The sequence below is a fragment of the Flavobacterium aquariorum genome (assembly GCF_003254745.1).
Taxonomy (GTDB): Bacteria; Bacteroidota; Bacteroidia; order Flavobacteriales; family Flavobacteriaceae; genus Flavobacterium; species Flavobacterium aquariorum.
In genome coordinates, this window is sequence record NZ_QKXH01000002.1 from 461373 (window position 1) to 519043 (window position 57671).

Here is a 57671-nt window from a genome sequence, read left to right on the forward strand (position 1 = left end):
TTTGAAAAAAGTGGGAGCCATTATTGAAAGACCCAATTTTTACCCTTACATGACCGCTCAGGAAAACCTTAAATTGGTTTGTAAAATAAAAAACATCGATTACTCCAAAATTCAGGAGAAATTAGAATTGGTAGGTCTCAACGATAGAAAAGACAGCAAATTTAGTACTTTTTCTTTAGGAATGAAACAACGTTTAGCGATTGCTTCTGCCCTACTGAATGATCCTGAGATCTTGATACTAGACGAACCAACAAACGGATTAGACCCTCAAGGAATTCATCAGATAAGGGACATCATAAAACAAATTGCATCAAAAGGCACTACCATTTTATTGGCTTCACATTTATTGGACGAAGTCGAGAAAGTATGTACTCATGTTATGGTTTTAAGAAAAGGAGAAATTCTTTATACAGGCCCTGTAGATGGTATTTCTGCCAATGAAGGATTCTTCGAGTTGCAGGCGGATGATACTGACAATTTAATTCAAGTATTAAAAACACATCCGGCAATTGATAAAATTACTGCAACAGAAGGAAAAGTTTTGGTTTACTTAAAAACAAAATTAGAATCAAAAGATTTGAATCAGTTTCTATTTTCCAATAACATCTGTTTAAGCCATCTGGTAAAACGAAAAAACAGCTTGGAAGAGCAATTTTTAGAATTAACCAAGAACAAATAGCAAAAAAACAATGGCAATGGCAAAATTCAATTTCAATGACAATGCAAAAATCTGAAATCTAAAATTAAAAACATGAAACGATTACTCTCTATAGAATTACAAAAAATATGGCTAAACAAAGCCAGCCGTGTACTGACTTTGACCTACTTTATATTACTTTCTTTTATTGCCTTGATTGCCTCCATTAAGTTCAACATTGGCAACATTCATTTTCAGGTTGCTGAAATGGGTATTTTTAATTTCCCATATATCTGGCATTTTAACACTTATATTGCAGCTATTTTAAAACTCTTTTTGGCCATTGTAATTGTTTCCATGATGGCTAATGAATACAGTTATGGCACTTTAAAACAAAATCTAATTGATGGATTGAGCAAGAAAGAATTTATACTCTCCAAATTCGTAACCATCGTTTTGTTTTCATTGTGCTCAACTGTTTTTGTTTTTGTAATGAGCTTAATACTTGGCTATAGCTTTTCATCTTATACTGAAATTGGCATTGTCTTTTCTGATTTAGAATATGTTTTAGCCTTTTTTATAAAGTTGGTTGGATTTTTCTCTTTCTGTTTATTCTTGGGAATATTGGTAAAACGATCCGCTTTTGCATTGGGTTTTTTATTGGTTTGGAATATTATAGAAGCCATAGCAAAAGGAATTTTGAACTTTCGTCTTTTTCCGGAAGGCAAAATGGCAAGTTACATCACCCAGTTTTTTCCATTGGAAGCGATGTCCAATTTAATATTAGAGCCATTTTCCAGATTATCACTTATTAAATCAATTGGAGACCAAATGGGCGTTGAAAACCTCAAAGATTACAGTGTTCCTTTTTCGGCAATTGCAATCGTTTTATGTTGGACCATTATCTTTCTATTCCTATCCTATAAAATATTAAAAAACAGAGATTTGTAGTATATTTGTTTCTATGAACCCTCCAAAGTTACTAGTACAAGTTATTCTTTTGTTCACCTTGGGTATTGTAAATGCTCAAGTCATAACTGTAGATGATAACCAAACTGCTCAACAACTAATTGAGAATGTTTTGGTAAAAAGCACTTGTGCCAATGTTTCCAATTTCAATGCAACGGGAGACACCTTTACAGCAGGTCAAAACAGTTATGCTTATTTCAATGCCGGCACTAGTAATTTCCCGCTTAAAGAAGGTGTTTTATTGAGTACTTCAAGCAGTAAAGAAGCTATTGGACCATACCAAAACCAAAAAGGAGGAGGAAGTCCATCGTGGAAAGGAGATACTGATTTAGATCAAACATTGGGAATTACCAGCATTAACGCCACTGTACTCGAATTTGATTTTGTTCCTTTAACCACTTCTATCAGTTTCAATTACATTTTTGCTTCCAATGAATACCAACTGTATTTTCCTTGTGAATTTTCGGATGCTTTTGCTTTTCTGATTAAGGAAAAAGGAAGCACAGATAACTATAAAAACATTGCCGTACTCCCCGGAACCACAACCCCTGTATCTTCCAAAAATATCCATCCCACCATAAATGATGTAGTAGATGCATTAGGAACCTCCCATCCTGGTTGCCCTGCTGTAAATGAATCTTATTTTGGCGGTTATAATAACGCGTCGAGTCCAGTTAATTATAGCGGACAAATTGTAAAAATGAATGCCCATACCGATGTAATTATCGGTAAAACATATCATATCAAATTAGTGATTGCCGATGATAAATACCAATATTATGATTCAGCCATATTTCTGGAAGCGGGAAGTTTTTCTGCAGATATTGACTTAGGGCCAGATCGTACTGCTACTACAAATAATCCTTTGTGTTATGGTGAAAGTTTTACAATTGACACCAAACTCCCTGCAACTTATACTTATGAATGGTATAAAGACGGTTCTACAACTCCAATTCTAGGCGAAACAAAACCAACTCTTACTATTTCTGATGCTGGTACTTATAAAGTGAAAGTCATTTTATCCCCAGCAACTTGTACCGCCGAAGATGAAATAAAAATTGAATATGTCCCTCAAATAGTTTTAAACAATACAACACTCTATCAATGTGATGATAACGGGGATGGAATCTCGGTATTTGATTTAACCAAAGTAGATAACATCATTAAAAACAATAATCCAAAATTGACAAAAATGGCTTATTATAAATCGTTGTCTGATGCCCAAAATGAAACAAATCCCATACAGAATCCATCGACCTATACTAATTCGGTTCCCAATGAAATTCTTACTGCTCGAGTAAGCAATGACTTTGGTTGTACTAATTATGCCCAATTGAATTTATCAATATCCAATAATCCCATCTCAACACAGAATCCAATAGAAAGTTGTGATGTAAATGCATTGCAGGACGGAATAACCCAATTTGATTTGAATGCTAAAGTCACACCACAAGTGATTAATGGGTTAGCTCAGGGGTTGACTGTTGAATATTATCTGACTCAAACCGATGCCATCGTGCAAAAAAACCAATTACCCAATCTTTTTACCAATACAGTCCCGAATCAACAAATCATTTATGCTCGAATTGTTAATGGCCCTGATTGTTATAAAATCACTCCTGAAACACTTGTTATAAACACTTTTGATCCACCCAATTTTCAGGACGAAACAACTGGACTATGTGATGGTTCCAGCAAAGATTTGACTGTTGATAGCGGATTTTCCAGTTATTTATGGAGTAACGGCGATACAAGCAACACCACAAATGTGACATCTTCTGGTGAATACACCGTAACAGTAACAAATTCAGATGGCTGTCAAAAAACAAAAAAATACATCGTAACCCCTTCTGGCGTTGGAACCATTACTGATGTAGCCGTTTCCGATTTTGCCGGATCCGAAAACTCTGTTTCAATATCCTATTCAGGTAATGGAGATTACGAATTTTCGCTAGACGGAAATTTTTACCAAGACAGTCCTATTTTTAATGGTCTCAGTGCGGGAATCTACTTGGCTACCGTGAGAGACAAAAACGGTTGTGGAACTTCCGTACCTTACAAAGTCTATGTCCTTGATTACCCTCGTTTTTTCACCCCAAATAATGACGGCTTTAACGATACTTGGAAAATTAAAAATTTGGATGCCCTGCCAAAGTCAACTATAACTATTTTTGACCGCTATGGAAAATTTTTAAAACAGCTTAACGCCACAAGCAATGGCTGGAACGGAACTTATACCGGAAAAGATCTTCCCTCAGATGATTATTGGTTCTCCATAACTTTTGAAGACGGAAAAATAATAAAAGGCCATTTTTCTTTAAAAAGATAGCTTTTTTCAATATTTTTAACAAATGAAAAATACCTTATTCATCCTCATAACCTTTTTCAGCATAAGTTGTTTTTCTCAATTCAGCAAAACCCATTACATACCACCATTAATTTCTGCAACTGGACTCGTTGAAGATCAATATTTATACATCTCGACACCCAGTCTTACCAATGTAAACTTTAAGATAATTCCAAATGGTGGAAGCGTCATATATGGAACCGTAAATAGTAGCACCCCTTATCGCTATAGTATTGGAACTGGCGACAACACACAATTGTTCACACCAATAACCGGAATTGTAGCCAATAAAGGATACGTAATAGAAGCCGAAGATTTAATCTATGTTAGTGCCAGAGTCAATGCCGGACTCAACAACAACACAGGTTATAATCACGCAGGAGGATTGGTTTCCAAAGGGAATAGTGCACTCGGAACCACTTTTAGATTAGGAGCGATGTTGAATCCCCTTTTTGATCCAACATTATTGAATTTTGCCTCTATACTTGCTACGGAAAACGGAACCAAAATCACCATTTCAAACCTTCAAATCGGAGCTAAACTTTTGGGCGGAATTAATGTTTCCGGGCCAATTAGCGTTACTTTGAATAAAAACGAAAGTTATTTACTCGCATTACAAAACTATAATGATGGTGGTACCGTTTCAAATAGCTCAAAAATAATTGGTGCATTGGTAACTTCAGACAAACCCGTCGTAGTCAACTCGGGCTCATTTGGAGGCAGCAACAGTACAGAAATGGGAATAAATCCAAATGGTGGTGGCATGGTTCCTGCTGGAAGGGATTTAGGTTTTGACCAAATTGTTTCATTGGAAAAAACAGGAAAAGAATATGTATTTGTAAAAGGAATTGGAACAGACGAATTGGAGCGTGTTTTATTAGTGGCACATTCCAATAATACCCAAATTTTCCTAAATGGCAATACTACACCATTTAAAATACTTAACAAAGGAGAATACATTGCTCTCGTTGGAAGCCAATTCATCAATGGGAATTTATATATTACCGCAACCGAAAATCTGTTTGCTTATCAGAGTATTGGAGGATCGGAATCTCCTGCCAATCAAAACTTATTTTTTGTTCCTCCAATAAATTGTTCTACTCCCAATACAGTCGACAATATTCCTCAAATTCAATCTATAGGAAATACTACATTTAATGGAATCTTAAATATCGTAACCGAATCCGGAGCCACTGTTTTATTAAACAACGCCCCCATTGCTTCTCCTCCAATTGCTATTACAGGAAATTCAAAATTCGTACGGTATACTATATCGGGCTTATCTGGAAATATAGCGGTAAAATCAACCAAACAGGTATATGTATCCTATTTTGGAACAAATGGTGCGGCAACTTATGGAGGCTATTATTCTGGTTTTGATTTGAAACCAGAAATTGTATCCAGTAAAATAGCCGTTGCCAATTCCTCCTGTATTCCAAATGTATCTTTAAAAATAAATTCATTATCATCCTATGACACTTTTCAGTGGTATAAAGATGACCTCCTGATACCATCAGTTACCAGCAACAGCTATACTCCTACAATTCCAGGTTATTACCAAGTAAAAGGAAGTATATCTGGCTGCTTAAGCGATGTATATTCAGATAAAATACCTGTTAGTGAATGTCCGCTGGACTCTGACAATGATGGAGCCAATAATAATATAGATATTGATTGGGACAATGATGGAATTCTTAATACTGCCGAAAGCAACTTTCTTTTTTTAACTCAAGCTAATCCTTTATTAAGTAACAACTTTAATGGATTAGTTACTGGAGACGGAACGGTAAATGGTTATCCAACTTATGGTTTTGTTTCCAATGTGCCTGCAGGAAAAAACAGCTCAAACTCATATACAATCAACTTTACAAAACCAGAAAAAATATCGTTTCAGTACATTATGGATGGAAACGCTCAAACCACACCAATTGCAGACCTTGCCAATTCAGATGGTGATTTTGTTTTATCTGTTCCCTCCAATAAAACGCTAACAATAATAGACCCAAATAATGAACTGCTAATCGACACTAACTTTGATGGGATATATGAAAATGGAGTTAAAGAATTCACTTCATTTGAAATTCGTTTTAGATTAAAAAACACTACTCCAGCACCAGCCGGTTCTTTGAATTTTAAAATCGAAGGCTATGATATCAATTCTTTAACTCTCAAACACAACAATCTTTCTGATACAACAACTAATAGTGTTTCATTTAGTATCATAACTAAAAACCCTTTTGATTCCGATTTAGACGGGATAGCTGATGCTTTAGATATTGATAAAGACAATGACGGAATTCCTGATTATATTGAAGCACAAGGAAAAAACTTTAAACTTCTTTCAGGTTTAGACACTAACAAAGACGGATTAGACAATAATTTTGAACCTGGATTAAACCCAGTTAATTCTGATACCGATCTTAATGGTAGCTATTACTATGTGAAAGATGTATTAGATTTAGACAGCGACAACGACGGTATTTATGATGCTGTAGAAACAGGACATAAGGCTTTGGATAGCAATAATGACGGAAGAGTAGATGGCAATGTTGGAAACAATGGTTTGTTAGATACTTTGGAAACTGCACCTGATAACGGGATTTTAAACTACTCCATTGCCGATTCAGATGGTGACGGCGAATTTAATTATATTGAAAAAGACAGTGACAACGACGGCTGTAATGATATAATTGAAGCTGGTTTTACTGATTCCAATTTTGATGGTCAATTAGGAAATAGTCCTATTGTCGTAAACTCAAATGGAATCGTAACAAGTGGAACAGACGGTTACACTCCTCCAAACAATAATTATATTGTAGCTGTTCCAATTCTTGTTCCAACACAACCTCAAAATCAAGTAGTTTGCGAATTACAAAATACCACTTTTACAATTGAATCTAATGCTGATGGTTTTATATGGCAATTATCGGCTGATGGTGGAAATACCTGGGGCACTCTAGTAAACGATCTTATTTATTCAGGAACAAATACTAAATCATTAAATATTACAAAAGTTATTCCGATAATGAATGGGTATCAATACCGAGTCCTTTTAACCAAAAACAATAATGCATGTGGACTAACTTCTTCTATAGCCACTTTAACTATTTACGCTTTACCTGTTTTAAATTCTCCAATTACTCTCGTGCAATGTGATGACGATACAGATGGAATTTCCAACTTTAATGTAACCGAGAAAAATAGCTTTGTTTCGGCTAATTCCACCATCGAAACTTTCACCTATTACACCACAATGGAGGGAGCAAATACAGAAGATGCTTCGGTATTTATAACAAATCCTATTAGCTTTGCAAGTGGTAATAAAAGTATTTGGGTAAGAGTCGAAAATTCAAATGGCTGTTTTAGTATAGCTCAATTGAATTTAATTGTTTCCACAACCCAAATCAATTCCAATTTTAAAAGAACACTCGAAATCTGCGATGACTTTGTAGACGCTACAAATGACGACAAAGATGGTATTTCATCCTTTGATTTTAGTAGTGTAATAACCGATATTCAAGCTTTGCTCCCGTCACTTAGTTCAAACTATGCAATAAAATTTTACAGCAATGAATCCGATGCCCTGTCCGAAACCAATCCTATTCTAAATCCTTCTAATTACAGAAACACAACACCAAACCAGCAAGATATTTGGGTTCGGGTAGACAGTAATCTTGACAATGCCTGCTTTGGATTGGGAGCTTATGTCTCGCTTCAAGTAAACCCAAAACCCAATATAGACACCAATGACAATCAAAATTCCAACAAATTAGTCTGTTCTAATTTGCCAAGTTTTTTTGTCAAACTCGATGCTGGAATAATTGATAATACACCAACCAGCGATTATAAATATATTTGGTCAAAAGACGGCAGTATCATTCCTGGCGAAAACAATTACACCTTAGATGTCAATGAAGAAGGCATTTACACCGTAACAGTATCCACTCCAAAAGACTGTAGCAGAACACGAATCATAAAAGTCACTGCTTCGGATATTGCACATCTAGACTCGGTATCCATCTCCGACTTATCCAGTTACAACACAGTAACCGCAAATGTCTCTGGGCAAGGAAATTATGGATATAGCATTGATTTGCCAAACGGTCCTTTTCAAGAATCTAATGTATTGGAAAATGTTCCTTCAGGCATACATGACCTTTATATCTACGACAAAAATGGTTGCGGAACCCTACCAAAAACCATTGCAGTACTTGGAATTCCAAAATTTTTCACACCAAACAATGATGGTTTCAATGATTACTGGAACATCAAAGGAGCCAATGAAACGTTCAACAGCGGTGCCAAAATTTTAATATTTGACCGCTATGGCAAACTAATAAAACAGGTTCTTGCCTCAGGTAATGGCTGGGATGGAACTTTCACAGGCAACCCAATGCCTGCAGACGATTATTGGTATACCATAAAACTGGAAGATGGCCGTGAAGCCAAAGGACATTTTTCGCTAAAAAGGTAAATCAGCCACAATCATTACAAAAAACAATATTGAATAAAATGCAGTACATCATTTTAAACTAAATTCAAAATCACTAATATATGAGAAAATTCAATTTTACAATCTTATCCTTCTTTTTAATCTTTAGCTTAAACGCTCAAGAAGTCAAAGTGACTTCAGGAAAACTGCAACGTTTTGAAAATTTTCAATCAAAACTGATTGACGCTAGAAACATAGATGTATGGCTGCCAGAAGGTTATTCCAATAAAAAAAAGTATGCCGTTTTATACATGCATGATGGACAAGCCTTGTATGATGCCGAAAGTACGTGGAACAAACAAGCTTGGGAAGTTGACCAAGTAGGCTCAAAATTAATCGCCGAGGGAAAAACCCAAAAATTCATTATTATCGGAATATGGAACAATGGCGCCAAACGTCATCCCGAATATTTTCCTCAAAAGCCATATGAAAGTTTGACCCAAATCCAAAGAGATACCATTACAGCCCAATTGCAAAAAGCAGCAAAAAGCAATGAAGTCTTCAAACCATATTCGGATTTGTATCTCAAATTCTTGGTAACCGAATTAAAACCTTTTATCGATAAAAACTTCTCCACTAAGCCGGATCAAAAAAGCACTTTTATAGCCGGTTCCAGTATGGGCGGATTAATTTCGATGTATGCCATTTGTGAATATCCAAAAGTTTTCGGTGGCGCGGCTTGTCTATCGACCCATTGGCCAGGAACATTTTCTGCCAATAACAATCCCATTCCGGATGTCTTTGTAAACTATCTGAAAACAAATCTTCCAAATCCAAAAGACCATAAAATCTATTTTGACTATGGAGACCAAACCCTCGATGCTATGTATAAACCATTTCAAGAAAAAGTAGATGTAGTGATGAAGACCAAAGGTTTTACAAGCAAAAACTGGGAAACCAAATTCTTTCCGGGAGAAAATCATTCGGAAGAAGCGTGGGCTAAGCGTTTGGATATCCCTTTAGTCTTTTTGTTAAAAAAATAGAGCCCTAAGAAATAACATATTAACCATTATGGCGTGCCACCATAAAGAGGAAGGGCCAACTTATCTATACTGATGAGTCGGCCCTTCCTCTTTATGATGTCGGGCTATCCGCCTACTTCGGTAGCTTGCTTCTATCCCTCACGCGCTCATATTAATCAAGAACATTTTCTTTCAACCATCAAATTTTGTATATTTATAGAAGCTTACTGGCTAAAAAAATCAATTTAAAACTACAAATATGCTTAAACATTTCATCCCAATTCTAGTATTCATTTCTACCCTTGGATTCGCCCAAAATGCAGACCTTGCCGTTTTTGTTTCGGGAATAAAAAACAATACTGGATCACTAACCGCTGAATTATACAATGCCAAAGATAAATTTCTTAAAACATCCTACAAAACGATTTCATCGGCAATTAAATCAAATTCAGCTACAGTTACTTTTACTGAAATTCCTAAAGGAGAATATACTGTTCTAGTCTATCACGATGAGAATAAGAACGGAAAACTAGACAAAAATTTCATAGGAATGCCCAAAGAATCCGTTGCCTGTTCCAATAATGCAAAAGGTTTTATGGGACCGCCTAAATACGAAGACGCTAAATTCACAATTACTGCCGATACAAAAATCAATATTAAAATGAATCCTATACATTAGCAATAAAAAATCCCAAATTCCAGTACTTAGGAATTTGGGATTTTAAATATTGTAATTTAAATCTTTTAGATTTTAAATCTTTTTCGATCTGTTTCTGTCAAATATATTTTTCTCAAACGAATCGATTTTGGAGTTACCTCTACGTATTCATCTTTTTGAATGTATTCTAAAGCTTCTTCAAGAGAGAAAATGATCGGAGGAATAATTCTCGCTTTTTCATCATTTCCAGAAGAACGAACGTTAGATTGTTTTTTCTCTTTAGTTACGTTTACACACATATCATCCCCACGAGAGTTTTCTCCAATTACTTGACCTTCGTAAATTTCAGCATTTGGTTCAACGAAAAACTTACCACGATCTTGCAATTTATCGATAGAATAAGGAATAGCTTTTCCTTTTTCCATAGAAATTAACGAACCTTTGTTACGTCCTGCAATTTCTCCTTTGTAAGGTTCGTATCCTATAAAACGGTGTGCCATAATAGCCTCACCAGCAGTAGCAGTAAGCAATTGATTACGCAATCCAATAATTCCACGTGATGGAATATTAAATTTTACAATCATACGTTCACCTTTAGTTTCCATACTCAGCATTTCACCTTTACGCATAGTAACGAACTCAACCGCTCTACCTGAAAGAGTTTCTGGCAAATCAATTGTCAATTCCTCAATTGGCTCACATTTTTTACCATCAATTTCTTTAATGATAACTTGTGGTTGACCAATTTGCAATTCATAACCTTCTCTTCTCATTGTTTCAATAAGAACAGACAAGTGAAGTACACCGCGACCAAAAACCATAAACTTATCAGCAGAATCAGTTTCACCTAATTTCATTGCTAAGTTTTTCTCTAATTCTTTTGTCAAACGCTCTCTAATATGACGAGAAGTAACAAATTTACCCTCTTTACCAAAGAAAGGAGAATCGTTAATCGTAAACAACATACTCATTGTAGGCTCATCAATATCAATTGTTTTCAACGCTTCTGGGTTTTCAAAATCAGCGATAGTATCTCCAATTTCAAATCCTTCAACTCCAACAATCGCACAGATATCTCCAGCAATTACTTCAAGTACTTTTTTACGTCCAAGACCTTCAAAAGTATGAAGCTCTTTAATTCTTGATTTCATTATTGTACCATCTCTTTTAACCAATGAGATTGGCATACCTTCTTTTAAAACTCCTCTTTCTAGACGACCAATAGCAATACGGCCTGTAAAAGCTGAGAAATCTAAGGATGTAATCAACATTTGTGGAGTTCCTTCGGAAACCTTAGGAGCAGGTACATTTTCAACAACCATATCCAGCAATGCTTCTACATTATCGGTTACGTTTTCCCAGTGGTCAGACATCCAGTTATTTTTAGCTGAACCATAAACTGTCGGGAAATCCAACTGCCATTCTTGAGCACCTAATTCAAACATTAAGTCAAAAACTTTTTCATGAACTTCTTCAGGAGTACAGTTTTCTTTATCTACTTTGTTGATTACAACGCATGGTTTTAATCCTAAATCAATTGCTTTTTGCAATACAAAACGAGTTTGTGGCATTGGACCTTCAAAAGCATCCACCAAAAGACAAACACCATCAGCCATGTTTAAAACACGTTCTACCTCACCACCAAAATCGGCGTGACCAGGAGTATCGATAATATTGATTTTGGTACCTTTATACTGAACCGAAACATTCTTAGAAGTAATCGTAATACCTCTTTCACGCTCTAAGTCGTTGTTATCAAGGATTAAGTCACCTGTGTTTTCGTTGTCACGAAATAATTGACAGTGATACATAATTTTATCAACCAAAGTTGTTTTACCGTGATCGACGTGGGCAATAATTGCAATGTTTCTAATAGCTTCCATCTGTGATTTTTAATGGGTGCAAAGGTACACTTTATTTTGATATAAAAAACCTTTACACAATAGTTTGCTATTTTGTTAACACATAAGCACTTATTGCAAACTTAAAATTATGGTGTCCGAATTTATTTAAATTGATGTTTTAAATTTTAACATTTATTAATTATATTTGATTAATGAAAAACAAAGCCAACCAAATAAGCTTAATCTACACTCTTTTCGCATTATTTTTAGCTATCGTCAGCTTTAAATTAGCCAAACAATATTCTACCTATTTGGATTGCTCGAATTTCAGCTTCGTCAAAGACATATTTTTTATCAGTATCACGGGAATACTTTTCAGATACGTCTTATCCAAAAACGATAAAAGGAATGCTGAAATTAACAAAAATCTCAGGCAAACCAACGACAAATTAAAAGAGTCCAATGACAAATACGATATCGTTGCCAAAGCTACAAGCGATACTATTTGGGACTGGAAAATTCCAGAGGACCACCTCACTTGGAATAAGGGAATCAAAGGAATATTTGGTTATCGCCAGGATCAAGTGGGAAAAAATTCTAAATGGTGGTTTGATAATATCCATCCTGAAGACAGCATTAAGATGTCTGTTAAACTCTATTCTTTTTTAGAACAAAAAACCGAAAAATGGCAAGATCAATATCGCTTTAAATGTGGAGACGGAACTTACAAATATGTATTGGACAGAGGTTTTATCCTAAAAGACGAAAATGGAAAAGCTATACGAATGATTGGTGCTATTCAAGATATTACCAAACAAAAGGAAGAAGAAAATCGCTTGAAATTACTTGAAACCGTTTTTACAGAAGCCAAAGACTCTATCATCATCACCCAAGCATTCTCAGACGACAATCAAATTCCAAAAATAGTTTTTGCCAACCCTGCTTTTAGCAAAATGTCAGGTTATGAGCATTTCGAGATTATAGGTAAATCCCCTAATTTCTTTATGGGCAAAAATTCCGATTTACAGGAAATTGAAAATTTGACAGATGCAATAGAAAACAAACAAGAATGCTTCCTAGAAATAATCCTTTACAAAAAAGACCAATCCGAATACTGGGTCAGACTATCATTTATTCCAGTTTATAATCATGAACACGATCTTTCCCACTGGATTTCAATACAAAGAGATATTACGGAAGAGAAAAAATTAGAAAAAGAAAAAGAAATACTCATTCGAGAATTAACCCAAAACAACAAAGACTTAAAACAGTTTTCATACATTACATCCCACAATTTAAGAGCTCCCCTATCAAACTTGACGGGATTATTAAATCTAATTGACGACTTTACAATTAAAGACGAAGACCTAAAAGAAATCCTAAGAGGTTTTAAAATATCAACGCATTTACTCAACGAAACCATCAATGATCTCGCAAAAGTAATTACCATAAAAGACAATACATCCATACAAAACGAAGAATTGCAGATACGAGACATTTTCAAAAACATCCTTAATCAACTCCATATTCAGCTCGAGGGCATAAAACCTCAATTTAATATCGTTTACGGAAATGTCGTTAAAATAAACACAAACAAAGCCTATTTTGAAAGCATCTTTATCAATTTATTCACCAATTCTTTAAAATACAGATCAAAAAACAGAGATTTAGTAATTGACATCATAATAACTGAAGAAGAAAATAACACTATAAAAATCTTTTTCAGAGACAATGGTATAGGAATCGATTTAGAAAGAAATAAAAATAAAATTTTCGGACTATACCAAAGATTTCACGATTACCCCGACAGTAAAGGCCTAGGTTTGTTCTTGGTTAAATCACAAATAGAAACCATGGGAGGAACTATTAGCATACAAAGCGAGATTGAAAAAGGAACTGAATTCACACTAACATTTAAATCCCAATAAAATGTTGGAGCTTATCATGTGCATTGATGACGACCCTATCACACTGATGCTATTCAGAAGAGTAGCACAAAGAGCTTCTTTCGCAAAAGAAATAATAAACGCTATGAATGGCCAAGAAGCCATTACCCTTATCAATACAATTAACAATAACTCCAATCAAGGAAAAAAGCCGCAATTGATCTTTTTAGATTTAAACATGCCCGTAATGGGTGGATGGGAGTTTCTCGATTTACTTAATGCTTCCAATTATTTCAACCTAAACAATACAAACGTTATCATCCTAACCTCGACCATAGACCCTGAGGACATCAAAAAATCGAAATTATACCCCAATGTCATTGAGTTTCTATCCAAACCCATCACTGTTGAAATGTTAGATTATTTAAATAGCAAACTATAAAACTTTTACACCTAATCCTTCTAGAATTTGATTTACTAAGAATAAAGCATAAAAAAAGCTCCTTAAAAAGGAGCTTTTTTTATATAAATTATATTACTTACAATTTAGCAACATGCTTAGTTAACTTAGACTTCAAATTTGAAGCTTTATTATCATGAATAATGTTTTTCTTTGCTAATTTATCAATCATTGAGATTACACTTGACAATTTTGAAGTCGCATCAGTTTTATCAGTTGCAATTCTTAATGCTTTAATAGCATTACGAGTCGTTTTGTGTTGGTATCTATTTAATACTCTTCTCTTTTCGTTACTTCTAATTCTTTTTAGAGCTGACTTATGATTTGCCATTTTGTTATCTTTTTATCTTAATTATTTCATTTTTTGTAGTCCGTAAGGGAATCGAACCCCTGTTACCAGAACGAAATTCTGGCGTCCTAACCCCTAGACGAACGGACCATTATCCCTCTAAGTTCTGGAACATTCTAGATCAAAAAAAATTGTAGTCCGTGGGGGAATCGAACCCCCCTTACCAGGATGAAAACCTGGCGTCCTAACCGATAGACGAACGGACCTTTATTTTTTTATTCTCAAAAATTTTTCAATCTAAATACTTCTTGTAGTCCGTGGGGGAATCGAACCCCCCTTACCAGGATGAAAACCTGGCGTCCTAACCGATAGACGAACGGACCCTACTTCTGTAATGCGGATGCAAAAATACAACTATTTTTGAGAAGCGCAATAGTAGAGGCAAAAAAAAATTATTTTTTTTAATATGCCTTAGCAAACAACACCCTTCCAACTGAGCTTTTACCAGTAAATACACAGCTTCCCGACTGTTCTACCCTATCCAAAGGAATGCATCTTATCGTTGCTTTTGTCAATTCTTTAATTTTCTCCTCGGTCTCCGCAGTACCATCCCAATGTGCTGAAACAAAGCCTCCTTCACCGTCAAGAATTGCCTTAAACTCATCAAAATTATTTACTTCTGTAATGTGAGTATTTCTATAATTTAATGCTTTTTCAAACAAATCTTTTTGAATTTGCTCCAATAAATCGCTGATATAAGTTGTAATTCCATCTTTCGAAACCGTTTCTTTTGTCAAAGTATCTCTTCTAGCTACTTCAAAAGTTCCGTTTTCTAAATCTTTTGGCCCTACAGCAATTCGAACAGGCACCCCTTTTAATTCCCATTCAGCAAATTTGAATCCTGGCTTTTGAGTGGTTCTGTTATCGAATTTCACGGAGATATTTAATTTTTTCAATGCTTTAACCAAAACATCCACTTCATTAGAAATAGCATCCAACTGTTCCTCACTCTTATAAATAGGAACAATAACAACTTGTATCGGAGCTAAATTAGGAGGCAGCACCAATCCTTGATCATCAGAATGCGTCATAACCAATGCCCCCATCAATCGGGTTGAAACACCCCACGAAGTTCCCCAAACGTATTCTTGCTTACCTTCTGCATTTGCAAACTTAACATCAAAAGCTTTTGCAAAATTTTGCCCCAAAAAGTGTGAAGTTCCAGCCTGCAAAGCTTTTCCGTCCTGCATTAAAGCCTCAATACAGTAAGTTTCCTCTGCCCCAGCAAAACGTTCTGTTTCGGTTTTTAATCCTTTTACAACCGGAATAGCCATAAAATTCTCCGCAAATTCAGCATATACATTCATCATTTTCTCGGATTCTTCCACCGCCTCTGCTTTCGTTGCATGTGCTGTATGCCCTTCTTGCCATAAAAACTCAGCAGTTCTCAAAAACAATCTGGTTCTCATTTCCCAACGCACCACATTGGCCCACTGATTAATTAACAATGGTAAATCTCTGTAGGATTGCACCCATCCTTTATAGGTAGACCAAATAATAGCTTCACTTGTAGGTCGAACAATTAACTCTTCTTCCAGTTTTGCATTGGGGTCAACCATTAATTTTCCAGGTTTATCTGGATCATTTTTCAATCTATAATGAGTCACAATAGCACATTCCTTAGCAAATCCTTCTGCATTTTTCTCTTCGGCTTCAAACATGCTTTTAGGAACAAATAAAGGGAAATAGGCATTCTGATGTCCTGTTTCTTTAAACATTCTATCCAATTCTGCTTGCATTTTTTCCCATATAGCATATCCATATGGCTTAATCACCATACAGCCTCTAACTCCTGAATTCTCAGCTAAATCGGCCTTAACAACCAACTCATTGTACCATTTTGAATAATCTTCTGCTCTTGTTGTAAGGTTCTTGCTCATTTTGAATAATTTGGCATAATATTTGTTTATATATAATTTAACTAAATAATTACGCAAAACTAACTAAATTTGTATTGTCCAACAATAAAATAATCTACCGAAATGAAAACAAATGCATTAATTACTTGGAAAACCACACTTTATTCGTTAATCGGCTTTTTGAGTTTAGTAGTAACCTCTTGTGGCTCTTACCAAAATAGTTCCTATTATGATAATGACGGCGTTTATAGCACAAATGGCGAGAAAATTGTGATAAAGGACAACCAACCTAATTCAGCTTCAATTCAATACAAACAATACTTCAGCTCATTGCAAAGCACTGGAGGTTCTGGTGAAATATTTACAGATGTAAATAGTTATGGAAATAACTATGATATGGAAAATGACTCTATACAAGCACCATCTACAGGCTATGCTTCATGGGGCAGTTCTCCTCAAGAAACAACTGTCGTTGTGTATCCCGATAGTTATTGGTCTATCGGATTTGGTTGGGGCTACCCATATTATGGTTATGGATACCCTTATTATGGATGGGGCTATCCATACTACGGTTGGGGATACCCAGGTTATGGTTGGGGATATCCAGGATACGGATGCGGCTATCCCGGCTATGGTTATGGATATGCTCACGTAACACCTTATGCTTATAATTATAGCAGAAGAGGATCATCTTATGGTGGAAGTTACAACAATTCAATCTACAATAGAAATAGGGTTAGTGCCTACAACAGAAACGGTGTAACAAGCAGAAATAGTACCTATAATAGAAACAGTACTAGTATAAGTAGACAGGCTCCTACTTTCACAAACCGAAATAGTAATACTTCATCGAGAAATTACACTCAAAATCAATCAAGAAGTTCTTACACACAAAGTCGATCCAATACCTCTAGCAATTACCAACGATCAAGTTACACACCTAGTAACAGTTCTAGCAATAGCTCATACAGAAGTAGTGGCGGTAGTATGTCTAGCGGTGGCGGCGCTAGAATGTCCAGCGGTGGCGGTGGCGGCAGAATGGGCGGTGGCGGCAGAAGATAGAAAATCCCTGAACTAGAAATTAATCAACCCTAAGACCAACCAAATGAAAAAGAACCTATTGTTATGTTTAGTAGCAGGGCTAACGTTCTCTACATTACACTCGCAAGAAATTAAAGATGCAATGCGTTACGCACAAAGCGAATTGCACGGAACAGCTCGTTTTACAGCTATGAGCGGTGCTTTTGGAGCACTGGGAGGAGATTTATCATCCATCAATGTAAATCCAGCGGGTTCGGCGGTGTTCAACAATAATCAGTTCGCCACAACAGTGGGGAATTACGACACCAAAAACAATTCGGATTATTTTGGAACCAGTACTTCAGCAAGCGAAAGCACTTTTGACCTAAATCAAGCAGGGGGTGTTTTCGTTTTTAAAACCAGAAACCCAAATAATGATTGGAAAAAATTCTCGATGTCCATCAATTATGAGAATACTAATAATTTTGACAATTCAATGTTTTCAGCTGGAACAAGCCCTATAAATTCTGTTGCAAATTATTTTATAAGCTATGCTAATGGAGTTCCTTTAGATTTACTCCAAAATGGCAATTATGCAAGTTTAGACAATGGAGCCCAACAAGCTTTTCTTGGCTACCAGGGCTACATTATCAATCCGGTAACCGAAACTCCCAATAACACACTATACACATCAAATGTTCGCTCGGGAGGTAATTACTATCAAGAAAACAGCGTTTATTCCAATGGATATAATGGCAAACTTATTTTTAACAGCGGTTTGCAATATAAAGATTTTCTATATTTTGGTTTAAACCTAAACTCACACTTTACTGATTACGTACAGAACACCAACTTCTACGAATCCAACAACAATACTTTGAACACAAATTACGAAGTTAAGACCTTGAATTTTTCAAATAGCTTACATACTTACGGAGCTGGTTTTTCATTCCAAGTGGGAGCTATCGCAAAATTAACCAATGAAATGCGTTTGGGTTTTGCCTATGAATCGCCAACATGGTATAATCTACAAGACGAACTTTCACAAAGATTAACATCCATTAGCAGCAACATCGCGGAAACACTTCCTCCTGACGTGGTTGATCCATTTGTTATTAATTATTATGCTCCTTATGATTTGCGCACTCCCGGAAGTTTAACTGGAAGTTTTGCCTATATTTTTGGAAAATCGGGGTTAATAAGTGTAGATTACAAATACAAAGACTATAGCTGTACAGAATTTAGCCCAACAAACGATCCTTATTACAGAGGTTTAAATAGTGCTATGCATAATGCCCTTGGCAGCAGCAATGAAGTAAGAGTGGGTGCCGAATATAAAATACAAAACTTCAGACTAAGAGGCGGATATCGTTTTGAAGGAAGCCCTTATAATGATTCGGTTACTGTGGGTGATTTAAACAGTTTTTCTGGTGGTTTAGGATATAGTTTTGGCTCCATAAAACTTGACTTTTCGTATGTAAACGTTCACTCCACATCACAAAATCAGTTCTTTTCACAAGGATTTACCGAAAGTGCCCACATCAACACATACAAAAATAATTTTACTATGACTTTTATATTTGAAATGTAAAAATACTTGTTCACATTCAACGAAACCACTTTTGAAACATATCAAAAGTGGTTTCGTTTTTTATGGCAAAAAAATGAGTTAAGATTGAACATCGTAAGGAGAGTTTCCGATTCGAGTTATGTAAAACTAAATATCTCACATAGCCCCGATAGCAGTGAAAATCCTTGTGAGCCGGGGTTCGGCTCAAAAGATTGCAACGGATAGCGGGACAACTTTTCTTGAATGCATCAAATCTTATGCTTCAAATTATTTTTATACAATCAAAAACAGGCATTTTGAAAGGAAACAAGCGGGGTTTGCACAAAAAATTGTAATTTTGCAAATTCCTAAATTATCAAGGATATAATACTATGAGAACGAAGTCTTTAAAAAAGAACAAAATAAATGTGATCACGTTAGGGTGTTCCAAAAATGTGTATGACAGTGAAGTGCTGATGGGGCAACTCCGTGCGAGCGGAAAAGAGGTAACCCATGAGGCCAAAGCAGAAGATGAAGGAAATATTATCGTGATAAACACTTGCGGTTTTATTGATAATGCAAAGGCAGAATCGGTAAACATGATTTTGGAATATGCCGACAAAAAAGAGAGAGGACTTGTAGATAAAGTTTTTGTGACGGGTTGTTTATCTGAAAGATACAGACCAGATTTAGAAAAAGAGATTCCAAATGTGGATCAATATTTTGGAACTACTGAATTGCCTGCTTTATTGAAGGCTTTGGGTGCCGATTACAAGCATGAATTATTGGGAGAACGTTTGACTACGACTCCAAAAAACTACGCCTACTTGAAAATCTCGGAAGGTTGCGACAGACCTTGTAGTTTTTGTGCTATACCATTAATGAGAGGTAAAAATGTCTCGCAAACTATTGAAAAACTGGTTAAAGAAGCAGAAGGATTGGCAAGAGATGGCGTAAAAGAATTGATTTTGATTGCTCAAGACTTAACGTATTATGGTCTTGATTTGTATAAAAAACGTGCATTGGGCGAATTATTAGAAGCCTTGGTAAAAGTCGAAGGTATCGAATGGATTCGTTTGCATTACGCCTTCCCTACCGGTTTCCCGATGGATGTTCTTGAAATCATGAAACGCGAACCTAAGATTTGCAATTATATTGATATTCCGTTGCAACACATATCGGATTCAATTTTAAAATCGATGCGTCGCGGGACTACCCAAGAAAAAACAACACAATTATTGAAAGACTTTAGAGCAGCGGTTCCCGGAATGGCCATCCGTACTACTTTGATTGTTGGTTATCCTGGAGAAACACAGGAAGATTTTAATATCTTGAAAGATTTTGTACAGGAAATGAAATTTGACAGAATGGGTTGTTTTGCTTATTCACATGAAGAAAACACGCACGCTTATTTATTGGAAGACGATGTTCCTGACAATGTAAAACAAGACCGTGCCAACGAAATAATGGAATTACAGTCTCAGATTTCGTGGGATTTGAACCAAGAGAAAGTGGGCAAAACTTTTAAATGCATTATTGACAGAAAAGAAGGAGGCCATTTTGTAGGAAGAACAGAATTTGACAGTCCAGATGTGGATAATGAAGTTTTAATTGACGCTACAAAGCACTACGTAAAAACTGGTGAATTTGCAATGATTAAAATTATTGAAGCAACAGAATTTGATTTATACGGAGAACCAGTATAGATTGCAAATTTTAGATTGCAGATTACTTAGTCAGTTCGTCCTTTGGGCTCATGTGCAGAATTTTAATTTTTTAGATTTTTATAATTATGAAAATATTTAAAACAGTACTTTTTATGGCTTTTTTATTCTTGTCAGCTAACACCATTTCGGCTCAATACGGAAATGGATATGGCGGTGGCGGATATGGCGGAGGCGGATACGGTGCGAATGGTTATGGTAGATCTAACCAAATGTCACAAATGTCACAAAGCAATCAACAAAGTGCCCCTAAACCGATTCCTGCGGAAGTAACTGCAGCCAAAATTGTAGAATATTACAAAAAAGAACTTAATCTGGATGCTCTTCAGGAGATAGTGCTCACCAATGTTTATACCAAATCACTTAAAAAACAAGAGGCTTTGATCAAAAAAGAGAGCAGTGATGAGGATAAAGAAAAAGAATTTAAGGTTCTTGGCGAAATGACAGATTTGGAAGTGATGGAAATATTAAACAAGGACCAAAAAGTAAAATATCAAGTCTTGAGTGAGGACCGAAAAAACAAAATAGAATCCAAAAAACACTAAGAGTCTGCTATAAAAAGAAATGCCTACCACATGAAAAAGCACATTTATAATATCATTCTTCTCCTTTTTATTGCTTCCTGTGCAACAAAAAATCCTCATAAAGCAACCGAGAAGGAATACAATGCCCAAATAAAAAACTTAAAAGAAACTATATCCACGAAAGAAGCTGTTCCCTTAAAAAGCGAACCGAATGTAGTAATTGACAGCGTTGCCTATCGATACAAAAATCAATTGCTTAATTATAAGGATACACTTTCTAAAACTGATACCAATATTTTACAAAATGGCATTGCCTCAGAATGGGTAGGTACGGTCAATTTTAATTTAAGAAAACCTAACTTCATTATTCTTCATCACACGGCACAGGATTCTATACAGCAAACTATAAAAACTTTCACTTTAAAAGAAACTAAAGTGAGTGCGCACTATGTGATTGCCAGAGACGGAAAAGTAGTTCATATGCTCAATGATTACCTGAGAGCGTGGCATGCCGGAAATGGATCGTGGGGAAAGGATACTGACATTAACTCCAGTTCCATTGGAATTGAATTGGATAATAATGGCTCTGAACCCTTTTCGGATTTACAAATAAATACTTTACTGGCACTTTTGACCAAATTAAAAAAAGACTACAATATCCCAACACAAAACATAATTGGCCATGCCGATATTGCGCCAACAAGAAAAAAAGATCCAAGCGCTTTATTTCCTTGGAAGCTTTTGGCATTAAATGGCTTTGGAGTTTGGCAAGACGACACTTTAGCTTGTCCACCCAGTGATTTTAATGTTGAACAAGGTCTACAAGTAATAGGATACAATACCAAAAATCTTTCGGCAGCCATCATGGCCTTCAAACTTCATTATATCCAAACTGAAGTTAATGATATTTTGGATGAAAAAACGATTAGCACTATCTACTCGATTTACAAAAAATAAAATTTTCATTTAATCTATAAAAAACGCTTTTTGGTCGATTCAAAAAGCGTTTTTTTTGTTTCCCCATCAACTTTAAACATTTTTTTTATACATTTAATCAATAAGTATCAAACACTTAACTCAAATTCTACCTTTTCAGCTTCACTATTTTTAATTTAAAAATGGGAGTTGGAAACGCGTAGCTGTGAAATGAAGTTCATAAAAATTAACATAGCAATCAAAATAATTGAAGACGAATAAGATTTTTAATGGATTGTTTTGGAGTTTTACTGATAATTTTTTACAACAAATAGTCAATTTTATTGTCGGAATTGTATTGGCTAGAATATTACTTCCCGAAGAATTTGGAATAATAGGGATTATTTCCGTTTTCATTGCTGTGTCAAATACTTTTATCAACAGCGGATTGAGCGACGCACTTATAAACAAAAAAGACGCTTCAGAAAAAGATTATAGCACGGTTTTTTGGGCGAATATCCTTTTAGGTCTTTTTATTTATTTACTATTATTTATAACCGCACCTTATATATCCATATTTTTTAAGCAAGAGACTCTAACCAACTTAATTAGGATTACCGCAATTTCTATAGTAATTGTTTCTTTTTCATCCATTCAAAGAACATTATTCACAAAAGAGATTAATTTTAAAACCATTACAATTATCTCAACATTATCGGTTGTTATAAGTGGAATTATAGCCTTATACATGGCATTACATGACTATGGAATTTTGAGTCTCGTGGTAAGAATGGTTTTGGGGCAATTCGTTACTTTGCTCCTATTTTGGATACTTAATAAGTGGAGACCTAAATTTATATTTGACTTTAAATCGCTTAAGGAATTATATAAATACGGTGGCAATTTATTTATGTCACGACTGATGAATTCACTCTATGACAATCTTTATTATTTTATCATAGGAAAATGCTTTAGTCCTGCCAATTTAGGCTATTACTCAAGAGCAGACACGTTTAGAAATCTAGCCTCAACCAATATAACAAATGCAGTACAAAGGGTAAGTTTTTCAGCCCTTTCGTCAAAAAATGAAGAAAAAGAACAAATGGAATTATTTAAAAAATTTCTTTTAAGTACTTTTTTTATTACTGTTTTTTTCATGGCAATTTTATTTGTTTGTTCCAATGAAATCATATTAATATTAATAGGCTTAAAATGGACAAATTCAATTCTATATTTAAAAATCCTCTCCATATCAGGTCTGTTTATCCCATTATATACATTAAACATTAATTTTTTGGCAGTTAAAAACAGAACTCACCTATTTTTTCAAATTGAATTAATAACAAAATTATTTGCTATACCGATCATTTTAGTCGGGGTTAGTTTCGGTATTGTTCCAATGCTTATCGGAATAATTGTTGCATCGTTTTTATCATATTTCACAAGTGCATACTTTATTAAAAAGTTATATAATTATAACTATAGAGATCAATTTACCGTTATTTTCAAGGGAATCGTCATGTTTTTGGTTAGTATAATCCTAACCCTTGTCGCTGACTACCTAAAAATTGAAAATCTTTTTTTTAAACTAATATTAAATTTAATTCTTGTTTGTAGTGTTTTTTTAATTGGCATGAGATTTCTATTTCCAGAATTGATTATGGAATTAAAGAAACTAAAAAAATCATATTAAAAATAAAAGTGACTTTTCAAATTAGGATAAGATGAATGCAACTGATTTTACAGTTTTTACGGCAACCTATAATAGAGCAAATAAGTTATCTAAAGTATATGAAAGTTTATGCCAACAAACCAATCAAAATTTTGAATGGATAATTATAGATGATGGAAGCAGTGATAATACCGAAGATTTCATCAAGAAATTACTTGTCAAATCGCGTTTTCAAATTAAATATGTTAAACAAAATAATGGTGGAAAACATAGAGCCATAAATAAAGGAGTTCAAATGGCATCTGGTGAACTATTTTTTATAGTTGACAGTGATGACCATCTATTACCCAATTCACTGGAAATTATTTCAAAATACTGGAAACAAGTAAGTAGCAATAGCCAATTTGCTGGAGTAGCCGGTAAAAAAATATTTAAAAATGGAAATGATGTTGGCGATAAACTTAAGACAGAAATACTGGATTGTTCAATAATCGAAAGACGTTATAAATTTAATATTAATGGTGACAAAGCAGAAGCTATTCTAACCTCTGTCATGAAAAAACATCCTTTCCCTGATTATCCAAATGAAAATTTCTGCCCGGAAGGTTTAATTTGGAACAGAATCTCATTAGAAAAAAAAATAAGGTTTTTTGACGAAGCAATTTATGTATGCGAGTATCTTGAAGATGGTTTATCCAAAAACAGTATCCGAAACAGAAAAACTAACTCTAATTATACACTATTACTGTATAGTGAGTTATCAAAAAATAAGCAAGTCCCACTTTTTTTTAGACTAAGAGCAATAGTTAATTTTTGGCGTTTTTCTTTTAGCAACGGCAAATCTTTCAATCAAAAAAAAATGATGCTCAATAATCCTGCATTTGGCACTATACTATTTCCGGCTGGTTTCTTTTTTCATTTAAAAGATTATTTTTTCGACAAAGTTAAAATAAGCCAATAAAACCTATCAATGAAAATATTGCATTACATCAATAACTTAGGATCAGGTGGAGCGGAAAAGTTGTTAAGCTCTATTTTACCTATCATGCAGGAAAAAGGACATATTGTTCATTTGGCAATCGGTAATAAGAATAAAAACATCAGGGAATATGAACAAGCTATTATCGACTCAGGAGTTAAAATCATCAATTTAGAGCAATCATTATACAATCCCTTTCAAATCATTCAATTAATATTTTTAATACGTAAAGAAAAATTTGATATCATTCATGCTCATTTATTTCCATCGCAATACTGGCTGGCAATAGCTTCTCTTTTTAAACCATTTAAAACCAAACTAATAAAAACAGAACACAGCGTTTTTAATGAGCGAAGGAAATATAGACTATTAAGGCCTTTGGAAAAAATTATTTACCAACGTTATTCGAAAATCATATGTATCACCGAACAAGTAAAAATAAATCTGGCCAAATGGTTACACACAGAATCAAATTTATTGGTGATACATAATGGAATCGATTTAAAGCAATTTAATGCTGATGCAAAAAACAGCATTAATACCTATGATTTATTTGATAAAAGTAATATTAACATTTTAATGACGGCCAGGTTTGACACTATTTCAAAAGATCATAAAACGATAGTAAACGCATTAAAATTACTACCAACAAACTTTAGCCTATTTTTTGCGGGGGAAGGACCCGATATAGATAAAGTAAAGGAATATATTTCGTTACAAAATTTAGACTCAAGGATTTATTTTTTGGGATATAGACCCGATATCCAATATTTAATGTCCGCTGCGGACATCAATGTACTATCAACTCATTTTGAAGGACTTTCGGGCGTAACCCTAGAAGCCCTGGCCTCTGGAAAGCCATTTTTAGGTTCAAATGTCACAGGGGTAAATAGCATTGTCCCAAATGAACATTTTTTATTTGAAAATGGAAACTATATTGAATTAGCTAATAAAATAAAAGCAATAAGTAATAATAGCTTACTGAACGAGCAGATGACCATCGATGCCAAAGCATTTATAGAGCAGTTTGATATCAATAAAATGACCAACCAATACTTAAAACTATACCAAGAAATAAAATGCTAAGCAATACAAATCAAAAATTAGAAGCTACACAAGTGCTTTTGGTATTTTTTAGCACTTTACTCAGTTTTTACTTTCCTAGTTTGGGAGGTATTCGATTGTTTGATATATTTAGTTTTCTTATTTTAATTTTTATTACTAAAACTTTTTTACTTGATCAAGTACAAGTTAGAATCAATAATTTTTTTCTGATTTTTACTTATTTCATTCTTATATCCTTTATCATTACATTAATAAACAACACTGTTGAGATACATTTCACTAAATTTATTGGCACCTTTTTTACCATAATTTATAGCCTATTTTTTTTTAATTATTTTAAAGACAGATCCCAAATTTTATTTTCGGCAGTTAATGTTGTTGTTTATATTCATGCAGCTTTTTTTTATATACAATATTTAACATTTTATCTCTTTGGGGCTTATATTGATTTCATCAAACCCATCACAGGAAATGATTCCAGAAACATTGCTGGTCAATTCAATTTGGACACTAGCTTGCGTTTTTCGGGACTATTTAGTGAAGCGGCTGCATACTCATTATTTATTTTAACTTTTTTTTCTATCGTAATAATTGGAAAAAAGAGGTTGAATCTATTCGATTTTGGGGTATTGTTAACTATTCCATTATCTACATCAGCTTCTGGAACAGTGTATTTATTGTTTTTTTTATTGATTTACTTTCTAATCCATATCGAATCTGAATTTTATAAAAAAGCCATCAATGCCGTTTTATTTTTATTCACTTTTATTTTTGCTTTTTATTTTAATTTATTAAAAATAGATTATTTGAAAGAAAAAATAATCGGATTTCAAGATAATTCTTCCTACCTGTATCGAGTTGGGAATATTGATAAGTTTTTCTCCCTGTTTAATGAAAACCAAATATTATTTGGAATCGGATATACAAATATGGATATAGTAGAAAATAAAGGTTCAACTTTTTCAGCATTATTTGTAGAACACGGAATTATTTTAGGAGGAATTTTTCTTATATCAATCTTGTTAATGCTTCACTATTTTAAAGTAAAATATTATATATTTTTTTTAGTACTCTTACTTTTCATGGGGACTTATATGTACTCACAAATTCAGTTTTGGGTGTGGATATTATCTGTTTGCATATTATCATTTAATAATCAATTCGCAAAAGACGTTTATTATAATGAAAAGGCTCTATAACATACTTCCTCATTTTATTCAAAATCTTTTGATAAGTCTATACAATATATTGGCTTACAAAAAACGTTATGGCGGAAACTATAGCAAATACTTTAAAGGAATCAATCAAAATTACACTTTATCGAAATTTGAGCTCGAAAAAATACAACAGCAAAGATTTAGTCTAACAATAGAAGAAGCAATGAAACATTCTTCTTTTTATCAGAAGCAATATTCCAAAATTGAGAATCCCAACGATATAAAAAACATTACCCAATTGCCAATCCTAAGCAAAGAAATGTTACGACAAAATATTGAACAGATCAAAACCATTGACAAAAGAAAAGGAATCCTATCAAAAACTGGAGGCACTACAGGTAAAGCCATTGAGGTAATATTCACTTTAGACAATATACAGGAGAGATATGCATTCTTAGATAATTTTCGCTCCCAATATGGATATGTTTTAGGCAAGAGAACTGCATGGTTTTCCGGTAAAGCCTTATTATCTAAAACGGACACCAAAAAAAAACGATTTTGGAAAACCGATTATTGGTTCAAAGTGCGTTACTATTCCACTTTTCACATTAAAACTCCATATTTGAAATATTATTTGGAAAACCTAATACAGTTTAAACCTGAGTATATAATTGGTTTTCCATCATCAATTCTTGAAATTGCAAAATATGGAATACAAAATGGATATCATTTTCCGCCTGATACCATTAAAGCCATATTTCCCACTGCTGAAACCATTACTGAAGAAATCAGAAATTGTTTGGAAGTTTTTTTTAAAACTGTAGTTTATAACCAATACGCGTCTTCTGAAGGAGCTCCATTTATTTTTGAATGCTCCAAAAACAATCTTCATTTAGAAATGCAAAGCGGTGTTTATGAAGTTCTGGATCAAAACAACAATCCCACTAAATCTGGCAAGCTAATAGTAACTTCTTTTACAACAAAAGGAACTCCGCTAATACGATATGACATAGGAGATGACATTGAACTTTCTGATAATATTTGCACGTGCGGCAATAATAATCCAATAGTAAAAACAATATTGGGACGCACAGATGATTATGTTTATTCCAAAGAAAACGGCAAAATTAATTTAGGAAACATATCCAACACGCTAAAAGAAACCAAGGGTATAATTCAGTTTCAGGTCATCCAAAATTATCCCGAAAGCATCCTAATAAAACTAATTATTGATTCTCGTTTGTACAATTCATCAATTGAAAAAATATTTGTTCAAAATTGGAGGGATAGAGTTGGTAATGAAATCCATATTGAATTGGAATATGTTTCTGAAATCCCAAATGAAATCAGTGGTAAATATAGAATGGTCAAAAATAACATCAAACATTTAATCGATGTTTAAACTCACACGCATCACTACCGTTCCTATTTCTCTTGAAAAGCTCCTAAATAATCAATTGCTTTTCATGAAGGATTACTATGAAATTACGGCAATTTCATCGGATAAAGAAAACTTAGAAAAAGTTGGAAAATCCCAAAAAATTTCTGTTCATGCAATAGAAATGACCCGAAAAATAACACCTTGGAAAGACTTAAAAGCGTTGTGGAAATTATATCTCTATCTCAAAAAAGAACAGCCATTAATAGTACATACACATACTCCAAAAGCAGGAACCATTGGAATGATTGCTTCAAAAATGGCTGGAGTTCCTCACCGTATACATACTGTTGCCGGCTTGCCGCTATTGGAAACCAACGGCGGAAAACGGAAACTATTGAATCTTGTAGAAAAAATTACGTACTCCTGTGCTTCCAAAATTTACCCTAATTCCAAAGGGTTAAAAAAAATTATTATCCAAGAAGGTTTTTGCAAACCAGAAAAAATAAAAATTATCTCGAATGGCAGTACTAACGGAATAGACTCCCAGTTTTTCAATCCAGAAAAAATATCAAATGAGCTTTTGTTCCATTTAAAAAAATCTTTAGGAATACAGCCAGATGATTTTGTTTTTGTGTATGTTGGCCGATTGACAGGCGATAAAGGAATAAACGAACTTGTGGTGGCTTTCCAAAAAATTCTCACCGAATTTGATAACACCAAACTATTATTGGTTGGCTTTTTCGAATCAGAATTAGATCCACTCCAAAAAGAAACAATAATAGAAATCAAAAATAATGAACGAATAATTTTTGTGCCATTTCAAGAAGATATTCGTCCCTATTATGCTGTTTCGAATACTTTGGTCTTTCCTAGTTATCGCGAAGGTTTTCCCAACGCAGTTTTGGAAGCGGGTGCTATGGGGTTACCAAGCATTGTAACAAATATAAATGGTTGCAATGAAATAATTGAAGATTACAAAAATGGAATTTTAATCCCTCCTAAAAATCCTGCTGCACTTTTTATGGCGATGAAAAAAATAATTTCTGACACTAGTCTGCGAAATTATTTACAGCAAAATGCAAGACAAATGATTGTTAGTCGATTTGAACAAATTGTACTTTGGAAAGCACTTTTAGATGAATATCAAAAACTGGAAAATCATGTATAATCCTTTTTTCAAAAGAATAATTGATGTAATTCTAGCTAGCATAAACCTAGTATTACTAACCCCTTTATTTGTAATTATTACAATTGTCCTATTTATTGCAAACGAGGGGGAGCCTTTTTTTATACAAAAAAGACCTGGAAAAAATGGCGAAATATTCCATATGATTAAGTTTAAAACCATGACCAATGAAAAAGATTCCAGTGGTAACCTACTTCCCGATTCCAAAAGAATGACCAAATTAGGGAACATTGCCCGAAGAATTTCTCTTGATGAAATCCCCCAACTCATCAATGTAATCCGAGGTGAAATGAGTCTTGTGGGGCCAAGGCCTTTATTACCGGAATATTTGCCTTTGTATAATGAAGTCCAAAAACGACGCCATGAAGTAAAACCTGGTATGACTGGATGGGCTCAAGTCAATAAAGAAAAGATCACATCTTGGCAAACAAAATTTGAATATGATTTATGGTATATTGAACATAAAAGCTTTCTCTTGGATTTAAAAATCGTATTTTTAACTCTAAAGAAGGTTTTTATACCACTGAAAATCAACACACCAACTACAGAATCGTTTAACGGTAAAAATTAACTATGAGTAACGTCTTAATCACTTGTGCAGGAAAAAGAGTCTCCCTAGTTCGTTCGTTTAAAACCGAACTGAAACTTATTTTTTCGGATTCAAAAGTATATACAACTGATTCCGCCCCCGAAAAATCTGCAGCTTGTAGGGTTTCAGATGGCTACTTTAAAGTACCTCCTGTTACCCACAACAATTACATTGATGATCTGCTTCAAATTGCAATTGAAAATAATATCAAATTAATCATACCAACAATTGATCCTGAGTTACTGGTTTTATCACAAAACATAGACCTATTCAAAAAACACCATGTCGAAATCCTCATTTCAGATTATGAGAACATCAAAACATTAATAAACAAAAGGCTTACAAATGATTTTTTTAAAAAATTAGAGATCAATTATGCCAAAGAATTTGATAAAAATAATTTCACTTTACCGCTTTATATAAAACCAATCGACGGTAGTAGAAGTATTGATAATCATATTGTAAAACAAGAATCAGAATTGACATCCTACCATTTCTCTAATGAAAAATTATTGTTTTTTGAATACTTAGAACATCAATATTTTACAGAATACACCATTGATATGTATTTTGACAGAAATAATAAATTAAAATGTTTAGTCCCGAGGGAAAGACTTGAAGTTCGCGCCGGAGAAGTCAGTAAAGCCATAACTAGAAGAGCTTGGTTTCTAGACAACATTGCTACAAAGTTTGCTCATATTCCAGGGTTAAGAGGATGTATTTCTATCCAAATATTTGTCAATAATGAAACCACTGTTATTTATGGAATTGAGATAAATCCTAGATTTAGTGGCGGATTTCCATTAAGTTATTTGGCTGGAGCCAATTTCCCCAAATGGATTATTCAGGAATATTTACTTGGCAAAACTAAAATACCCTATTATGACAATTGGGAAGAAAATCTAATGATGTTGCGCTATGATGATGAAATTTTGATCCATAACTACGTTGAAAAAAAGACAAAATTTATTGGTTTTTAGACAATAATACTCGATATTAAATCATTTTTACTAGGATTTTTTGTAGCTTAGAATCCAATTAGCTTATACAAATAAAATATTAACTTATTCTTACAATTTAAATTAAGAATAGATTCCTCGAAATAACGTATTTCAAAAAATTGCATAAACACCAATAAAAGCTAAAATCACTTATTTAAATATCGGTGGTTTTAAAACTAAAAAATGATGAAAAGCCCCAAAATATGGTTATCCTCCCCACATATGGGGGGAACTGAACTTAATTACATTCATGAGGCCTTTGACTCCAATTGGATCGCACCATTGGGAGCAAACATAACCGAATTTGAACATGATTTAGAAAAATATCTGTCCCATGGTCTTTTTGTAACGGCTCTAAGCTCAGCAACTGCCGCTATTCATTTGGGTTTGATTCTCTTGGGAGTAAAAACAGGTGATGTTGTCATTTGCCAATCACTGACCTTTTCAGCATCGGCAAATCCTATTCTTTATCAAGGCGCAACTCCCGTATTTATTGACAGCGAACTCGAAACCTGGAATCTTTGCCCGATTGCTTTGGAAAACGCCATTGTGGACTGTATCTACAAAGGACAAATCCCAAAAGCAATCATCACTGTCCATTTATATGGTGTCCCATATCAAATAGACGAAGTAAGAGCTGTTGCCAACAAATACAATATCCCTATTCTTGAAGACAGTGCCGAGGCTCTCGGAAGCAGTTACAAAGGACAAAAATGTGGTACTTTTGGAGATGTCAGCGTTTTTTCATTTAATGGCAACAAAATAATAACCACTTCTGGAGGTGGCGCAATTGTTACATCAAATCATCAATTAAAGAAAAAAGCACAATTTTTAGCCTCACAATCAAAGGATGAAGCTCCCCATTATCAACATAGCGAAATAGGCTTCAACTATCAAATGAGCAATATTTGTGCAGGTATTGGTCGAGGACAGATGAGAGTATTGGATGAGCATATTACTTTAAGGAGGGCAATGCATGATTTCTATGTATCCCTTTTTGAAAATATTCCCGGAATCACTGTTTATTCCACAACAAATCCCGACTACTTTGCCAATTATTGGTTGACTTCCATAATCGTAAATCCTAATGAAACCAAAAATGGTATCGATCGAGAAACCATTCGATTATTGTTATTGGATTCTAATATAGAATGCAGACCCTTATGGAAACCTATGCATTTGCAGCCGCTCTATAAAAACTATCGTTTTTATGGAAATAAAATTGCCGAAACATTGTTTGAAAACGGACTGAGTTTACCTTCGGGTTCTAATTTAACTGATTTGGATAGGGACAGAATAGGCAGCGTTTTGTTAAAATTATTGGGATAATCCGATTTGAATTATTTATTGACTTCTAAAAATAGATCAACGTATGGATTCAGTTTTATCATTTAAAAGAATATCGTTATTATTTCTAATCCTATTCCTTTTTTCGTGTGCTTCACGAAAAGATATAGTTTATTACCAAGATATCGATAAGGCACCTTTTCAGGAAAAAACCAATTCATATGAAATAAAAATACAACCCGACGATTTGCTAATGATTATCGTTTCTGCAGAAGATTCAGAAATTGCAGCTCCTTTCAATTTAAAAACTTATACAACCGTAAATCCAAACAAACAAGATGTAGCCGGTGCACAAACAACCCAATTGTATTTGGTGGATTCCAATGGGTTTATTGATTTTCCAATTTTAGGACGGTTAAAAGTAAGTGGAATGGCAAGATCGCAAGTCATAAAATTTTTGCAAGATAAAATTTCGGTCTATATCAAGAACCCCATCATCAACCTTCGTATCATGAATTTTAAAATTTCGGTACAGGGAGAGGTAACATTGCCAGGTACATATACCATTTCATCGGAGCGCATTACCTTAATTGAGGCTTTATCAATGGCTAAAGATTTAACCATTTATGGCAAACGTAACAACATCTTAATTATACGAGAAATAGACGGCTTAAAAACCTATAATAGAATCGATATTACAAAAGCCGATTTTATGAATTCTCCCTTTTATTATTTGGCGCAGAACGATGTTGTTTATGTAGAACCCAACAAAAATAAGATTAACGGATCTGCGGTAGGTCCAAACACAGGAGTCATAATTTCAATCACTTCCTTATTGATTACATTAATAACTTTAATTGTAACGACAGCAAAATAATTCTTCTATGGAAAGAAATCCTTCAAATGAAAATCAGAATAGAGAATTTCTATTACGAAATTTCATAGAGCACTATTTAGTTCACTGGAAATGGTTTTTACTTGGAACCCTAATAAGTTTTGTTATAACCTTCATTTACTTGCGCTATACAACCCCCCAATTCAAAGCGACAGCCATAATTTTGGTAAAAGATGAAAAAAAAGGTGGTATGCTATCCGAGCTTTCCGCCTTTTCAGATATGGGAATTGAAAGCGGTTTAAAAAACAACCTCGATAATGAAATTGAAATTTTAAAATCAAGAACTTTAATCGAAAACACAGTAAAAAAACTGCATCTAAATATTTCGATATTCATCAAAGGAAATATTATCTATTCTGAAATGTTTAAAGAAAAACCCATTAACATTCATTTTATCCCAAAGTCAGTTCAATTTTATGAGACCAATACAACACTTCGCTTTGTAGAAGCTTCACCCACATCTTTTAAGTTGGAAGACCAGCCCGAAAGTGAATCATCTAAAAATAGCTTCTTAAATAAAAATGAATTTCAATACGGAGAACTTATAACTACCCGAAATTGGAATTTGGTTATAACTAAAAATCCAAGTAAATTATTTAAAGCAACCAATCGGGAAATTACCATACAAGTCAATCCTATGGATGAAGTTGTGGATGGTTTTAGGAACCGACTTAATATAAATCCGCTCAGTAAAACAAGCAGCGTCGTAGAATTATCATTGGTCGATCCCGTATATGAAAAAGCAGAAATTTTCTTGGATAATTTAATCCAAATTTATAACCAAGATGCCATTACCGATAAAAACCAAATTTCTGAAAACACCTCAAAATTCATAGCCGAAAGACTATCCTTAATCACACGAGAATTGGGCGGTGTAGAACAGGATGTTGAAAGTTTTAAAAAAACGAATAACTTAACCGATATTGACTCGGAAGCCAAACTTTTTATAGAAGGATCGAATTCTTATGACAAAAAAGCCGTTGAAACAGAAATCCAACTCAATATAGTCAATTCAATGTTTGACTACATCAAAAAAAGCAATACTTCCGATTTACTTCCCACCAATCTTATCGGCGGAGAAGAAGATGTCGCAAGCATAATCAATATGTATAATGGGTTGGTTTTGGATCGAAATAGAATCTTAAAATCGGCAACTCCTGCCAATCCAACGGTTTTGAAAATGGATCAACAAATTGTATCTTTAAAACAAAACCTTCTCGCGAGTCTAGACCGTTTAAAATCCAGTTTAATCATCCAAAAAAGAGATTTAGACCGCCATAAAGGAATTATGGATGCCAAGATTGAAAAAATTCCAGTTCAAGAACGTCAATTTAAAGTCATTGCCAGACAACAAAAAATAAAGGAAGAACTCTATTTATATCTCCTTCAAAAAAGAGAAGAGACTGCAATTTCCTTATCTGCTACCGAACCCAATGCCAGAGTAATAGATGCAGCAAAAGCCTCCCATTTTCCTGTAGCTCCCAAGAAAAAAATCATCTACTTGGTTGCTTTTTTAGTTGGAATTTTAATTCCTTTTGGAATAATATACCTTGTCGATCTATTGGATACAAAAATAAAAAGTCGCCTCGATTTGGAAGGAAAAACGGCTATTCCATACTTAGGAGACATCCCCACATCCGATGCCAATACGCAAATTATTAAATCCGAAAGTAGAACAAGCTCTGCCGAGGCCTTACGAATCATCAGAACCAATCTGGAATTTATGCTCAGTAAAGTTCCAGAAAATCAAGCCAAAACCCTGTTCCTAACCTCGACATTTTCAAAAGAAGGTAAAACGTTTGTATCGGTGAACCTAGCGGCAACCTTTGCATTATCCGGCAAAAAAGTATTACTTATAGGAATGGATATTAGAAACCCAAAACTAGACGATTATATTTCCTTACCAGATCAAGGACTCACCAATTACCTCTCAAACAAAGACATACCCTTAGAAGATTTAATCATCAAACAAAAAGGTTACGAAAACTTCTACATCTTACCGGCAGGTTTAATTCCGCCCAATCCAGCCGAATTATTATTGAGCCAAAAAGTCGATACTCTATTCAAAACGATCAAAGCCCAGTATGATTACATCATCGTTGATACCGCTCCCGTGAGCCTCGTAACCGACACCCTCTTAATCGCAAAACACGCTGATTGCTTCCTATTTGTCATTCGAGCCAATTTTCTGGAAAAAAGAATGTTAAATATAGCCAATGATTTATATATGGAAAAAAAGTTGCCCAATATGTGCTTACTCCTCAACGATACCGATTCCACAAAAGGGTATGGTTACGGTTACGGCTATGGTATAAAAACAAAAAAAAGACCTTGGTACAAAAAATTATGGGCTAAATAACCAAAAATAAAAAGTTCACTAAAAGCAACTTACTTATTTAGTTCACTTAAGTTTGTGTTTTATTAATGCAACCTATAAAAAAAGGTCAACTCACATAAACGTGTTAGTTACCTCTTTTTTTATTGCAGTCGGGTTATTCGTTCCACCGTGGTGGATTACTTTTGTCCCATACTCACAAATTAACAGCTTCATTTTTAGAAAGATATTTTTTTAAAATTTAGTGTTATAAAAAACTACTCCATTCTAAAAAACTGATTATTCGATATCACTTCTTTGAGTGCAGTCACATCTTTCAGTTTTACTTTTTCCTCAAAAGAAGCTATGTGCTTATTATGGTGCACATCCGATCCCACAAAGTCATACATCCCTTTTTGCAATAATTGTTCGGCTATCTTAGCAATTGCTTCCCCGTAGTATCCCACGACCGCCAACAGATTTAGCTGAAACAAGCAACCGACGCGTTTCAATTTTACATATTCATCAAAATTATTGTGATAAAAAGTATACCGTTCCGGATGAGCCAAAACAGGAATATAACCCGCCACCTGCAAATCAAAAAGTATATTATACAATTGCATCGGTGCATTTATATAGGACATCTCAACCAATACATAATTATCTTTCAAAGTCAATAACTCTGCTGTCTGAAAAAGTTTTACAAATTGATTATCTATCAAATACTCTGAGGCCGCACGGAAAGGAACTCTTATTTCATTTTTTTCCAACTTAAATATTGTTTGGTCTTTAACTGCAAGAACACTTTCTTTTGTATTGTCCCAAACTTGGTACATAATATGAGGAGTAGTAATGAACTGTGAAACCCCAAAACCTTGAAGTGCTTGAACCAGCTCAAGTGTTTGCTCAAAAGTGAGAGCACCATCATCAATACCAGGCAATAAATGAGAATGAATATCCACATAATTTGACGGAATCAAATCTTTCAGTACTGGTTTATTTTTGAAAAATAAAAACAATTGGACTTATTTAAAAATGAACTACAAAGGAAGTGAAAATTAAACAAACCATAACGAGCGAGTAGTAAACAAAAAAAGCTGCCAAAACCACTAAGGATCTTGACAGCAAAAAAAAAATATTTTTTAATATTATAAAAGTCTAAACTGGAATAAAAATTCTTTTTCGATTAGAACCCATAAACTACAGCCAAAAGTACTTGAGAAGCAGAACTAGTAGGAGTCAAATCCGAATTAACAAACATAACATCATCAGAATTGGTATCAATTCTAAACTCCGGAATGATAGTTAATCCACTTACTTTATAATTACCGGATAAAGTAAAAGCTGTTACATCAGTATCCCCAGAACCTTCCTTAAATTTAAAATATTCAGCACGCATTCCCAAAGCGAAAGCATCACTAAATGCATAAGACGGGTATATCGCAGCTCCTGTGTAACCTACGTCGCCTTCATTTGAAAAATCAGCTCCGTTTAAACCTAACTTGAATTTATCGGTAAGTTGGAAAGTTGCCGTTAAATCCAAAATAGTGCCACTTACAGAACCATCCATAAAGTTAAGATAAACACTGCTTGCACCAGAAGCATACGACAATTGACCACCTACGGCATTCAAACCTTTTGCCGGATCGGCTTTGTATTTATTCCAAGAATCATTAAACAAACCAAACATTGCACCAAATTTGTCTGTTATTTTATAATTGGCTTTAACACCTGCGTTTTGGAATGGTCCGTTTGTAAACAAATATGAAGTTGAATAAGAGAAATTTCCAACTGGAGAAATTACCTCATAACCAATATAAGTTCCCATATAACCGGCAGTAAAACTTAATTTATCTGAAACTGCATAAGAAGCATATAAATTTTGAATATGAAATGAATTTGCATCGATTCCATCACCATTTGGGATTGATTGATATTGTCCCCTTGGACCAAAAGATATTTCACCAACAAAAGATACTTTTTTTATGGTTTTCTTCAAAGCAATATCAAGCATTCCTAAAGAAACTGAATTTTGGTCAGTTCCAAAACTTGTTTTAATATTTTCTGTTTTTGCGAAATCATACTTATAATACAAATCTCCAGAACCTGAAATTTGTAGCGGAGTAGTTTCTGGGGCATCTTGTGCAAATGCAAAACTTGTAGTCAAGGCTAACACTAAAATAATAATAACTTTTTTCATATTTAATCTGATTTTTAGTTAGTAATTCAATTAGGGTAATTGAATCGAATTTGGTTATTTTTTCTTTTTTCTTGGGACGAAATTATTAACTTTTCGTTAACAGAAAAACTTTTTTAAAACTTTCAGAGAAGAATTATCGATATCCAAAAATCATCTAAAAATAATATGTATTTCCTATTTTTTTTAAATTATATTATAAATTCAATAATCGCATTTTTTAAAAATACCCACTAAATTAAATACTAGTTTAAAATTATTAATTAAAAAAACATGATTTTTTATAAAATTTTATAATTAAAAAAATATAACCCCCTATAAAAATAGGGGGCAAGAAATTTTTATTTTTTTTTTAAATAAATCAATAACAAAACCAAAATATATTTTAAATCGATAAGAAAAAAACCTTAAACTCACACACCGATAATTAGTATGAGTTTAAGGTTTTGAAAACCGAAAAGTAAAAATATTTCTAAAGGCTATATTTGTTTCTAATGTTATATCTCCAAAAATAAAATGATTTAATGATTACCTATTCATTAAAAATTATTCAATAATCACTGACTTCATATTCATAAATTCTTTGATTCCTATGTCGGACAATTCCCTTCCGTATCCCGATTTTTTTATGCCTCCAAAAGGAATCCTAGAATCAGATCGAACCAAAGAATTGACAAAGACATTACCCGCTTCAATTTTTCTCGCTAAAGCATATGCCCGTTCTCTGTCTTCTGTCCAAATCGCCGAAGCCAAGCCATATCGATGATCATTTGCAATTACAATAGCATCATTTTCGTCCTTGGCTCTAATAATAGTTGCCAAAGGACCAAAAATTTCTTCTTTAAAAGCAATATTGTTAGCATCTACAAAATCAATTAGTGTGGGCTGGAAATTGCAATGATCACGCTCTCCACCCACTATCATCCTAGCTCCTTGCTGCAAAGAATTTTTCAATTGACAGCTCAACTTCTCAGCTAAATCAATTCTCGCCAATGGCCCCATTTGAATTCCGCTTTGCAATGGGTTTCCTTGCTGTAAGGCCTTAATCTTATTGGCAAAAAGTGCAACAAATTCATCGGCAACTTTTTCAGTAACGATAAAGCGTTTTGCACAAATACAAGCCTGACCCGCATTTAGCATTCTGGATTTGGTAGCCACTGTAGCTGCTTTTTCCAAATCGGCATCATCCAAAACGATAAAAGCATCGGATCCTCCCAACTCCATCACTGATTTTTTGATATATTTCCCAGCCAGTGCCGCAACCGATGAACCTGCCATTTCGCTTCCTGTCAAAGTAATTCCGGAAACAATATCAGAAGCAATCACGCTTTCTACCTGTGGAATATCAATGTTAATTTGTTGAAAGACACCTTCTGGAAAACCAGCTTCCAAAAACATGTTTTCGATAGCTTTGGCACAACCAACAACATTTGGCGCATGTTTTAAAAGAGTGACATTCCCCGCCATAATTGCCGGCGCCGCATAACGTAATACTTGCCAAAAAGGATAATTCCACGGCATAATAGCAAACACGGCGCCCATTGGATCATAAACAGAGATACTCTTGAAAGTCGTATCGTAATATTTGTCTTTGAGCATTTTCTGTGCATTTTCAGCATAATAGTCACAATTCCCCGCAGACTTTTCAACCTCGGCGATTGCCTCGGGAAGAATTTTACCCATTTCATTGGTAATAAGTAATCCCAATTCCTCTTTGTTCGTTCTAAATATGCTCGCCAAATTTTTCATTTTATCAGCTCTTTCCTGAAAAGTTGTAGTGCGCCAGTACTTGAAAGCCGATTGTGACAATTCGAGTTTTCGAGCCAGTTCACCATTGGTCAAAACTTCATGCTCCGCAATAATGGCCTGAGTAAACGGATTTATAGATCTAAATATTTTATTTGTATTATTCATTTTGTCTAATTGATAATTTCACCAATACTAAATCAGGAGGTATTATTTTATTGATTTTAATATAATTTTGGTTCAGCTTTAAAAACCCCTTTCAAAACATAGATTTTGTTTCCAATTAATCCATTCAAATTTAGAAAATCATTTACACTATATTATATTTTTTTTAGCTTTATCATCAATATTTCTGTTTGTTTATTGTCTTCAGTTTTCAATCGATCGAAGCGTTATTTTTTACTCTTACAAACAGTCTTCTATTAAAAAGATTTTCAATAAAAATCAATAGATTATCAAACCATCAAATTTTTCTTATATTCAGAATTATTCACTATACCACTTCCGGAAGATTGCAGATTTAGATTTTTAAAAAATAAGCAAACTAAAAAAAATTACAAATAGACATTGGAAACTAAACCTTGATATCCTTAAAGTAAAGTTTTTTTTGTAAATTTAATTTTCCAACCATTAAAAGCCAACACATTATGATACGAAAAGCTACTACTCAAGACTTAGATCAATTGACGAATCTCTTTGATCAATATGCTGTTTTCTATAAAAAACCATCCAATTACGAAAAGCATTATACTTATCTAAAAGAACGTTTAGAAAACAATGAAGCTACTATTTTTGTTGCTTGTGATGAAACAAATGAAAATAAACTTATCGGTTTTACTCTCATTTATGTAACTTTTTCTTCATTAGCACTCAATAAGATTTTGATCCTAAACGACTTATTCGTAGACTCTTCAGCCAGAAAAAAAGGAATTGGCGAAAAATTAATTTTGCAAACTGTTGAACTCGCCAAAGAGTTAGGCGCTCATGACATACGATTAAGAACTGCAAAAAATAACACTGCAGCCCAAGGATTGTATCATAAAATGGGTTTCATAAGAGAGGATTTTTTATACAGTTATGACCTTGCGGTGGGCTGATTAAAAAAAATCAATTATTGAGCAAATTTCCCAATTCCAGATTAAGATTTCGCATAAATATAGAATCAAATTTAACTAATGGAGCTATTTTGAAATATTTGATTCATTAATTCGAATATTTTTTCCTTATCAAGAGGTTTAGTGACATAACCTGAAAAACCGGCCTTCATGATACTTTCCTTTACTTCGGCAGAAGAATGTGCCGTTTGAGCTATAACAATTAGATCTGGATTGTCTTTTTTTATAATTTCAAAAGCTTCGTAACCGTCTAGAACAGGCATCTTTATATCCATAAAAATTAGATCAATATTCGAATCTGATGCACTCATATCAACAACTTCCTGACCATTTTTAGCTCTCAAAACAATATGGCTTTTCTTTTCCAATATTGTCTTTAACAACAGAAAATTAATATTATCATCTTCAGCTACTAAAATGGTTTTGCTTTCATACTCATTATAAGCAATTTCCGGTAGGTTATCATCCTGTTCATGAACCGTTTCATCATAGTATAATGGTATAGTAAATTTAAAAACTGATCCGCCTCCAAAAACCGATTCTACAGTAATTTCTCCCCCAAGCATTTCTACATAGGCTTTGGAAATAGACAATCCTAATCCTAAACCACTCAGTGAAATCGAATAATCATCTTCAACTCTTCTGAAGCGATCAAATATGACTTTTAAATCTTTTTCACCAATTCCAATCCCAGTATCTTCAACCCTAAATTCTAAAAATTTATTGTTTTGACAAATGTTATATCCAAATGCAACATGACCGTCATCAGTAAATTTTATGGCATTGGTCAATAAGTTAACAATAACTTGCTTCAATTTAATTTCGTCAGTCAAAACATCATTCGGGAGTTTAACACTATTTTTCAGTTGATAAAACTTTATGTCTTTATCATCTGGTATAGTAACTTTCAATGTATTATATAATTCGTTTAAACATTTTTCAATGTTCAGTCCTTTAAATTTTGGAGCGATCTGTTTGGCATCAATTTTGGACATCTCTATCAAATCTTCAATAATAGACACCAGACTTTTCCCATTGGTATTTATGATTTTCAGATACTTATTTTTTAATTCATCACTCAATTTATCATCCATCAGTAAATCCGAAAAACCAATAATTGCATTCATGGGAGTTCTGATTTCATGTGATAAATTGGCCAAGAAAGTTGATTTGAGTTTATCACTTTCTTCGGCCTTTTCTTTTGATTTTTCCAATTGAAACCGATTCTTTCTGTGATCTTCAAACAAATTCCCAATATAACCAAATTCACCAGGTTCCTTTTTTAGAAGACTGATTGAAATTTCACGATCGCTTTCTAAAATAGTTGTAACCAATTTCAAAGGCTTATACACCCATTTTCTGGAATAATGAACAGCGGCAATAAGACTGATTAAGGTTACGATTACTATAATCAACAACAACTCTTTGGTTTTTTCAAAATTGAGATGGGAAGGCCTTTCAAACAGTAATTTAGCCACTACCATATTATCAGAATTTCTCAATTTTATTACAGAAGTTACCTTTTTATTCCCAATGGTATCCATATCTACTTTATCCAAAAGTTGAATTTTGGAGGTGGAAATGTCTTCTAAATTTTTAAAATACTTCTGATCCAATAACCGAGCCATAAACATATATCCGGAAGGCTTCGTTTTTAACTTTTTAGGATCATTTGAAGCGTGAATGGTGCCGCCAAATACTTCGACTACTCCTTCGGGAACCAGCATATAAAACCGAGAAAACTTAGTTCTATACAAATACATCATTGCTTGACTAGGTATAAAATTTTTGGATTTAAAATTACCTTTTGATGTATTGGCGATAAGTTTTTTATTCAAATTATAAACCCCAATATAATCTACTTCGTAAGTAGGAAATTCATTTACTATATACCTATTAAACCAAGTCGTATCTTTTGACTTTGTAAAATTGACCAAAGCATCCCAGTAAGTAAGGTCGTTTATCGTAACTATTTGCGTTTTTGAATTAAAGTCAAACAACCGATTTACCTCCGTTTTATACTGATCGGAATTTACTTTAAAAACTTCCTTTTCTTGCTGAACAGTGTATAAATAAAGAGAGATAAACAGCAATAAAAATAACGAGCAGATTCCCATGATCAATAATACCAATTTAGAATAAGTCGTTAATTTTAATGTCAACTTCATTTATTTACAAGGAATTATATCAAATATAGAGCTGCAATATACTGCTTTATTTTTCAACATAAAAAAATCCAACATGTTGAAGAGTTGGATTTTTGAGTTTGAAAAACTATTTCTTACAATTGTATTCCCTTAAAAACTCCCTTGTTTTTAAACCAGATTCTTTCAGGTCTTTCTCCTTCCAATTGCCATCAGAACTTGCTGATTTTTTTAGCATGGAGCAGGTTTCGTCCTTATCGGAAATGGACCAGGTGATCCAACTCAATTTTCTTTCTTCCATCCAATCGATATATTCTTGCCAAGCTACATAATTCATTGGTCCGTCGCCGGAAGCCTCCATCCCGGCCGATTCGGAAACAAAAATCGGTAAACCGCTTTTTATCGCTTCATCCGTTCTGTCTCTAAGCTCTTTTTGATGAGTTGCTGCATAAAAGTGCATCGTGTACATTAGATTAATATATCCTTTAATGGGATCTGCTGCAGGTAAATTAACATCCTGATCCCATTTTGGACAACCGACCAAAATAATATTATCCGGGTCATTGGCTCGAATCACTTTGATTACTTCTTCGGAGTATGCTTTTACTTCAGGCCACGTTTCATAGTCCGGTTCGTTAAAAACTTCGTAAATCACATTCGGATATTTTCCATATTTCTTGGAGATTTCGTCAAAATATTCCTTGGCTTCCTTTAAATTAATATTATGGCTGTGCCAATCGACAATTACATAAATATCGGATTTAATGGCTCCTTTTATTACCGCTTCAATTTTATCCTTGGAAAAATCGGGTTCCTTCACATAATTATGCTCGCCAATTTCAATACCCATTGCGGCTCGAACAATCGTGCAATCGAAATCTTTTTTTAACCACGCTACCGTTTTTTCATTATAAAATCTGGGCCAAATGCTATGCCAACCGAGACTTACCCCTCTCAAAACAATTGGGTTTAGGTCTTTATCGACAAGCTGTGTTCCTTTTACACTAAGTTGCCCGTGTTTTTTTACGAATTGTGCGTTTGTCATACTACAGCTCAATACAAGTAAAAGCAGAATTATTTTTGATTTGAAGTTCATATCTTACTATTTATTAGTTTCACGATGGATGATAATTTAGATTTAAATAATATCTAACTGGTTAAAAATAAAACCTGTTAGAATATTTTTTTTTAGACTTATTCAATTAAGGAATTAGTTTTAATGTAATTACATCATGAGCGGCTATATCGGCAGTAAAATTCTTTTTGGTAGCGCCTGCTTCTTTGTTTTTCCAAAGGTCCTTGATTTTAAAGATTGATTTATTAAAATCGGCTTCAAAACCAAAATCAGCATCTTTGATCGGATTCTTTTTCCAATCGTAATTGATTTTTTTATGGGCATCGGTTCTGTTTAAGAAAGTTACTGCCCAAGCTCCATCCGATAAAGGTTTTACCCAAACTTCCAATCCGTCTTCGGCAGAAAGTTTGAATCCTTGGATTCCCAATTTATCCTGATTTACGGCGATCAGTTCTTTGTTGGTTAAAATAGCCAGGGTTTCTTTGGACATTTTTCTGAAATCATTTCCTGCGATTAATGGCGAAGCCATCATACACCACATCGCAAAATGGGTTTTATCCTCGGTGTTGGTCATTCCGTCGCCCACTTCCATCATATCAAAATCGTTCCAATGGTCTGGGCCTGAAAACTTACGGATGTCTTTGCGCATTTCGGCAATTTTCATGAATCCCCAAGACGACCAATTCCCTTCTTCGTGATGGAACTCGCAATCAAAACATGGGTAAATATCTCCCGAAATTCTCCAAAGATTCCCTATTGGTTTTCCCCATTCCCAAGGCTTATTGTCTCCCCATTCGCAAAGACTGAAAACGATAGGTCTCCCTGCGGTTTTAAGAGCGCTACTCATCGTGGCATAAGCCTCGGGAGCGTTGATTCCTGCAGTATTACACCAATCGTATTTTAAGAAATCGATGCCCAAATTGGCATAAAAGCGTGCGTCTTGGTATTCATATCCTCGGGTGCCTGGATAACCGGCGCAGGTATGGGTTCCGGCACAATTGTACAAACCAAATTTCAATCCTTTCGAATGCACATAATCGATTAAAGCTTTCATTCCGCTTGGGAATTTTATTGGATCCGGAACTAGATTCCCATTGGCATCACGTTCTTTTGTCATCCAGCCGTCATCAAGAACAATATAGTTGTATCCTGCGGCAGCCATTCCGGTTGAAACCATAATATCGGCTGTTTCTTTTACGAGTTTTTCATCGATGTTAGTTTCGAAGGTGTTCCAAGAATTCCAACCCATTGGCGGCGTCATGGCTAAACCTTCAAATTTTCCCGTTCCTTGTTTGTAAACGTTTCCTTGAGAAAAACCTTGAATTGATATACTGGCTAAAAGCACAGTGAGAAGTATTTTTTTCATTTTTTTTATTTTTTTTGCGAATTGGTTTGCTTTAAATATTTTTCTTTTTTGAAATTAAATATCTTGTCTTGCAGGATTTGCGTGAGGGATGGCAGTGGAGCTCTCCCGATTTTTCATCGGGAAGCGGGAACGAACAGCCCGACCCTTGTGGTCACGCCCTCATTATTTTATGGCTTTGTTGCATTTATTTTTGTTTCGGCTTTTTTGAGTCCGTTGCCGGTCGCAGTCAACGTAATTTCACCCGTTTCCCCAGTTGATTGCACGATGATTTGTGCCAAACCGCTAAACAATGTGCGCCTCCATGCGGGCGCAGGTGTTAGGATTTGAATTGTTCCGGGATTGGTGTTCACTGTTCCCCATTTGTATTTGTAAATTAAAGGTACGGCAACAATTGCAATTGTGTTTTTCCCTGCACGGAGATTGGCTTTGTCAAGTACGAAAGTGTCTCCTTTTTGGTTTTCGGGGATGTCATTTGCAATCAATTTTCCATTGATGTAAATGGACTGCGATTGACCGATGCTGTTGTAAAACAGATTGATTTTAGTTTCCTTGAAATTTTCGGACAAATCAAAATCGGTTCGATACACCACGGCCTTAGCTTTCTTTCCGAAGATGGTGTCGCGACTGTCTTTGAAAGCGTTGTCCCAATTAGAAATATCCAAATTATCGACTGTTTCGGTTGTTTCCAAAATGGAATTGACGATTTTTTCTTTCAGGTTCGAAATGTTGATAACCGTGTTGGTCTCCAAAAATTGATCGGGTTCTACCGAAGTGGGCTTACCGTTTCCAACGCCGATTATTTTCCCCGGACCTGAAATGGTGAAGGCAATTTCGTTTTCGGAAGTAGGTACGCGCAAGCCCGATTTGTCCTTGGTATCGACGGTAATCATGGCGATATCCACGTTATTTGCTTTAATAGTTTTTGCATTGGATTGCAGACCAATGGCAGCGGCAGCTGAAGTGGTTTTTACGGTTTCGGTTAGGATTTTCTTTCCGTTTTTATAGCCAATGGCTTCCAAAGTTCCGGGTCCATAATTGACTTTCCATTCCAAGTGCCCATTTTTTTCCATCGCCTTTTTTCCTAAACTTTTTTTGTTTAGAAAAAGTTCCACTTCATCGCAATTACTGTACGCCCAAACGTCAATGGGTTGTCCTTCTTTGCCTTTCCAGTTCCAATGTGGCAAAAGGTGCAAAACAGGCTCCGTTCCCCACCACGCTTTTAAGTACCAAGCATCGTCTTTGTAAAAACCACATTGATCGACCATTCCAAAATAAGAACCTGTTGCCGGCCACACATACGGAGTGGGTTCGCCACGGTAATCAAAGCCTGTCCAGATGAATATTCCGCCCAAATACGCCCTTGAATCATAGTGTTTCCAACCCTGTTCGATGCTGTGTGCATTCGCTGATTGCGGAAAATCGTAGGCGGGTTTGTATTGTTTTTCGTTGTCTTCGAAATAGATTCCTCTTGTGGCAAAAGTAGAACCTTCTTCGGTTCCCCAACTGGCAAGATTAGGAAATTCACGATGGTGTTTATCTGTGGTTTCTTTGCCTCCGTGTTTGATGTAATTGTAACCAACTACATCCACAGCTGTGGCAATTCCGTTATCCCAATTACCGCTAATTCCTGCCGTTATACCTCTGGTAGTATCTATCGTTTTGGCAAAATCCTGCATGGTTCTGGCCATTCGAGCACCAATGATATTCCCTTCTACACCCCATTCTTCATTAGCGATTGACCAACTTATGATAGACGGATGGTTCCGGTCGCGGAGCATCATTCGCTTTAATTCGCCCAACTGAACATTGGTAATTCCCATTAATCTAGTTTCGTCAATGACAACCATTCCTAGACGGTCGCAGGCATCCAATAACTCTGGTGTTGGTGGATTGTGTGAACAACGATAGGCATTGGAACCAAATGATTTTAAAGTCGCAATTCTAAAATCCTGCAAACCATCGGGCATTGCCACTCCTACTCCTGCGTGATCTTGGTGATTGTTGGTTCCTTTTATTTTTAGGTATTTTCCGTTTAGGAAGAAACCTTCATTGGCGTCAAAACGCAAGGTTCTTATTCCGAAAATGGTGGTTTGGGTGTCCACCAATTCGGTTCCTGAATAGATTGTAGTTCTCATTTTATGCAAATATGGATCATTGACCGACCATAGTTTTGGATTCGAAACCTTTAATTGTGTTTCAAAATCTTTGGTTTCCATTGGTCTTAAATTCAGATTGTCAATTGTTGTCGTAGCGATTGATTTTCCTGCATTATCATAAACAGTTTGAATGATTTTGAAATTCTGAAACGTACTACCTTCATTGATTACCGAAACTTTTGAAATGAGTTCAGCATTATTTTTATTGAGTTTGGTTGTACTTACAAAAGTTCCGTCGGCAGGTACGTGCAAAGGATTGGTTTTGTTTAACCAAACGTGACGGTAAATTCCAGCTCCTTCGTAAAACCAACCTTCTTCCATCATGGCATCTACCCGAACGGCGATTGTGTTTTCTCCTCCATAATTAACATAATCGGTAACATCGTATTCGAAACCCAAATAACCAGAAGGATTGTTCCCCAGATAATGTCCGTTGAACCAAACGGTTGTATTTCGAAAAACACCATCAAAAGCGATGTGGATCCTGCGTCCCAAATCTCCCTCTGGAACCGTTATTTTTTTACGGTACCAACCAATGCCGGTTTCAGGGAATGATCTTCCAATATTTTTGAATCCGTGGCTGTAACTGGCTTTTTCGCTAAAGCCCTGCTCCACTGCCCAATCGTGCGGTAAATCCAATTTTCGCCAAGAACGGTCATCAAAATTGGCCGCTGCAGCTCCATCACCATAAGTAGTTTTGGCCAAATAAGAGAAATATCCTGTTCCAGTATTAAAATCTTTGGCAGCGTCAAAAGGATGGCCAAAGGCAAATACCCAATTTTGATCTATCGAAATGTGTTCCCTAATCTTGCTATTTGAAGTTGATTGAGAAAAAACAGAAAAGCAAAAACTAAAGAATATTAGAAACAAAAATGGTATTGTATTCGTGTTTTTCATTTTATAATATTTAGCAAACCAATTAATAGTTTAACTCACAAGTTTAGTCAATCGGAACTAAAGATAGTGATACTTTTTTTTCAAAATATGCTTAAAAAAAGTCAAAAAAAGTAATCCTTCCTAAATAAAAAATATCCCCTAATTTCTCAATTAGGGGATATCTTAAACTAACTCAATAAACAATAACCAAATTTTATTTTAAAACAAAACCTATATTATCAATATGGAATGTATTTTCAACACCATCGCCTGCTGCATTTTTAGACATATTTTGGAATGTAATATTTTGCACATGATCTGCGTTACCTAACTCAGCCCAAGTAAATTCAAAAGTATTCCACCCTGTAGTAACAGTCATCATATTTCTTTCAGACCAATCTCCATTAAAACATAACTTAAGTGTTCCAGGGCTATCGGCTTTTACAGAAAGTCTTATGCCTTTATAATCTGCTATTTGATCATACCAAGACCAATCTCCTTGCATATTATCCCAAGCAGCCATTTTCTTTTTAATATGAATTAATCCTTGCTCAGATGCTTCGGACTCATAAGTATGATTATTCCAAGCTGGAAAAGTAAAACCATAGTAAGCCACATCATCAAAAAGTGCAGTTCCAACAGCATAAGTAGATGTCGCAGTTCCTGAAATATTGGTTACAGAAATATACTTTTTATCAGCACCAGCAGGTAGCTTCACTTTAATTTCAGTTAAAGTAGAAGATATTACAGGTACAGTTTCTGTTCCAACTTTAACAATTGGGTCTAAAAAATAATTCCCATAAATTGTGATTACATCGCCTTCTGCAGCATTAATAGGATTAAAACTTCCAAAACTTGGTGATGGCGGAGCTATGACGAAATCGTAAACTATTGTCCCTAATTTTGTAACAATTTTTAATTTACTAGTCGCATCCGCATAAGGTGTTTTTTCATCAATTAATACAAATATTTCAGTATCTGTAACCATTGTGGGATTAAAGTAAGTGTCAAAATCATTGAAGTAAATTTTTTCAACAGTGGTAAATCCCGAACCTCTAATGATATAGTAATTTTTTGGATCACCTTGGGTAACCGGAACCAAATCTCCTTCTTCGGCTTTGGCTACACTAGTAATTGCTAACGTTCCCGAGCCTGAATCGGCACTATCATCACTACATGAAGAAAAAACACCCAGTACCAAAAGAACCATCGAAACAATGGACAATAGGTATTTTATTTTTTTATTTTTCATAATATAAATTTTAAATAATTATTTAAAGGTATATGGAACTGGCGCATCCAATAATTTTGGATTTTTTGCCACCTCATTATCTGGGTAGTCCATATAAAAATCATTTGTCGCATGATCCTCACTATATACTGGAGTATAATAACGTGCTCCGTATCTGTCTCCTCTATTTTGCGCTGACATAATTGCAATTGCTTTTGCTTTATCGATACGTCCTAAATCAAACCAATAATCACCTTCAAAACACAATTCTTTTCTTCTTTCAAGAAAAATATCATCAAAAGTTACACTTGTCAAATTACTTAATCCAGCTCTTCTTCTAACAGCATTGATCGACTTCAAAGCTGCTGCATCAGAAGTACTTCCCGCACCGGCCAAAACCGCCTCAGCATGAATTAACAATAACTCAGCGTAACGCATAATATAAGTATTGTTATCCATCATTGCCCATGCATCTGCTGAACCTGTAGCTGCACCATTTACAACACCAATGCAATATTTTTTGATTGCTCCACCAGATCCTTGTGCTAAATCTTTCCCGACTGGAACAGTAAAACCAATTCCTTCGGTTGTTTTCATGTTTGGATAAGTATCTCCTGCAACCATGATTGTTTCATGTTTTCTTTTATCTGTAACATCATATAAAGTAAAGATCTCTTGACCTGGTCCAAAAACTCCAGCATATGAAGCATTTGAAGTAGACAAATCCCCGTCTTTAAACCCAAATTGTGTATTACAGTTATTAGCAGAACCATAAGCTCCATCACCTTTCCATTGAATAGCAAAAATAGATTCTTCGTTATTATTGTTTGCATAAGTAAACAAATCAGCAAAACTTTTTGCTGGTAATTCGTCACCACCTAACAATTTAAATTCGCCACTATTGATAACTTCCTCAGCCATGGCTCTAGCATTAGCATAATCTTTTTTATACAAATATACTTTGGCTAACATTGCTTTTGCAGAACCTTTAGATACGTGTCCGTTACTTGCATAATTGGCACCTCTAGTTTTGGCAACCAACAAATCTGCTGCTTTTAAGTAATCACTTGTTATCAATTTATATATGTCATCAACTGTATTTGTATTCACATACGGATTACTGGTAAAATCTAAAGGATTTTCAATAATTGGCACTGGGCCCCAAAGTCTTACTAAATCAAAATAAGCTGTAGCTCTCATGAAATAAGCTTCCCCAATAGCATTGTCCAACACATTTTTATCTACATCTGGTCCAACTCTACTTGCCAAAAAGTTGATAATCATATTAGATTGTTGCACATTGGCCCATAATGCTGACCAACCGTTTACCAATTCAGGATCACTTCCATTCAAAGCAAAAGTTCTTAATCCACTAACATCAGGAGATCCTGAGTACATGTTTCCTGAACCTACTTCGATAGCCCACCAAAACTTATTATACATCTGAAACCAAGTTCTGCTATACATCCCATTTGTTGCTGAACTTACTTGATCATTTGTGCTGTAATAAGAGTCCAAACTTATCCCATCTTCTGAAGGCCTATCTGTAAAATCTTCCTGACACGACCCAAACACTAGGAACGTTACCGCAACGAGCAGTAAACTATATCTATTTAAAAACAATTTCTTTTTCATTTTATCTTTTTTTAAAATTCTACGTTAAGTCCAATTGTAAATGTTCTGGCTACTGGGTATCTTCCATTATCAATTCCTGACAAAAGCACATTCTGATTAAATGAACCAATCTCTGGATCATAACCTGAATAATCAGTAAACGTAAGTAAGTTTTGAGCTGTACCGTATAATCTTAATCTTGTTACTTTAAATTTAGAAATAACATCAGAAGGTAAAGAATATCCAAGTGTAACGTTTTGAATTCTTATATAAGAACCATCTTCAACATAACGATCTGAAATCAGTAAGTTATTATTTGATGCATCTGCAATAGGTCTTGGGTTATTACTTGCTGTATTTGTATCAGAATAATAATCCATGGCATCGACTAGTTGATTATCATACAAAGATGCATTTGTTGTTCCCGCTCTTTTTGTCAAATTCATAACATCGTTACCGTAAGATCCTTGCAAGAATATAGAACAATCAAAGTTTTTATACTTGAAGTTATTTGTAAATCCAAAAGTCAAATCTGGATGAGGATTTCCAATAAATGTTTTATCATTTGCATCTATTTTACCATCTCCATTTACATCTTTATATTTTACATCACCCAAAGAGGTTTCTCCTGCCCCTGTTCCAACTGGCTGACCAAACTGAATTGGTGCGCTGTTTAAAGTTGCTTGATCTTTGAATATTCCCTCAGTAACATAACCATAGAACATCCCGATAGGATTATTAACAGTTGTGTTCGTAACAACGACTGGTTGGTATCCGTTGGTATTCACTTCTTGTGTTAAAATAATTCCGTTGGCAATTTCATCTAAATTATTTTTGTAATGAGATACAACCAAAGAGGTATCCCAATTAAAGCTACCTGAAGATCTAAGATTATATCCTAAAGTAATATCATACCCTTTATTACTCATTGTACCCAAATTAGAATATGGAGCAGAGACTCCTCCGTATTGGTTTCCACCTCCTGTTAAGTATAATGGCAATGGCACTTGGAATAAAAAACCTTCCGATTTTTTATCATAAAAATCAACACTACCGAACAATTTAGATTCCAACATTGTAAAGTCTATACCAAAGTTAGTTTGATTAAGTGATTCCCAAACTAAATTAGGATTTGGATAATTCGCTGGCAAAAACCCGCTTCCCAATCCGGAATTTTGAACATTCAACATCGCAGAATAGCTGTTATTTGGAATCTGTTGGTTACCCGTTTCTCCATAACCCAATCTGAATTTAATATTGTCTACATATTGACGAGTTCCCTCCATAAAAGACTCATTAGAAAGTTTCCAAGAACCTGAAATTGCATTAAAGACACCTTTTTGATTGTCTGTCGTAGGGTCAAATTTAGAAGAAACGTCTTGTCTTGTAGAAGCTGTGATACTGTACTTATCATTAAAGTCATAAATTACACGAGCAAAAAGAGACGAAAGAGAAGCGCTTCCTTTATATTGTGTCACTGTATTATTATCAACATCGGCTAAATTCAAGGTATGGATAGAATTTGTTTTAAAACCTTGCGCAGATGCTATTAATCCTTCCCAATGTGAATCATTTGCTTCTTGACCTAATAAAATTGTAAAATGATGTTTATCGAAAGTTTTGTCATAAGTCAGTAAGTTTTTAATATTCGTAGAATACCAATTTTGTCTTCTTACATCTAAATCTGCCAATAAATTTTCTTGACTACCCCATTTATAAGAAGGTCTAAAGTCGTCGTTTTCAGAAAACTCAGTGTTTGCAGCGATCTCGATACGATATTTCAATCCTTTAAAAAGATCTGCTTCTGCATACATATTTCCTAAGAAATTTTTACGAACCAACGTGTTTTCTCTAGTCAAAGCTTCTGCAACCGGATTATAATAAGTTACACTTTGCTCAGACGAAGGTGGTCCTGCAAATGTTCCGTCAGCATTTCTAACTGGTATATCTGGAGATTGCAATAAAGTATTTGAGATTAATCCAGAAAAACTTTGGTTTACTGTAATATTCTCATTGGTAATACCTCCTGACATATTTCCTCCTACTCTTAACCAACTTTTAATTTTAGAGTCTAAATTTAATCTTACAGTATATCTCTTTAATCCAGAATTAATGATAGTTCCCTCATTATCCAAATAACTTCCAGACAAATAGTAACTAGTACCATCTTTGGCACCTGAAAAAGATAATTGGTGACTTTGTGAAATGGCTGTTCTATATACTTCATCTTGCCAATCTGTTCCAGGTCCTAATAATTCAGGATGTGAAAATTCCTGACGCGTTTGAAATCCCCATAATTTAGCCAAATTTGTTTTTAAAGTGGCATACTCCGGCAAAGTCAAAACATCCAATTTATTGGTAACATTACTAATTGAAGTGAAATTTTCATAAGCAACTCTACCGGTACCTTTTTTCCCTGATTTGGTAGTAATTATAATAACCCCATTAGCACCTCTTGAACCGTAAATTGCAGTTGCAGAAGCATCTTTCAAAATGTCCATAGATTCAATATCACTAGGATTGATCATTGATAATGGACTAACGGCATTGTTTCCGCTTCCTCCTGATGAAGAAAATCCATCTCTACCAGCCAAAGGACGACCACTTGTAGATTTTCCTGTTGCATCTCCAGAAACTGGAACTCCGTCAATTACATATAAAGGTTCATTAGTCCCTGAAATAGAAGTTGTCCCTCTAATCCTAACAGAAGCGGCACTTCCCGGGGCACCTGAATTATTAGTTACACTTACCCCAGCAGCCTTACCTTGAAGCATTTGATCAACACTTACTACTTTCAGGTTCTCAATATCCTTGGCTTTTACGGTAGAAACAGATCCGTTAAGATTACCTCTTTTTTGAGTTCCATAACCAATTACAACGATTTCTTTCAAGTTTTCAGAAACAGATGTCATAGTAACATTAAGCTTAGAACTTCCTTTTACCGCTACTTTTTTGTTGTCAAAACCAATAAATGTAAAAGTCAATATAGCATTTGCAGGAACATCGATTGAATATTTCCCATCAAAATCAGAAGAAACTCCTTGTGCAGCTCCTTCCACTTTAATGTTAACTCCAGATAAAGGCAGATTATTAGCATCTGTAACAACACCCTGCACCTTAAGCTGTGCATTCATGATACCACAGGCAAATAGTAAGAACATCAATGGAACCTTTCTGTGGTTTACTTTCCAATGAATCAAGTCGGACAATAATTTTTTCATAATAAAAATTTGTTAGTTAAGTTTAATAATTTCCGAAAGGGTAATTCGGCTATTATTATTGGCATTAATAAATATGATTTATAATTAACAAATTTATAACAGTAGTTAACATCAAATTAATATTATTATATCATTTAATGATAATATATTTTCAAAATGAAAAATTTAATTACACATAACAAAATTATAATCAGAATTTTTTAAATTATTACTATTTAATACCTACAATATATGCCATATAATTAATTTTAAAATAAAAAATGCTTTCTGAAAGACTCTCCCAGAAAGCATTTTAACAAAAAAACTGAAATACGTTACAGGATTCTCTTTAATCCTGAAAAATCATCTCGGTATTGACTAGGGGTACATTTTTTAAAAGCCTTAAAACTTCTATTGAAATTGGCAATGTTATTAAACCCCGACTTGAAGGCAACCTCCGAAATACTTAGGTCTTTCTCCACTAACCACCTGGCCGCATAACCAATTCGGATGTCATTAATATAGTTGACAAAAGTCTTTCCGGTGCGTTTTTTTATAAATCTATTAAAAGAAATCGTCGTCATATTAGCCACGCCCGCTACTTCTTCCAATGATAATTTTTCAGCAAAATTCTTTTGAATATAATCATAGATCAATTTCATTTTATCATACTCTTCAAAAGTGTCATTTTCAACGGTAAAAGTCGACAAAAGCCTTTGATTACGGGAGTTCGCGAGATCGTATAATATGGAGATGATTTCCAAGAAATAATCCATTCCATCCAATTTGGATATCTTTATCAACCTTGGGGTGAGCATTTCGGCTACCTGATTTGAAAATAAAATACCATGTACAGAACGATTAAACATCTCCTTTATAGGTGTCATAATTCGTCTGGACAACAAAAATTCATGAAAAAGATCATTATGAAATTGAATTGTTATTTCATGAATATCTTTGTTTTTACATTTGTGTTGTTCCCAACCATGATACAAATTAGGCCCAACCAACACTAACTCTATATCATCAATCTCTTCTATATTGTCGCCTACAACGCGTTTTACTCCTTTTCCGTTCAATATAAAATTGATCTCAAATTCCGGGTGATAATGCACCGGATAATCAAATTCATCTTTAACTCTATCAAAAACCAAAAAACTGTCTTGTGCTGCGAGTGGAACTATTTCTCTATGAAAATTTTTAAAAGCGCTCATAATTCATTTTTTTATTTGCAATAATAAGATATAAAATTGATAAAATAATATTAATCCAAAAGATGTTATTACTATATCTTTGAAAAATGGATTTATGTATTTTAAACTAAAAATAGCCGCAAAAAACACAAATCATTTTAAAGAGGTTATTTTTTTAATATTTTGACAAAAAATTAATAAAAACATAAAATTGCAACTTTAAAATTTCAATCATTTGATAGTTAATTCGAATCGATTTTGATTTTATTTTAAACTAATAAAAACTCATTACACAAGACATGACAAAAACAAACTATATATTCTCACTTTTTTTAACCTTTAGCACATTTTGCTCCTCTTATTCACAGAGTAGTGATACTAAATTATCATTATCCGATAAAAAAGCTACCAAAAATACCACACAGTTATATCAAAATTTATACAAAACAGCCAATAAAGGGATATTATTTGGTCATCAAGATGATTTGGCATATGGTGTAAATTGGAAATACGAAGAAGGAAGAAGTGATGTAAAAGATGTCGTTGGAGATTACCCAGCGGTTTATGGATGGGATTTAGGCGGACTAGAAACCAAATCGGATAAAAACATAGATGGCGTTCCTTTTGATAAAATGAGACAATATATCATTGACGGATACAACAGAGGAGGCATTATCACTCTCAGTTGGCATTTCAATAATCCACTAACAGGTGGAAATGCTTGGGACACCACACCAAAATCATTGGCTTCGGCATTACCTGGAGGTGAAAGTCATGAAAAATACAAAGCTTGGTTAGACGAGGCTGCAAAATACATCTTAACTTTAAAGGATAAAAAAGGCAATCTAATTCCCTTATTATATCGCCCTTTTCATGAACTTACCGGAACTTGGTTTTGGTGGTGCAAAAACAATGGAAGTCCAGAAGAGTTTAAAAAACTTTGGAAATTCACTATTGATTATTTCCAAAAGAAAGGCGTTCATAATTTAATATATGTGTACAATACCGCCGATTTTAGTAGCAAAGAAGATTTCTTGGAATACTATCCAGGTCCCAAATATGCTGATGTCTTAAGTTTTGACAAATACATTTACAAAGACCCTTTGCAGGACAATTCGTTTGTCGAAAATTGCCAAAGACAATTTGGAATAATAGACCAAATTGCCAAAGAGCAACATAAAATCATTGCTTTTGCAGAAACAGGTTATGAAGCCATTCCGTATGACAAATGGTGGACAGACACTTTGATGAAAGCGATGGGATCCTATAAAATATCCTATGTGTTGGTTTGGAGAAATCACGGTTGGCAAGAGAAAGAACAAAAAATGCATTATTATGCGCCGTTCAAAGGACAAGTAAGTGAAAAAGATTTTATTCAATTTTACAATCTAGATAATACTCTTTTTGAAAAAGATGCCGCAAAAATAAACCTTTATAAAAAATAAAACCATGACAACAAACCCCAAGAAAGTAATGGATAGCAAAATCAGTTTAAAAGAAAAAGTTGGTTACGGATTAGGAGATGCTGCTTCCTCTATGTTTTGGAAAATTTTCAGCATGTATCTGATGTTTTTTTACACCGATGTCTTTGGGATAGCCCCTGCCGTAGTTGGAACCATGTTCTTGATTACCCGGATTTGGGATTCCTGCTTTGATCCATTGGTTGGCATTATTGCAGACCGTACCAAAAGCCGTTGGGGAAAATTCAGACCTTATTTATTGTGGACGGCGATTCCATTTGCCATAATTGGAGTACTGACTTTTTACACTCCCGATTTTGACGAAAAAGGAAAAATAATATATGCATACGTCACTTATTCCTTAATGATGATGATTTATTCTATCATTAATGTGCCATACGCTTCCTTGCTGGGAGTAATGTCTGGTGATAGAAAAGAACGTACTACCCTTTCCTCTTACCGTATGGTTTTTGCCTTTGGCGGAAGCTTGTTGGCCCTTTGGCTAATTGAACCATTGGTAAATCATTTTGGTGGAAGTTTAAACTCCAAAACAGGCTGGTTATATACCATAATCGTT

General features: G+C 34.4%; 41 protein-coding genes and 3 tRNA genes (2 of these 44 cut by a window edge). 27 read left to right on the top strand and 17 right to left on the bottom strand.

Annotated features, from left to right (window positions below; genetic code table 11):
• The 6 genes from DOS84_RS04685 to DOS84_RS04710 form a co-directional block, all read left to right on the top strand.
• Nucleotides 1-679: the 3' portion of an ABC transporter ATP-binding protein gene (locus DOS84_RS04685; protein ID WP_111408953.1), read on the top strand. It extends 218 nt beyond the left edge of the window; only the last 679 of its 897 coding nucleotides appear in the window; the start codon falls outside the window, past its left edge; its stop codon occupies nucleotides 677-679.
• 72 nt (nucleotides 680-751) lie between these two features.
• Nucleotides 752-1588 (top strand): ABC transporter permease, encoded by an 837-nt coding sequence (locus DOS84_RS04690; RefSeq protein WP_111408954.1) that lies wholly within the window; start codon nucleotides 752-754, stop codon nucleotides 1586-1588.
• A 13-nt stretch (nucleotides 1589-1601) separates the two neighbouring features.
• Nucleotides 1602-3935: a T9SS type B sorting domain-containing protein gene (locus DOS84_RS04695; RefSeq protein ID WP_111408955.1), complete on the top strand. Its 2334-nt coding sequence runs from the start codon at nucleotides 1602-1604 to the stop codon at nucleotides 3933-3935.
• Between the two features lie 22 nt (nucleotides 3936-3957).
• Nucleotides 3958-8427, top strand: a complete 4470-nt coding sequence (locus DOS84_RS04700) for a T9SS type B sorting domain-containing protein (RefSeq protein ID WP_111408956.1) — start codon at nucleotides 3958-3960, stop codon at nucleotides 8425-8427.
• 80 nt (nucleotides 8428-8507) lie between these two features.
• Nucleotides 8508-9428 (top strand): alpha/beta hydrolase, encoded by a 921-nt coding sequence (locus tag DOS84_RS04705; RefSeq protein ID WP_111408957.1) that lies wholly within the window; start codon nucleotides 8508-8510, stop codon nucleotides 9426-9428.
• Between the two features lie 238 nt (nucleotides 9429-9666).
• Nucleotides 9667-10086 carry a DUF2141 domain-containing protein gene (locus tag DOS84_RS04710; protein ID WP_111408958.1) on the top strand — a complete coding sequence of 140 codons (420 nt, stop codon included), beginning with the start codon at nucleotides 9667-9669 and terminating at the stop codon, nucleotides 10084-10086.
• A 65-nt stretch (nucleotides 10087-10151) separates the two neighbouring features.
• Here DOS84_RS04710 and typA read toward each other — a convergent pair whose 3' ends face one another.
• Nucleotides 10152-11948: a translational GTPase TypA gene (gene typA / locus DOS84_RS04715; RefSeq protein ID WP_111408959.1), complete on the bottom strand. Its 1797-nt coding sequence runs from the start codon at nucleotides 11946-11948 to the stop codon at nucleotides 10152-10154.
• 173 nt (nucleotides 11949-12121) lie between these two features.
• Between typA and DOS84_RS04720 the strand changes: the two genes are divergently transcribed.
• Nucleotides 12122-13837 (top strand): PAS domain-containing sensor histidine kinase, encoded by a 1716-nt coding sequence (locus DOS84_RS04720; protein WP_111408960.1) that lies wholly within the window; start codon nucleotides 12122-12124, stop codon nucleotides 13835-13837.
• 1 nt (nucleotide 13838) lies between these two features.
• Nucleotides 13839-14237, top strand: coding sequence for a response regulator (locus DOS84_RS04725; protein ID WP_111408961.1), 399 nt, complete (start codon nucleotides 13839-13841; stop codon nucleotides 14235-14237).
• Nucleotides 14238-14334: 97 nt separating this feature from the next.
• On the opposite strand, the gene rpsT is transcribed toward DOS84_RS04725, so the two are convergent.
• The 5 genes from rpsT to proS form a co-directional block, all read right to left on the bottom strand.
• Nucleotides 14335-14586 carry a 30S ribosomal protein S20 gene (gene rpsT / locus DOS84_RS04730; RefSeq protein WP_035673520.1) on the bottom strand — a complete coding sequence of 84 codons (252 nt, stop codon included), beginning with the start codon at nucleotides 14584-14586 and terminating at the stop codon, nucleotides 14335-14337.
• A gap of 36 nt (nucleotides 14587-14622) precedes the next feature.
• A tRNA-Glu gene (locus tag DOS84_RS04735) sits at nucleotides 14623-14694 on the bottom strand.
• A 44-nt stretch (nucleotides 14695-14738) separates the two neighbouring features.
• Nucleotides 14739-14810: transfer RNA gene (locus DOS84_RS04740), tRNA-Glu, on the bottom strand.
• A gap of 45 nt (nucleotides 14811-14855) precedes the next feature.
• Nucleotides 14856-14927 (bottom strand) — tRNA-Glu (locus tag DOS84_RS04745).
• Between the two features lie 78 nt (nucleotides 14928-15005).
• On the bottom strand, nucleotides 15006-16484 hold the full coding sequence (gene proS, locus DOS84_RS04750) for a proline--tRNA ligase (RefSeq protein WP_111409077.1): 1479 nt from the start codon (nucleotides 16482-16484) through the stop codon (nucleotides 15006-15008).
• Between the two features lie 102 nt (nucleotides 16485-16586).
• Here proS and DOS84_RS04755 point away from each other — a divergent pair, with 102 nt between their 5' ends.
• From DOS84_RS04755 to DOS84_RS04830, 16 genes are all read left to right on the top strand, one after another.
• Nucleotides 16587-17525 carry a hypothetical protein gene (locus tag DOS84_RS04755; RefSeq protein ID WP_111408962.1) on the top strand — a complete coding sequence of 313 codons (939 nt, stop codon included), beginning with the start codon at nucleotides 16587-16589 and terminating at the stop codon, nucleotides 17523-17525.
• A 43-nt stretch (nucleotides 17526-17568) separates the two neighbouring features.
• Nucleotides 17569-19074 carry an OmpP1/FadL family transporter gene (locus DOS84_RS04760; protein ID WP_111408963.1) on the top strand — a complete coding sequence of 502 codons (1506 nt, stop codon included), beginning with the start codon at nucleotides 17569-17571 and terminating at the stop codon, nucleotides 19072-19074.
• Nucleotides 19075-19424: 350 nt separating this feature from the next.
• Nucleotides 19425-20738, top strand: a complete 1314-nt coding sequence (gene rimO / locus DOS84_RS04765) for a 30S ribosomal protein S12 methylthiotransferase RimO (protein WP_111408964.1) — start codon at nucleotides 19425-19427, stop codon at nucleotides 20736-20738.
• Between the two features lie 113 nt (nucleotides 20739-20851).
• The gene (locus tag DOS84_RS04770; protein ID WP_243636317.1) at nucleotides 20852-21301 is read left to right on the top strand and encodes a hypothetical protein; all 450 of its coding nucleotides are present in this window, start codon (nucleotides 20852-20854) and stop codon (nucleotides 21299-21301) included.
• 30 nt (nucleotides 21302-21331) lie between these two features.
• Nucleotides 21332-22237: an N-acetylmuramoyl-L-alanine amidase gene (locus DOS84_RS04775; RefSeq protein WP_111408966.1), complete on the top strand. Its 906-nt coding sequence runs from the start codon at nucleotides 21332-21334 to the stop codon at nucleotides 22235-22237.
• A gap of 253 nt (nucleotides 22238-22490) precedes the next feature.
• The gene (locus DOS84_RS04780; RefSeq protein WP_165830395.1) at nucleotides 22491-23888 is read left to right on the top strand and encodes a lipopolysaccharide biosynthesis protein; all 1398 of its coding nucleotides are present in this window, start codon (nucleotides 22491-22493) and stop codon (nucleotides 23886-23888) included.
• Between the two features lie 31 nt (nucleotides 23889-23919).
• On the top strand, nucleotides 23920-24828 hold the full coding sequence (locus DOS84_RS04785; protein WP_111408968.1) for a glycosyltransferase family A protein: 909 nt from the start codon (nucleotides 23920-23922) through the stop codon (nucleotides 24826-24828).
• Between the two features lie 9 nt (nucleotides 24829-24837).
• Entirely contained in the window at nucleotides 24838-25932 is a 1095-nt protein-coding gene (locus DOS84_RS04790; RefSeq protein WP_111408969.1) for a glycosyltransferase, read from the top strand.
• A 785-nt stretch (nucleotides 25933-26717) separates the two neighbouring features.
• Nucleotides 26718-27110, top strand: a complete 393-nt coding sequence (locus DOS84_RS18980; RefSeq protein ID WP_124020619.1) for a hypothetical protein — start codon at nucleotides 26718-26720, stop codon at nucleotides 27108-27110.
• Nucleotides 27094-28470 (top strand): phenylacetate--CoA ligase family protein, encoded by a 1377-nt coding sequence (locus DOS84_RS04800; RefSeq protein WP_243636318.1) that lies wholly within the window; start codon nucleotides 27094-27096, stop codon nucleotides 28468-28470. Before DOS84_RS18980 ends, DOS84_RS04800 begins: the two co-directional genes overlap by 17 nt.
• Complete coding sequence (locus tag DOS84_RS04805; RefSeq protein ID WP_111408972.1) at nucleotides 28463-29617, top strand: glycosyltransferase family 4 protein; 1155 nt, start codon at nucleotides 28463-28465, stop codon at nucleotides 29615-29617. Before DOS84_RS04800 ends, DOS84_RS04805 begins: the two co-directional genes overlap by 8 nt.
• The gene (locus DOS84_RS04810) at nucleotides 29610-30206 is read left to right on the top strand and encodes a sugar transferase (protein WP_111409078.1); all 597 of its coding nucleotides are present in this window, start codon (nucleotides 29610-29612) and stop codon (nucleotides 30204-30206) included. The genes DOS84_RS04805 and DOS84_RS04810 overlap by 8 nt, the downstream gene beginning before the upstream one ends.
• 2 nt (nucleotides 30207-30208) lie before the next feature.
• Nucleotides 30209-31204, top strand: a complete 996-nt coding sequence (locus tag DOS84_RS04815) for an ATP-grasp domain-containing protein (protein ID WP_111408973.1) — start codon at nucleotides 30209-30211, stop codon at nucleotides 31202-31204.
• A gap of 207 nt (nucleotides 31205-31411) precedes the next feature.
• A complete protein-coding gene (locus DOS84_RS04820; RefSeq protein WP_111409079.1) occupies nucleotides 31412-32554 on the top strand; it encodes a DegT/DnrJ/EryC1/StrS family aminotransferase in 1143 nt (380 codons plus the stop codon).
• 43 nt (nucleotides 32555-32597) lie between these two features.
• The gene (locus DOS84_RS04825; protein WP_111408974.1) at nucleotides 32598-33389 is read left to right on the top strand and encodes a polysaccharide biosynthesis/export family protein; all 792 of its coding nucleotides are present in this window, start codon (nucleotides 32598-32600) and stop codon (nucleotides 33387-33389) included.
• A gap of 7 nt (nucleotides 33390-33396) precedes the next feature.
• Nucleotides 33397-35766: a GumC family protein gene (locus tag DOS84_RS04830; protein ID WP_111408975.1), complete on the top strand. Its 2370-nt coding sequence runs from the start codon at nucleotides 33397-33399 to the stop codon at nucleotides 35764-35766.
• A gap of 233 nt (nucleotides 35767-35999) precedes the next feature.
• On the opposite strand, the gene DOS84_RS04835 is transcribed toward DOS84_RS04830, so the two are convergent.
• The 3 genes from DOS84_RS04835 to DOS84_RS04845 form a co-directional block, all read right to left on the bottom strand.
• Nucleotides 36000-36740, bottom strand: coding sequence for a tyrosine-protein phosphatase (locus tag DOS84_RS04835; RefSeq protein WP_111408976.1), 741 nt, complete (start codon nucleotides 36738-36740; stop codon nucleotides 36000-36002).
• A 167-nt stretch (nucleotides 36741-36907) separates the two neighbouring features.
• Nucleotides 36908-37921 carry an outer membrane beta-barrel protein gene (locus tag DOS84_RS04840; protein ID WP_111408977.1) on the bottom strand — a complete coding sequence of 338 codons (1014 nt, stop codon included), beginning with the start codon at nucleotides 37919-37921 and terminating at the stop codon, nucleotides 36908-36910.
• Between the two features lie 543 nt (nucleotides 37922-38464).
• On the bottom strand, nucleotides 38465-39832 hold the full coding sequence (locus tag DOS84_RS04845; RefSeq protein WP_111408978.1) for an NAD-dependent succinate-semialdehyde dehydrogenase: 1368 nt from the start codon (nucleotides 39830-39832) through the stop codon (nucleotides 38465-38467).
• A 479-nt stretch (nucleotides 39833-40311) separates the two neighbouring features.
• Here DOS84_RS04845 and DOS84_RS04850 point away from each other — a divergent pair, with 479 nt between their 5' ends.
• A complete protein-coding gene (locus DOS84_RS04850) occupies nucleotides 40312-40761 on the top strand; it encodes a GNAT family N-acetyltransferase (RefSeq protein ID WP_111408979.1) in 450 nt (149 codons plus the stop codon).
• Nucleotides 40762-40832: 71 nt separating this feature from the next.
• Here the strand turns inward: DOS84_RS04850 and DOS84_RS04855 are convergent, their stop codons facing one another.
• The 8 genes from DOS84_RS04855 to DOS84_RS04890 form a co-directional block, all read right to left on the bottom strand.
• Complete coding sequence (locus DOS84_RS04855; RefSeq protein ID WP_111408980.1) at nucleotides 40833-42947, bottom strand: ATP-binding protein; 2115 nt, start codon at nucleotides 42945-42947, stop codon at nucleotides 40833-40835.
• 106 nt (nucleotides 42948-43053) lie between these two features.
• Nucleotides 43054-44019, bottom strand: a complete 966-nt coding sequence (locus DOS84_RS04860) for a glycoside hydrolase family 5 protein (RefSeq protein ID WP_111408981.1) — start codon at nucleotides 44017-44019, stop codon at nucleotides 43054-43056.
• 106 nt (nucleotides 44020-44125) lie between these two features.
• On the bottom strand, nucleotides 44126-45364 hold the full coding sequence (locus tag DOS84_RS04865; protein WP_111408982.1) for a glycoside hydrolase family 27 protein: 1239 nt from the start codon (nucleotides 45362-45364) through the stop codon (nucleotides 44126-44128).
• Between the two features lie 167 nt (nucleotides 45365-45531).
• Nucleotides 45532-48417, bottom strand: coding sequence for a beta-galactosidase GalA (galA, locus tag DOS84_RS04870; RefSeq protein ID WP_111408983.1), 2886 nt, complete (start codon nucleotides 48415-48417; stop codon nucleotides 45532-45534).
• 193 nt (nucleotides 48418-48610) lie between these two features.
• A complete protein-coding gene (locus DOS84_RS04875; protein WP_111408984.1) occupies nucleotides 48611-49648 on the bottom strand; it encodes an IPT/TIG domain-containing protein in 1038 nt (345 codons plus the stop codon).
• 18 nt (nucleotides 49649-49666) lie between these two features.
• Nucleotides 49667-51262: a RagB/SusD family nutrient uptake outer membrane protein gene (locus DOS84_RS04880; protein WP_111408985.1), complete on the bottom strand. Its 1596-nt coding sequence runs from the start codon at nucleotides 51260-51262 to the stop codon at nucleotides 49667-49669.
• Nucleotides 51263-51273: 11 nt separating this feature from the next.
• Nucleotides 51274-54462, bottom strand: a complete 3189-nt coding sequence (locus DOS84_RS04885) for a SusC/RagA family TonB-linked outer membrane protein (RefSeq protein WP_111408986.1) — start codon at nucleotides 54460-54462, stop codon at nucleotides 51274-51276.
• Between the two features lie 314 nt (nucleotides 54463-54776).
• A complete protein-coding gene (locus DOS84_RS04890) occupies nucleotides 54777-55655 on the bottom strand; it encodes a helix-turn-helix domain-containing protein (RefSeq protein WP_111408987.1) in 879 nt (292 codons plus the stop codon).
• Between the two features lie 278 nt (nucleotides 55656-55933).
• On the opposite strand from DOS84_RS04890, the gene DOS84_RS04895 reads away from it, so the two are divergent.
• Together DOS84_RS04895 and DOS84_RS04900 are read left to right on the top strand one after the other, a co-directional pair.
• A complete protein-coding gene (locus DOS84_RS04895; RefSeq protein ID WP_111408988.1) occupies nucleotides 55934-57079 on the top strand; it encodes a glycoside hydrolase family 26 protein in 1146 nt (381 codons plus the stop codon).
• A gap of 4 nt (nucleotides 57080-57083) precedes the next feature.
• On the top strand, nucleotides 57084-57671 hold the start of the coding sequence (locus DOS84_RS04900; RefSeq protein ID WP_243636319.1) for an MFS transporter. It continues 828 nt past the right edge of the window; 588 of the gene's 1416 nt are visible here — the first part of the coding sequence; the start codon lies at nucleotides 57084-57086; its stop codon lies off the right edge, out of view.

Coding starts and splice junctions, on each gene's coding strand:
- DOS84_RS04690 (WP_111408954.1), top strand. CDS start 752: ATGAAACGATTACTCTCTATAGAATTACAAAAAATATGGCTAAACAAA.
- DOS84_RS04695 (WP_111408955.1), top strand. CDS start 1,602: ATGAACCCTCCAAAGTTACTAGTACAAGTTATTCTTTTGTTCACCTTG.
- DOS84_RS04700 (WP_111408956.1), top strand. CDS start 3,958: ATGAAAAATACCTTATTCATCCTCATAACCTTTTTCAGCATAAGTTGT.
- DOS84_RS04705 (WP_111408957.1), top strand. CDS start 8,508: ATGAGAAAATTCAATTTTACAATCTTATCCTTCTTTTTAATCTTTAGC.
- DOS84_RS04710 (WP_111408958.1), top strand. CDS start 9,667: ATGCTTAAACATTTCATCCCAATTCTAGTATTCATTTCTACCCTTGGA.
- typA (WP_111408959.1), bottom strand. CDS start 11,948: ATGGAAGCTATTAGAAACATTGCAATTATTGCCCACGTCGATCACGGT.
- DOS84_RS04720 (WP_111408960.1), top strand. CDS start 12,122: ATGAAAAACAAAGCCAACCAAATAAGCTTAATCTACACTCTTTTCGCA.
- DOS84_RS04725 (WP_111408961.1), top strand. CDS start 13,839: ATGTTGGAGCTTATCATGTGCATTGATGACGACCCTATCACACTGATG.
- rpsT (WP_035673520.1), bottom strand. CDS start 14,586: ATGGCAAATCATAAGTCAGCTCTAAAAAGAATTAGAAGTAACGAAAAG.
- proS (WP_111409077.1), bottom strand. CDS start 16,484: ATGAGCAAGAACCTTACAACAAGAGCAGAAGATTATTCAAAATGGTAC.
- DOS84_RS04755 (WP_111408962.1), top strand. CDS start 16,587: ATGAAAACAAATGCATTAATTACTTGGAAAACCACACTTTATTCGTTA.
- DOS84_RS04760 (WP_111408963.1), top strand. CDS start 17,569: ATGAAAAAGAACCTATTGTTATGTTTAGTAGCAGGGCTAACGTTCTCT.
- rimO (WP_111408964.1), top strand. CDS start 19,425: ATGAGAACGAAGTCTTTAAAAAAGAACAAAATAAATGTGATCACGTTA.
- DOS84_RS04770 (WP_243636317.1), top strand. CDS start 20,852: ATGGCTTTTTTATTCTTGTCAGCTAACACCATTTCGGCTCAATACGGA.
- DOS84_RS04775 (WP_111408966.1), top strand. CDS start 21,332: ATGAAAAAGCACATTTATAATATCATTCTTCTCCTTTTTATTGCTTCC.
- DOS84_RS04785 (WP_111408968.1), top strand. CDS start 23,920: ATGAATGCAACTGATTTTACAGTTTTTACGGCAACCTATAATAGAGCA.
- DOS84_RS04790 (WP_111408969.1), top strand. CDS start 24,838: ATGAAAATATTGCATTACATCAATAACTTAGGATCAGGTGGAGCGGAA.
- DOS84_RS04800 (WP_243636318.1), top strand. CDS start 27,094: ATGAAAAGGCTCTATAACATACTTCCTCATTTTATTCAAAATCTTTTG.
- DOS84_RS04805 (WP_111408972.1), top strand. CDS start 28,463: ATGTTTAAACTCACACGCATCACTACCGTTCCTATTTCTCTTGAAAAG.
- DOS84_RS04810 (WP_111409078.1), top strand. CDS start 29,610: ATGTATAATCCTTTTTTCAAAAGAATAATTGATGTAATTCTAGCTAGC.
- DOS84_RS04815 (WP_111408973.1), top strand. CDS start 30,209: ATGAGTAACGTCTTAATCACTTGTGCAGGAAAAAGAGTCTCCCTAGTT.
- DOS84_RS04820 (WP_111409079.1), top strand. CDS start 31,412: ATGAAAAGCCCCAAAATATGGTTATCCTCCCCACATATGGGGGGAACT.
- DOS84_RS04825 (WP_111408974.1), top strand. CDS start 32,598: ATGGATTCAGTTTTATCATTTAAAAGAATATCGTTATTATTTCTAATC.
- DOS84_RS04830 (WP_111408975.1), top strand. CDS start 33,397: ATGGAAAGAAATCCTTCAAATGAAAATCAGAATAGAGAATTTCTATTA.
- DOS84_RS04840 (WP_111408977.1), bottom strand. CDS start 37,921: ATGAAAAAAGTTATTATTATTTTAGTGTTAGCCTTGACTACAAGTTTT.
- DOS84_RS04845 (WP_111408978.1), bottom strand. CDS start 39,832: ATGAATAATACAAATAAAATATTTAGATCTATAAATCCGTTTACTCAG.
- DOS84_RS04850 (WP_111408979.1), top strand. CDS start 40,312: ATGATACGAAAAGCTACTACTCAAGACTTAGATCAATTGACGAATCTC.
- DOS84_RS04855 (WP_111408980.1), bottom strand. CDS start 42,947: ATGAAGTTGACATTAAAATTAACGACTTATTCTAAATTGGTATTATTG.
- DOS84_RS04860 (WP_111408981.1), bottom strand. CDS start 44,019: ATGAACTTCAAATCAAAAATAATTCTGCTTTTACTTGTATTGAGCTGT.
- DOS84_RS04865 (WP_111408982.1), bottom strand. CDS start 45,364: ATGAAAAAAATACTTCTCACTGTGCTTTTAGCCAGTATATCAATTCAA.
- galA (WP_111408983.1), bottom strand. CDS start 48,417: ATGAAAAACACGAATACAATACCATTTTTGTTTCTAATATTCTTTAGT.
- DOS84_RS04875 (WP_111408984.1), bottom strand. CDS start 49,648: ATGAAAAATAAAAAAATAAAATACCTATTGTCCATTGTTTCGATGGTT.
- DOS84_RS04880 (WP_111408985.1), bottom strand. CDS start 51,262: ATGAAAAAGAAATTGTTTTTAAATAGATATAGTTTACTGCTCGTTGCG.
- DOS84_RS04885 (WP_111408986.1), bottom strand. CDS start 54,462: ATGAAAAAATTATTGTCCGACTTGATTCATTGGAAAGTAAACCACAGA.
- DOS84_RS04890 (WP_111408987.1), bottom strand. CDS start 55,655: ATGAGCGCTTTTAAAAATTTTCATAGAGAAATAGTTCCACTCGCAGCA.
- DOS84_RS04895 (WP_111408988.1), top strand. CDS start 55,934: ATGACAAAAACAAACTATATATTCTCACTTTTTTTAACCTTTAGCACA.